The organism is Kitasatospora sp. NPDC090308 (assembly GCF_044769485.1).
In the GTDB taxonomy this organism is placed as follows: domain Bacteria; phylum Actinomycetota; class Actinomycetes; order Streptomycetales; family Streptomycetaceae; genus Kitasatospora; species Kitasatospora fiedleri.
The window spans coordinates 510951-567225 of sequence record NZ_JBIVXY010000005.1 but is presented as its reverse complement, the minus strand read 5'-3'; the positions used below and the strand labels follow the sequence as shown (position 1 = coordinate 567225).

The following is a 56275-nucleotide window of genomic DNA, read 5'->3' as shown; positions in this document are numbered from 1 at the left end:
GCTACCGGAAGTTCTCGGCGGCGGACGTGGAGCGGCTGGCGTACGTGCTGCGGATGCAGCGCGACCACTACCTGCCGCTGCGGGTGATCCGCGAGCACCTGGACGCGATCGAGCGCGGCGAGCAGCCGCCGGCGCTGCCGGGGGCGGAGTCCCGTCCGGGGCCGCTGGAGGAGGCGGACCGGGAGCTGGCGGCCGCGGCCGCCGGGCCGAGCGGGGTGCGGCTGGGCCGGGCCGAGCTGATCGCGGCGGCCGAGGCGCAGGAGCGCGAACTCGTCGAGTGGGAGTCGTACGGCCTGGTGCAGCCGGGCCCGGACGGCGGGTACGACGGGGAGGCGCTGCAGATCGCGCGGCTGGTGGCGGAGCTGGGCCGGTTCGGCCTGGAGCCGCGGCACCTGCGGGCGATGAAGGCGGCGGCGGAGCGCGAGGTGGCGCTGGTGGAGCAGGTGGTGGCGCCGCTGCGGCGGCACCGCAACCCGCAGACCCGCGCGCACGCGGAGGCGACGGCGCGGGAACTGGCCACCCTGTCGGTGCGGCTGCACGCGGCGATGGTGCAGGCGGGGCTGCGCTCCCGGGGCTGAACGGCCGGTGGCGCGGGGGCGGGCGGCGGTCCTGATCGCGGTGGCCGCTGCCTGCTGCGCTTTCCTATCGGGGGCGCGCGCCATAGGGTTGCTGGTGTGAATGAGCTCGACGTCGTGGGTGTCCGGGTGGAGATGCCCTCCAACCAGCCGATCGTGCTGCTCCGGGAGGTCGGCGGTGACCGCTACCTGCCGATCTGGATCGGGCCGGGGGAGGCCACCGCGATCGCCTTCGCCCAGCAGGGCATGACCCCGGTGCGGCCGCTGACGCACGACCTGTTCAAGGACGTGCTCGGCGCGCTGGGGCAGCAGCTGACCGAGGTGCGGATCAACGATCTGCGGGACGGGGTGTTCTACGCGGAGCTGGTGTTCGCCGGTGGTGTCGAGGTGAGCGCGCGCCCCTCGGACGCGATAGCGCTGGCGCTGCGCACCGGTACGCCGATCTACGGGAGCGAGGAGGTGCTGGCGGAGGCCGGCATTTCGATCCCGGACGAGCAGGAGGACGAGGTCGAGAAGTTCCGGGAGTTCCTGGACCAGGTCTCGCCGGAGGACTTCGGGGGCGGCCCGCAGTAGGCCCCGGGCCCCCCGTTCCGCTAGCCCGGTCGGCGGTGCGCCGCAACTCGGCTCGACCGGAAAACCATTCCGCTACCCGCGCATGGGGCACGAATAACCACTCGATGGGGTGAAGTTTCTGGAAGCCCCCGGCGTGGCGATCGTTGACGGTGCTTTGGCGACTGCCTACCGTCAGGTGATGGCCCGCCGGACGGGCCACCCGCAGCCCGGGGCCCGGCAGGGCTCCTGCGGGTCCCGTGGGGCCTTGGGCGGAATGGACGGAGGTTGGCGATGAGCGGCACCGGCGACGAGACGCGTTCCGGAGCGCTGTGCGCGGTGCACCTGCCGCGCGCCGGCCGGGCTCTGATCGGGCGGCCCTGGCGGCCCGAACCCGAGGCGGAGGAGCTGCCGCGGCTCGGCCGCTTCCCGGCCGTCCAGCCCGGGCAGCCCGCGATCGAGCGGCTCGCCCCGACCTCCGCGCTGGTCGGCTACCGCGGCCCGACGGCCTGCGCCGCGGCCGGCATCACCTACCGGCAGCTCGACTACTGGGCGCGCACCGGGCTGCTGGAGCCCTCGGTGCGCTCCGCGTACCCGGCGGGCGCGCAGCGGCTGTACAGCTTCCGGGACATTCTGCTGCTGAAAATCGTCAAGCGGCTGCTGGACGCCGGCGTGTCGCTGCAGAACATCCGGGTGGCCGTCACCCACCTGCAGTCCGCCGACCCGGCCGACCTGACCGGGCTGACCCTGATGTGCGACGGGGCGACGGTCTACGAGTGCACCTCGCCGCAGCAGGTGGTCGACCTGCTGAACGGCGGCCAGGGCGTGTTCGGCATCGCGGTCGGCGCGGTCCGGCAGGAGCTGGAGGCCACCCTGGGGCGGCTGCACGGCGAGCGCACCGACACCGGCGAGACGCTGCTCGGCGACGACCCGGGCGACGAGCTGGCGCAGCGCCGCAACCGCGCGGGCTGACGGCGCGGCGGCCGTCCGGCCGGGTCGGGGAACCGGTGGGCCGGTCCGGGCCGTCCTGGTCCGTGTGTCGACGATCTTGAGGTGTGCGGGGCGGCGGGCCCGGGCGGTGTGGCGCGCGGTGCGCCCGGTGGACCGGCGGCGGCAGCGCCGCTGGTTCCAGGCGGTGGTGCTCTGCTCCGCGCTGGGGCTGGCGCCGGACGCCTGGCTGCACCTCACCCAGTCCGGGCGGGTCGGCACGGTGGCCGACGCGCCCGAGGCGCCGGTCGCGGTGGTGTTCGGCGCGGGGCTGATGGACGGCGCGCCCTCCCCGTACCTGGCGCACCGGCTGGACGCGGCGCTGGAGCTGTACCGGGCGCACAAGGTGCGGGCGATCCTGGTGACCGGCGACAACGGCACCGTCCGGTACGACGAGACCGACGCGATGCGCGGCTACCTGATCGACCGCGGGGTGCCCGCGGTGCGGGTGGTCGGCGACTACGCGGGCTTCGACACCTGGGACTCGTGCAGCCGGGCGCACCGGATCTTCGGCGTCGACCGGGCGCTGCTGGTCAGTCAGACCTTCCACGTCCGGCGGGCGCTGGCGCTGTGCGCGGCGGCCGGGATCGACGCGTACGGGGTCGGGGTGGAGGAGTGGCACGACGTCACCTGGGAGTACGGCGAGGCGCGGGAGGTCGGCGGTGCGTTGAAGGCGGCGGTGAACGTGCTGCTGCGGCCGGACCCGACGCTGCTGGGGCCGCGCGAGGACGGGGTGGCGCGGGCGCTCGCGGACGCGGACGCGGCGGGGGCGGGCGGGACCGGCTGAGCCGGGGCCGCGCCGGGGGAGCGCCGGGGGATTGTCGGTGGGGCGCGGGATGATCGGGCGGTGCGGACCGTGCCGAGCATCATCCACCTCGACATGGACGCCTTCTTCGCCGCGGTGGAGCAGGCGTCCAAGCCGAGCCTGCGCGGCAAGCCGGTCGTCGTCGGCGGCCTCGGCGGGCGCGGCGTGGTCTCCACCGCCTCCTACGAGGCCCGGAAGTTCGGCGTGCACTCGGCGATGCCGATGGCGCAGGCCCGCCGGCTCTGCCCGAACGCGGCGTTCCTGACCGGCCGGTTCGAGGCGTACCGGGCCAACAGCGAGATCGTGATGGGCCTGCTGCGGGAGCGCTCCCCGCTGGTCGAGCCGCTCAGCCTGGACGAGGCGTTCGTCGACCTGGAGGCCGGGCCGTACGGGCCCGCGCTGGCCGCCGCGTCCACGCCCGCGGCGGGCGCCCAGCTGGTGCTGGCGCTGGCCGAGGACCTGCGGGCCGACATCCTGGAGCGCACCGGGCTGACCGCCTCGGTCGGCGCCGCGGCCTCCAAGCTGATGGCGAAGATCGCCTCCGAGCGGGCCAAGCCGGACGGGCTGGTGCTGGTCGAGCCCGGCACCGAGCGGGCGGTGCTGGCCCCGATGCCGGTGCGGGCGCTGCCCGGGATCGGCCCGGCCACCGAACAGGCGCTGCGCCGGGCCGGGTTGACCACGGTGGCGGACCTGGCGGAGGCCGGGTTCGGGGAGCTGGTCGGGCTGCTCGGCAAGGCGCACGGGGCGGGCGTGTTCCAGATGGCGATCGGCTGGGACGAGCGGCCGGTGGTGCCGGACCGGGACGCCAAGTCGGTGTCGGTGGAGGACACCTTCGAGGTCGACCTGGCCGACCGGGACCGCATCCTGCGCGAGATCGAGCAGCTCGCCGCGCGGTGCGTGCGCCGCCTGCGGGCGGCCGGGCGCTCCGGGCGGACGGTGGTGCTCAAGGTCCGCCGCTTCGACTTCTCGACGCTGACCCGCTCCGAGACGCTGCGCGGGCCGACGGACGACGAGGAGGTGATCGCGGCGACGGCGCGCCGGCTGGCCCTCCAGGTCGACGTCACCGGCGGGGTGCGGCTGCTGGGCGTGGGCGTCGCGCAGCTCGCGGACTACACCCAGGAGGACCTGTTCGCCCAACTGGAGCGGGAGGAGCGGGAGTCGGGGACGGCGGCGGTGGTCGAGGAGGCGGTGGCGGAGCCGGTGGCGGCCGATCCGGCGGCCCGGCGCTGGTGGCCCGGACAGGACGTGACGCACCGCGAGTTCGGCCCCGGCTGGGTGCAGGGCAGCGGGGTCGGCCGGGTGACGGTGCGCTTCGAGACGCCGTACTCGGGGGTGGGCCGGGTGCGGACGTTCGCGGTCGGGGACGAGGAGCTGGAGGCTTCGGGCGCGCTGCCGCTGCGGCCCCCGGCGGGGTGAAGGGCGTGCGGGGGGCGGAGGGAGCAGGAGCACCCCCCGCCGATGCCCGTGGCGGGGGGTGCTCCTGCTGCTCGCGTGTGTCCAGTACGCGAGGGGGACGCCGTCAGGCGTCGGTCTTGGTGAGGGCCGGGGCGGCCTGCTCGGCGGGGGCCGGGGCGGACTTGACGGCCCGGATGGCGAACGGGACGGCGGCGGCCACCAGGCACATCGCGCCGGCCACCCAGAAGGCGTTCCGGTAGGCGTTCTCGGTGGGGAGCTGGATCGGCACCGGGAGCTTGAGGATGTCGCCGGTGAGGATCGCGCTCATCACCGCGGTGCCGACCGCGCCGCCGACGGTGCGCAGCACGGCGTTCATGCCGTTGGCGATGCCGGACTGCTCGGCGGGGACGGCGCCGTTGATGTAGGCGGGCATCGCGGCGTAGGCGAGGCCGACGCCGAGGCCGAAGACCGCGGAGGAGAAGTAGATGTCGAACTCGGCGCCGTGGCGCAGCGCCAGGTAGGCCATCGAGACGGCGCCGAGGAAGCCGCCGAGCACCAGCGGGAGGCGGGGGCCGCGGCGGGCGATCAGCAGGGCGCCGAGCGGGGCGGCGACCATCGAGCCGATCGCGGAGGGCAGCAGCATGACGCCGGCGTGCAGGACGGTGGCGGTGAAGCCGTAGTGGGTGAGCTTCTCCGGGGTCTGCGCGAAGTTGCTGATCACCATGAACGAGCCGTACATGCCGAAGCCGATCAGCAGGCCGGAGATGTTGGTGAAGGCGACGGCGGGGCGGGCCATCATCGACAGGTCGACCAGCGGGTGGGTGACCTTTGACTCGACCAGGAGCCAGACCAGGGCGACCACGGCGGCGACGGCGAACAGGCCGAGGGTGCGGGTGGACGTCCAGCCCCAGTGGTTGCCCTGGCTGACGGCGACCAGCAGGGCGGAGAGCCAGCCGGCCAGGGTGAGCGCGCCGAGCGGGTCGGCGCCGCCCTCCTTGTCGGTGACCGGGTCGGCGGGGACCCGCAGGACCACCAGCAGGACCGCGATCAGGCCGAAGACCAGGCCCATCCAGAAGATCGACTTGTAGCTCCAGTGCTCCAGCAGCAGGCCGGTGGCGACCAGGCCGAGGCCGGAGCCGACGCCCATCGAGGCGGAGATCGCGGCGACGCCGCCGGTCACCTTGTGCCGGGGCAGCTCGTCGCGGACGATGCTGATCGCCAGCGGCAGCACGCCGCCGCCCGCGCCCTGCAGCACCCGGGCGACCACCAGCCAGGTGAAGGAGTGGGTGGCCACCGCGAGGCCGGAGCCGAGCACCAGGCCGGCCAGCGAGACCAGCAGCATGGGCTTGCGTCCGCGCAGGTCGCCGAAGCGGCCCAGCAGCGGGGTGAGCACCGCCGCGGAGAGCAGGTTGGCGGTCATCAGCCAGGTGATGTTGGAGCCCGAGACGTTCAGCTCGCGGGCCAGGCCCGGCAGGATCGGGACGACCGCGGTCTGCACCACGCTGAAGGCCAGCATGGCCAGGATCAGGGCGGGCAGGACCCGGGCGCTGGTGGGCTTGGCGGCCGTGGGGGTGGGCTGTGGTGCCTCACTCACGGGGACTCCTCCGACAGGTTGCTTCAGAAAGGCGATAGTGCAGGGACTGAAGTAACGATGTCGGGAGATGCTTCACCCTGTCAAATATCGATCGGTGAAGCTTTGGCAAAGCGCCGGCCCCGACCCGCCGGAGCGGGCCGGGGCCGGACGGCCGACGGGCCGTCAGGAGCGCAGCGGCTCCGGGCGGGCGTGCTCCGCGCTGCCGTTCGCGGCCGACTGCGGCCGGGCCGCCGGCGACTGCGGCTGCGCGTTCCACGGTTGGCGCTGCCGCGGCCCCTCGCCGTCCCCCTCGCCGGTGGTCGCGTCGTGCACCTCCACCTGCTCGCGGCGCAGCTCCTCGCGGACCACCTCCTCCTCGGTGTACCGCTCCACCACCAGCCGCACCCGCTCGATCGGCGCCAGGTACTTGTGCACCACCGGGCGCTCCTCGCGCAGCGTGACCTCCTCGACCGCCTCGGCGATCTCCTGCTCGCTCAGCGCCGCCCGCTCCGCGTCCGACACCGGGATCCGCTCCACCCGCACCCGCTCGCGCACCACCGGCACCCGGCGCTCCACCTGCTCGGTGGTCACGTACTTGCGCAGCCGGGTGGTGCCCACCTCGTGCCACTCGGTGCTGATGTCGATCCGCTCCTCGCGGCAGGTGATCTCCACCGGCGCGGTCGGCTCTGCCGCGGCCGACCGGGCGGACGGCTGCTGCTGCTGCTGCGACCGCGGTTGCGGCTGGGCCTGCTGGTGCCTGCCCGCGGCGTGGGCGGCCGGGGCCGCGGCGGCGGCGCCGGGGGCGGGCGCCGGGGTGGGGGAGGAGGCGACGGTGCCGAAGTCGCGGTCCGCGGCGGGCGCCGCGGGCTCCTCGCGCGGGTGCTCCTTCGCGGTCGCCGCCGCCCCGGCGGTCCCGGCCGCCGCTGCCGTCCCGGTCGCCGCTGCCGTGCCGTCCACCGCCGCCCGGCCCGAACCGGCGTCGCCGCCCGTGTCCAGCCCGTAGTAGCGGTACAGCTGCAGCTCCTGGGCCGGCGAGAGGTGCTGGCCCACGCCGAAGTCCGGCGACTCCTTGATCAGCGACTTGTCGTACGGGACGCGCAGCTCGTCGCCCGCGAACTCGCTGGTGGTCAGCGGGACGAAGGCGTCCCGGCCGAAGATCCCCGTGCGGACGGCCGCCCACTCCGGTTCGCCGGTGGCGTCGTCCAGGTACACCTCGTCGACCGTGCCGATCTTGTCACCGTTCCGGTCGACCGCCTTGTGTCCGATCAGGTCGCGCGGATCGATATCGGTCTGCACGCTGTCCTCCAGTCCTGCTGCTCCTGGGAAGATCCGTCCGGAGGCGGCCGGAGGAGCGTGCCGGGCCGCCACTTCACACCAAACGGCACGTCACGGACGGCGGCACCCCGGACACCGCCGTCCGGGGCAGATCACAGGGCCGCACCGGTGATACGGGAGGCCCGCGCTGGTAACCTCGGAGGCGACCGCCGAGCCCGCTCGGGAGAGTCCCGGAACCGCCCGAACGGCGGGGTGCGGGGCGCCGAAGGAGCAACCCCTCCCCGGAATCTCTCAGGCATCCGTACCGAACGGGCCAGGTCACTCTGGAAAGCAGGGCAGGACGGTCGGCACCGGAGCCGGCCGACCCGGCCCTCGCCGACGGTGCAAGCCGGGCGGGCCCGCGCGGTCCGGACGTGCGAAGCTCTCAGGTACCGATGACAGAGGGGGAGGCTGACGGGTTCGTACGCCCAGGCGCTCCCACGGCCGCCGACCGCGTGCGTACCACCGCCGGTCCGCGACCAGGAGGCCCGACCCCCATGAACGCCCAGCCGACGCTCAGCGACCTTGAGCAGGCCAGCCCCTTCGAGCACCGCCACATCGGCCCCGACAGCGACGCCCAGCAGAAGATGCTGGCCCAGGTCGGCTACGCCTCCCTGGACGAGCTGTCCGACGCCGCCGTCCCCGACGCCATCCGCAGCCTCACCGCGCTCGGCCTGCCCGCCGGCCGCAGCGAGGCCCAGGTGCTCGCCGAACTGCGCGAGCTGGCCGGCCGCAACCAGGTCCTCACCTCGATGATCGGCCTCGGCTACTACGGCACCTTCACCCCGCCGGTCATCCTGCGCAACGTGCTGGAGAACCCGGCCTGGTACACCGCCTACACCCCGTACCAGCCGGAGATCTCGCAGGGCCGCCTGGAGGCGCTGCTCAACTTCCAGACCGTGGTCGCCGACCTGACCGGCCTGGACACCTCCGGCTCCTCGCTGCTCGACGAGGGCACCGCCGCCGCCGAGGCGATGGCGCTGGCCCGGCGCGTCACCAAGAACAAGGCCGGCGTCTTCCTGGTCGACGCCGACACCCTGCCGCAGACCCTCGCCGTGATCGAGACCCGCGCCGAGCCGACCGGCGTCGAGGTCGTCACCGCGGACCTGTCCGACGGCATCCCCGCCGAGATCGCCGAGCGCGGCGTGTTCGGCGTGCTGCTCCAGTACCCCGGCGCGTCCGGCGCGGTCCGGGACCCGAAGGCCGTCATCGAGCAGGCGCACGGGCTCGGCGCGGTGGTCGCCGTCGCCGCCGACCTGCTCGCCCTCACCCTGCTGCGCTCGCCCGGCGAGCTCGGCGCCGACATCGCCTGCGGCACCTCGCAGCGCTTCGGCGTCCCGATGGGCTTCGGCGGCCCGCACGCCGGCTACCTGGCCGTGCGCGCCGAGTACGCCCGCAACCTGCCCGGCCGCCTGGTCGGCGTCTCCGTCGACGCCGACGGCAACCGCGCCTACCGGCTCGCCCTGCAGACCCGCGAGCAGCACATCCGCCGCGAGAAGGCCACCTCCAACATCTGCACCGCGCAGGTGCTGCTCGCCGTGATGGCCTCCATGTACGCCGTCTACCACGGCCCCGACGGCCTCGCCGACATCGCCCGCCGCACCCACCGCTACGCCGCCGCGCTCGCCGCCGGCCTGCGCGCGGGCGGCGTCGAGCTCGCCCACGACGCGTTCTTCGACACCGTCACCGCCGTGGTGCCCGGCCGGGCCGACCAGGTCGTCGCCGCGGCGCTGGCCGGCGGCGTCAACGTGCACCGGGTCGACGGCGACCGGGTGTCGGTGTCCTGCGACGAGACCACCACCCGCGCGCACCTGGCGGCCGTGTTCGCCGCGTTCGGGGTCGAGGGCGCCGAGATCGCCGAGGACGCCGACGCGCTGCCCGCCGGGCTGCTGCGCGAGGACGAGTACCTCACCCACCCGGTCTTCCACAGCCACCGCTCCGAGACCGCCATGCTGCGCTACCTGCGCCGGCTCTCCGACCGCGACTACGCGCTCGACCGCGGCATGATCCCGCTGGGCTCCTGCACCATGAAGCTCAACGCGACCACCGAGATGGAGCCGGTCACCTGGCCCGAGTTCGGGCAGCTGCACCCGTTCGCGCCGGTCGACCAGGCGGCCGGATACCTCACGCTGATCCGGGAGCTGGAGCAGCAGCTGGTGGAGGTGACGGGCTACGACGCCGTCTCGATCCAGCCCAACGCCGGTTCGCAGGGCGAGCTGGCCGGCCTGCTGGCCGTCCGGGCCTACCACCGGGCGAACGGCGACACCCAGCGCGACGTCTGCCTGATCCCGTCCTCCGCGCACGGCACCAACGCCGCCTCGGCGGCGATGGCCGGCATGCGGGTCGTGGTCGTCAAGACGCTGGCCGACGGCGACGTGGACGTCGAGGACCTGAAGGCGAAGATCGCCCAGCACGGCGAGCAGCTGGCCGTGCTGATGGTCACCTACCCGTCCACCCACGGCGTGTTCGAGACCGAGATCACCCGGATCTGCGAGCTCGTCCACGAGGCCGGCGGCCAGGTGTACGTCGACGGCGCCAACCTCAACGCGCTGGTCGGCCTGGCCAAGCCCGGCAAGTTCGGCGCGGACGTCTCGCACCTCAACCTGCACAAGACCTTCTGCATCCCGCACGGCGGCGGCGGCCCCGGCGTCGGCCCGGTCGCGGTGCGCGCGCACCTCGCGCCGTACCTGCCCAACCACCCGCTCCAGGCCGAGGCCGGCCCCGCGACCGGCGTCGGCCCGATCTCGGCCGCGCCCTGGGGCTCGGCGGCGATCCTGCCGATCTCCTGGTCGTACGTCCGCCTGATGGGCGGCGAGGGACTCAAGCGCGCCACCCAGGTGGCCGTGCTGAACGCCAACTACATCGCCAAGCGGCTCGCCCCGCACTACCCCGTGCTCTACACCGGCCCCGGCGGGCTGGTCGCGCACGAGTGCATCATCGACCTGCGGCCGCTCAGCAAGGAGACCGGCGTCAGCGTCGACGACATCGCCAAGCGGCTGATCGACTACGGCTTCCACGCGCCGACCATGTCGTTCCCGGTCGCCGGGACGCTGATGATCGAGCCGACCGAGTCCGAGGACCTGCACGAGATCGACCGGTTCTGCGAGGCGATGATCGCCATCCGCGGCGAGATCGAGAAGGTCGGCGCGGGCGAGTGGGCGGCGGACGACAACCCGCTGCGCAACGCCCCGCACACCGCGGCGATGCTGGCCGGCGAGTGGGCGCACCCGTACACCCGCGAGGAGGCGGTCTTCCCGGCGGGCGTCAACCCGGCGGACAAGTACTGGCCGGCGGTGCGGCGGATCGACGGCGCGTACGGCGACCGGAACCTGGTCTGCTCGTGCCCGCCGCTGGACGAGTACGACGCGTGAGCGCGGAAGCCGCCCGGCCGGGGGAGTTCCCCCGGCCGGGCGGCTTCGGCGTGGGGCCCCGGGGCCCGGGGGTGTCAGGAGTAGACGGGGCCGGTGAACTTCTCGCCGGGGCCGGTGCCGGGGGCGTCGGGGACGAGGGAGGCCTCGCGGAAGGCGAGCTGGAGGGAGCGGAGGCCGTCGCGGAGGGGGGCGGCGTGGAAGTTGGAGATCTCGGGGGCTCCGGCGGTGACCAGGCCGGCCAGGGCGGTGATCAGCTTGCGGGCCTCGTCGAGGTCCTTGTCGGCCTCGCCGCCCTCGGCGAGGCCGCACTTGACGGCGGCGGCGCTCATCAGGTGGACGGCGACGGTGGTGATCACCTCGACGGCGGGGACCTCGGCGATGTCACGGGTCAGGTCGTCGAAGCCGAGGGCCTGGTCGGACTCGGGCGCGTGGTCGGGCTGGCTGGTCAAGGCGTCACTCCGGAGTGCTGGTGCGAAAGCGGGGTACGGATGGAGCGTACAAGGCGGGTGGCGGGGGGTCGGAATACCGGTCGGCCCCGGAACGCTGGTATGATTCGAGACTGACCGGCCAGGCGAGCCTTCGGGTTGCCCGGCCAGCAAGTGGAGGCTCCACTCCAGGAGGCCCGAGAGGGCAACCGCGAAAGTCTCCCACCTGATCGGCCGAAGGGCCGGCGGGTCCGGTCCGTGGTGGGCGCCGCGAGGATTGCCCGCTGCCAGTGGTGTCCGTCAGGACATCCCGGAACGTGTGGAGCCCCGCCTGTACCGTGCGGGGCTTTTTTCGTGCGTTCGGTGCTCCTGCCAGAGGGCAGCGGCAGCGGAGCATGAATGAAGCCCCGCCCAGTGGTCGAAACCACTACGTGCGACCGCCGCCCGACGGCCGCATCGGAAAAGGTGCAACCGAGGAGGCCCCATCAGCACCGAGCCCCGCATCAACGACCGGATTCGCGTCCCCGAGGTGCGACTCGTCGGTCCCAGCGGCGAGCAGGTCGGCATCGTCCCGCTCGCGAAGGCGCTGGAGCTTGCCCAGGAGTACGACCTGGATCTGGTCGAGGTCGCCGCCACGGCGCGACCGCCGGTGTGCAAGCTCATGGACTACGGCAAGTTCAAGTACGAGTCGGCCATGAAGGCCCGTGAGGCGCGCAAGAACCAGGCGCACACGGTCATCAAGGAGATGAAGCTCCGGCCGAAGATCGACCCGCACGACTACGACACCAAGAAGGGTCACGTCGTCCGGTTCCTCAAGCAGGGTGACAAGGTCAAGATCACGATCATGTTCCGCGGTCGTGAGCAGTCCCGCCCCGAGCTGGGCTTCCGACTGCTGCAGCGGCTCGCGGACGACGTCCAGGACCTGGGCTTCGTGGAGTCCGCTCCGAAGCAGGACGGCCGAAACATGATCATGGTTCTCGGCCCGCACAAGAAGAAGACCGAGGCCATGGCCGAGGCCCGCGCCGCCGCTGACGCCCGCAAGGCGGAGCGGCAGGGTCGCGGACCGGCTGCGGACCAGGCGGACGACGTGGACGGCGAGGTGGACGAGGTCGAGGAGACCGAGGCCGCCGAGACCGCGGACGACGACGCCGAGGCCGCCGAGGTCGAGCAGCCCGCCGAGGCCGCCCAGGACGCCTGAGCCTTCGGGTTCGGGAGCCGGGAGGCCGAGGCACCCGGTTCCGGGGCGTCCCGCCCTGGAGACGAGATCCATCCAGTTCCGGCCCGCGCCGCACGGCGCGGGCCGGAACGGACCGACGAGGAGATACGGCGACATGCCGAAGCAGAAGACGCACAGCGGCGCCAGCAAGCGCTTCAAGATCACTGGCTCCGGGAAGGTGCTGCGCGAGCGTGCCGGCCGTCGCCACCTGCTCGAGCACAAGCCCTCGACGCTGACCCGCAAGCTGGCCGGCAACGCCGAGATGGCCCCGGGCGACGCGAAGAAGATCAAGAAGCTTCTCGGCAAGTGATCGCCCGCCCGCGGCGCCGCCGCGGGCACCCGCTGATCCTTACCGACCGAATCGAATAACGGACCGCCGGCACGATCCGAGGTCCGGAACCAAGGAGTAATGAAGTGGCACGCGTCAAGCGGGCAGTGAACGCCCACAAGAAGCGCCGGGTCATCCTCGAGCGGGCCTCCGGCTACCGCGGTCAGCGCTCGCGCCTGTACCGCAAGGCCAAGGAGCAGGTCACCCACTCGCTCGTCTACAACTTCAACGACCGCAAGAAGCGCAAGGGCGACTTCCGCCAGCTCTGGATCCAGCGCATCAACGCCGCTGCCCGTGCCAACGGCATCACCTACAACCGCTTCGTCCAGGGCCTCAAGGCCGCGGGCGTCGAGATCGACCGCAAGATGCTGGCCGACCTCGCGGTGAACGACTCGGTGGCGTTCCGCGCCCTGGTCGAGGTCGCCCAGAAGGCGCTGCCGGAGGACGTCAACGCCCCCAAGGTCGCCGCCTGATCCAGGCCGTCGCCCCGAAGCGTTGCCCCGGACCCGCAGGCCGCCCGGCCTGCGGGTCCGTCGCGTACCGCGCCCCCGCCCGCCCGTGACGAAGATCGTGAGCATGAGCACCGAGACCCCCCTGCTGACCTCCCTGCGCTCCCCGCGCGTCGTCGCCGCCCGCCGGCTGGCCAAGCGCAACCAGCGCGGCAAGGAGCGGCGCTTCCTGGCCGAGGGCCCGCAGGCGGTCCGGGAGGCGGTGGCGTTCGGGCGGCTGCCGGACGGCGAGCACGCCGTGGTCGAGGTGTACGTGACGGCGGAGGCGGCCGAGCGGCACCCGGAGATCGTGGCCGCCGCGCGGGACGCCGGACGGCCGGTGCTGACCGCCACCGAGGAGGTCGTCGCGGACATCTGCGACACCGTCACCCCGCAGGGCATCGTGGCGCTGTGCCGGTTCATCGACACCCCGTTCGAGCAGGTGCTGGCCGCCCGCCCGAAGCTGGTCGCGGTGCTCGCGCACGTGCGCGACCCCGGGAACGCGGGCACCGTGCTGCGCACCGCGGACGCGGCCGGGGCGGACGCGGTGGTGCTCACCGACGCCTCGGTGGACCCGTACAACCCGAAGGCGGTCCGGGCGTCCGTCGGGAGCCTGTTCCACCTGCCGGTGGCGACCGGGGTGCCGGTCGAGGAGGCGGTGGCCCGGCTGCGGGCGGCCGGGGTGCGGGTGCTGGCCGCGGACGGGGCCGGGCGGCGCGACCTCGACCAGGAGCTGGACGAGGGCACCCTGGAGGGCCCGTGCGCCTGGGTGTTCGGCAACGAGGCCTGGGGCCTGCCGGAGGAGACCCGCGCGCTGGCGGACGAGGTGGTGCGGGTGCCCATCCACGGGCACGCGGAGAGCCTGAACCTCGCCACGGCGGCCGCCGTGTGCCTGTACGCCTCCGCGCGCGCCCAGCGCTCCCACGACGGGTGTCGCGCCGAGGGCCGGGCGCGCTAGGGTCGGTCCCTGGGCCGGCGAGGGGGCGGGCGGGGGAGGACACCCATGGGCGGCGTCAACTGGGCAGCGGTCGAACCTGACGACCTGCCGGACGGACTGGTGGTCGCGGACGGGCAGGGCCGGGTGGTGGTCTTCAACCGGGCCGCGGAACGCATCACCGGCCGCTCCGCGCACCGCGCGATCGGCGTGCCGCTGGAGCGGGCGCTGCCGCTGGAGGACCTGGACGGCCGCCGCTGGTGGCCGCTCACCGACCCGTACGGCGGGCTCGCGGTGCGCACCGGGCAGCCCGAGCGGAACCTGCTGCTGGACGGGCGCGAGGTGCTGGTGTGCGCCAGGTACGTGCGCGAGCGGGCGGCCGGGCCGGTGCGGCAGGTGGTGGTGACGCTGCGCGGCACCGAGGCGCGGCGGCGCACCGAGCGCTCGCACGCCGAGCTGATCGCCACCGTCGCGCACGAGCTGCGCTCGCCGCTGACCAGCGTGAAGGGCTTCACGGCGACGCTGCTGGCCAAGTGGGAGCGCTTCAACGACGGCCAGAAGCGGGTCATGCTGGAGACCGTCGACGCGGACGCCGACCGGGTGGTGCGGCTGATCGCCGAACTGCTGGACATCTCCCGGATCGACGCCGGCCGGCTGGAGATCCGCAAGCAGCGGATCGACCTGGCGGCGGCGGTCCGCCGGCACGTGGCCGGGAAGGTCGCGGCGGGCATCCCCGCCGAGCGCTTCGACATCCGGGTGGCCGGGCCGCCGGCCGAGCAGTGGGGCGACCCGGACAAGCTCGACCAGGTGCTGGCCAACCTGCTGGAGAACGCGGTCCGGCACGGCGAGGGCACCGTGACCATCGAGGTCGGGCCGGCCAAGGAGCTGGTGGAGCGGGCCGGGACGCCGCCCCGGACGATCGAGGGCACCGCCGTCATCGTCAGCGACCAGGGCGCCGGCATCCCGGAGGAGGCGATGCCGCGGGTGTTCACCCGGTTCTGGCGGGGCTCCAGGCGGGGCGGCACCGGCCTGGGCCTGTACATCGTCAAGGGCATCGTGGAGGCGCACGGCGGGGTGATCCGGATCAGCCGGGCCGACGGCGGCGGCGCCAGGTTCCGGTTCGTGCTGCCCGCGGGCGTCCCCGACTTCATGCTCTGACCCGGACCGCGGCGCGGTCCGCCGCCGTGGGGGGTCGCGGCCTGCGACTACACTCGACCCCTGGCGTTCCTGGACGCCCGGCGACGCAGCAGACCTGATCACGAGCAGGAGCACGGGAAAGATAGAGATGTCGGCACCCAATAAGTCGTACGACCCGGTCGAGGTCGAGGCCCTCAAGCCCGAGGTGGTGGAACAGGCCCGGGACGAGGCGCTCGCCGCCTTCGCCGCCGCCGCCGACCTCGACGAGCTCAAGCAGGCGAAGGTCGCGCACACCGGCGACCGCTCCCCGCTGTCGCTCGCCAACCGCGAGATCGGCGCCCTGCCCCCGCAGGCCAAGGCCGCCGCGGGCAAGCTGATCGGCCAGGCCCGCGGCGCCGTCAACCGGGCCCTGGCCGAGCGCCAGGTCGAGCTGGAGGCGGAGCGCGACGCCCGGGTGCTGGTCGAGGAGGCGGTGGACGTCACCCTGCCGTACGGCCGGGTGCCGCGCGGTGCCAGGCACCCGCTGACCACGCTCGCCGAGCGCATCGAGGACACCTTCGTCGCGATGGGCTACCAGGTGGCGTCCGGCCCCGAGGTCGAGGCGGAGTGGCTGAACTTCGACGCCCTGAACCTGCACGCCGACCACCCGGCCCGCTCGATGCAGGACACCTTCTTCGTCGAGGCCCCCGACGGCACCGCCGACTCCGGCATGGTGCTGCGCACCCAGACCTCGCCGGTGCAGATCCGGGCGATGCTGGCCGGCGAGCCGCCGCTGTACGCGGTCAGCCCCGGCCGGGTCTACCGCACCGACGAACTGGACGCCACCCACACCCCGGTGTTCCGCCAGGTCGAGGCGATCGCGGTGGACGAGGGCCTCACCTTCGGCCACCTCAAGGGCACCATCGAGGTGCTGGTGGAGAAGCTGATCGGCGGCGGCCTGGAGCTGCGCTGGCGGCCCTCGTACTTCCCGTTCACCGAGCCCAGCGCCGAGATCGACCTCCAGTGCTTCGTCTGCCGCGGCGCCTCGGTGGGCAACCCCGACCGTCCGTGCCGGACCTGCTCCTCGGAGGGCTGGATCGAGCTGGGCGGCTGCGGCGTGGTCAACCCGCGGGTGCTGGTCGCCGCGGGCATCGACCCGAACCGCTACAGCGGGTTCGCGTTCGGCCTGGGCCTGGAGCGGATCCTGATGAACCGTCACAACGTCGCCGACATGCGCGACATGGTCGAGGGTGACGTCCGCTTCACCCTCCCGTTCGGGATGGAGATCTGATGCGCGTCCCGCTTTCCTGGCTGCGCGAGTACGTCGACCTGCCGGCGGGCGAGACCGGCCGCGACGTCGCGGCCCGGCTGGTCCGCGCGGGTCTCGAGGTGGAGACCGTCGAGCAGCTCGGCACCGACGTCAAGGGCCCGCTGGTGGTCGGCGAGGTGCTCTCGATCGAGGAGCTGAGCGGCTTCAAGAAGCCGATCCGGCACTGCTTCGTCAACGTCGGCGGCGCCAACGGCACCGGCGAGCCGCAGGAGATCGTCTGCGGCGCCACCAACTTCCAGGTCGGCGACAAGGTCGTGGTGATCCTGCCCGGCGGCGTGCTGCCCGGCCCGTTCCCGATCTCCGCCCGGCAGACCTACGGCCACACCTCGGCCGGCATGATCTGCTCCGCCCGCGAGCTGGGCATGGGCGACGACCACCACGGCATCATCGTGCTGCCGCCCGAGTACGAGCCCGGCACCGACGCGATCGAGCTGCTCCAGCTGGTCGACGAGGTGCTCGACATCGCGGTCACCCCCGACCGCGGCTACTGCCTGTCGATGCGCGGCGTGGCCCGCGAGGCCGCCGCCGCGTACGGCCTGCCGCTGGCCGACCCGGCGCTGCTGGACGTGCCGCCGGCCAACGCGTACGGCTACCTGGTGAAGGTCGCCGACCCGGTGGGCTGCGACCGCTTCGTGGCGCGCACCGTGACCGGCGTCGACCCGGGCGCGAAGTCGCCGATCTGGCTGCAGCGCCGCCTGCAGAAGTCCGGCATCCGCCCGGTCTCGCTGGCCGTCGACATCACCAACTACGTGATGCTGGAGGTCGGCCAGCCGCTGCACGCCTACGACCGCAACCGCGTCGACGGGCCGATCCAGGTCCGCCGGGCGGTGGCGGGCGAGCAGCTCACCACGCTGGACGGCGTCAAGCGCGAGCTGTCCGCCGAGGACCTGCTGATCTGCGACAACTCCGGCCCGATCGGCCTGGCCGGCGTGATGGGCGGCGCCAGCACCGAGATCCTCGACCCGGTCGTCGACCCGGAGACCGGGCTGGCCAGCGGCACCACCGAGATCATCATCGAGGCCGCGCACTTCGAGCCGGTCGCCATCGCCCGCACCGCCAAGCGCCACAAGCTGCCCTCCGAGGCGTCCAGGCGCTTCGAGCGCGGCGTCGACCCGGAGGCCGCCCGGGCCGCCGCGCAGCGCGCCGTCGACCTGCTGGTGCTGATCGCCGGCGGCACCGCCGAGGCCGGGGTCACCGACATCGCCGCCCCGCACCCGGTGCGCACCATCCCGATCGACGCCGACCTGCCCGACCGCGTCGCCGGCGCCGAGTACGGCCGCGAGACGGTCACCCGCCGCCTGCAGGAGGTCGGCTGCACCGTCGTCGGGGCGGACGTCCTGGAGGTCACCCCGCCGTCCTGGCGGCCCGACCTGACCGACCCGTACGACCTCGCCGAGGAGGTCATCCGGCTGGAGGGCTACGACAACGTCCCGGCCCGGATGCCGGTCACCCCGCCCGGGCGCGGCCTGTCCGAGGCGCAGCGCTTCCACCGCCGGGTCGGCGTGGCGCTGGCCGGCGCGGGCTACGTGGAGATCAACGCGTACCCGTTCGTCGGCGACGCCTCCTTCGACGGCCTCGGGCTGGACGCGGACGACGCGCGCCGCCGCACCGTCAAGCTGGTCAACCCGCTGAACGACGCCGAGCCGGCGCTGCGCACCACCCTGCTGCCGGGCCTGCTGGGCGCGCTGCGGCGCAACGTCGGGCGCGGCAACACCGACCTGGCGATCTTCGAGACCGGCACGGTGTTCCTGCCCAAGGCCGAGCCGAAGGTCGCGCCGCGGCTGCCGGTGGACCGCCGCCCGACCGAGGAGCAGCTCGCCGAGCTGGACGCCGCCCTCCCGGACCAGCCGCGCCGGGTCGCCGTCGCGCTGACCGGCGAGCGGCTGCCGTCCGGCTGGTGGGGCAAGGGCGCGCCGTCCGGCTGGGCGGACGCGGTCGAGGCGGCCCGGGTGGTCGCCGCCGCCGCGGGCGTGGAGCTGACGGTCCGCCAGGCGCAGTACGCGCCGTGGCACCCGGGGCGCTGCGCCGAGCTGCTGGTCGGCGAGGAGGTCGTCGGCCACGCCGGCGAGCTGCACCCGCGCGTCGTCAAGGCGCTGCACCTGCCGGAGCGCACCAGCGCGATGGAGCTCGACCTGGACCTGCTGTTCGAGGACGGCCGCCGGGTCTCCGGCCCGCCGGTCTCCGCCTACCCGGTGGCGACCCAGGACGTGGCGCTGATCGTGGACGCGGGCGTGCACGCCGCGGACGTGGAGGCGGCGCTGCGCGAGGGCGCGGGCGAACTGCTGGAGTCGCTGCGGCTGTTCGACGTGTTCACCGGCGAGCAGGCGGGCGCGGGCAAGAAGTCGCTGGCGTACACGCTGCGCTTCCGGGCCGCCGACCGGACGCTGACGGCCGACGAGGCGTCGGCGGCCCGCGCGTCGGCGGTCGCGGTGGCCGCCGAGCGCACCGGCGCGGTGCTGCGCGGGGCCTGACGGCCCGTCGGAGCCCCGTCGCGTCCCCCGGGTGGGGGAGCGGCGGGGCTCCGGCGCGTCCGGGGTCAGACGCAGGTGGTGTCCCGCAGCGCGGACAGGAGCCGGCCGACATCGGCCTGGTCCGGGTGGCCGGTGCCGAGGGCGGTGTGGTCCGCCGTGCTGCGGGCGCGCCCGTCGGGGTCCTTGGCCGAGGGCGGGGTGGGCGGGCGCAGGACGGCGCGGGTGGCGAGCACCCGTGCGGGTTCCGGGTTTTGCGCGGTTCGGGACGGGGCTGCTAGGTTCTCGTGGTCGGCCTTCGAACGCGCCCCCGCGGCAGCGTCGGAGGCTTTTTTCATGACTGATCACGGGTATCTGGCGCTGCTGCGGCAGCGGGAGTTCGCGGGGCTGTACGCAGGTTTCACGCTGTTGGCGGGGGCCGGGACGCTGTCGGGGTTCGCGCTGGGCACGCTGGTGCAGGCGCGCACGGGGTCGCCGTTCCTGACGGCGGTGAGCATGTACGGGTCGTCGTTCGCGGCGGTGCTGGGCGCGTTGACGCTGATGTCGGTCGCGGACGGGGCGCGGCCGCGCCGGACGCTGGTGGCGCTGCACCTGCTGGCGCTGGCCGCGACGTTGGGGCAGGCGGTGCCGGGGCTGCCGCTGGCGGCGCGGTTCGGGCTGCTGCTGCTGGTCGGGTTCTTCCAGTCGCTGGGGACGGGAACGCGGATGGGCCTGCTGGCGGAGATCGTGCCGCCGGGCGGGTACGCGCGGGCCCGGTCGCTGATGAACGTCACGGCGGGCGGGGCGGCGGTGCTGGGGTTCGCGCTGGGCGGGGCGCTGCTGGCGGTGCTGACGCCGTACCAGGTGCTGGGCGCGGCGGGCGGTCTGACGGCGCTGGCCGCGGCGGTGGTGGCGGTGACGGTGCGGGAGCGGTCGGTGCGGCCGCCGCGCCGGCCGGGCCTGCGGGAGACCTGGCGGGGCAACGCCGAGCTGCTGGGGCGGCCCGGGCGGCGGGCGCTGCTGCTGAACCTGTGGGTGCCCAACGGGCTGGTGGTGGGCTGCGAGGCGCTGCTGCTGCCGTACGCGCCGTCGGCGGCCGGGACGCTGCTGGCGGCGGGCGCGGCCGGGATGCTGGCGGGTGACCTGCTGGCGGGTGACCTGCTGGTGGGGCGGCTGCTGGACGCGGCGCGGCGGGCCCGGCTGGCGTACGGGCTGCGGCTGCTGCTGGCGGGGCCGTTCCTGCTGCTGGCGGCCGGGCCGCCGGTGTGGGCGGCGGCAGCGGCGGTGGGCGCGGCGGGGGTCGGGTTCGCGGCGACGCTGCCGCTCCAGGAGCGGCTGCTGGCGCTGACGCCGACCGCCGCGCAGGGGCAGGTGCAGGGTGTGGAGTCGGCGGGCCGGATCGCCTGGCAGGGGGTCGGTGCGGCGCTGGCGGGCGGGTTGGCGCAGTTGGTGGAGGTGCGCTGGGCGATCGGCGCGCTGGCCGGGGTGTCGCTGCTGGTGACGGTGCTCTCGCGCCCGGCGGTGCGGCGCGAGGGGGCGGCGGGGCGGCCGGGGGCAGGGGCAGGGGCCGGGGTGGGCGCGGAGGCGGCTACAGCGGGCGGTGCATGACGTGCAGTCCGACGTAGCCGAGGCGGGGGTGGTGGAAGCCCTCGGGGACGGTGCCGACGATCTCGAAGCCCAGCGAGCGGTAGAGGCCGACGGCCGGGGCGTTGGTGGCGACGACGGCGTTGAACTGCATGGCGCGGAAGCCCCGGGTGCGGGCCCAGCGCAGGGCCTCTTCGCCCAGGGCGCGGCCGGTGCCGCGCCCGGCGTGGTCCGGGTCGACCAGGAAGCTGGCACTGGCGACGTGCGCGCCGTTGCCCGCCTGGTTGTTGTTCATCTTGGCGGTGCCCAGGACGGCGCCGGTGGTCTCGTCGACGGCGACCACGGTGCGGTTCGGGGCGGGCAGCATCCACCAGCCGCGGGCGGTGTCGGACGTCAGGTCGGTGGGGTAGGTGAACGTCTCGCCGGCGGCAACGACGCGGTGGAAGAACGGCCAGACGGCGTCCCAGTCCCCGGCGGTGGCTTCGCGGATCTCCATCCGGCCCAGCATGGCCGCCGGCGCCCCGTCCGGCCAGCGGTTTTCCGGCGGTGTCCGGGTGGCGGCGGCCGGGGCGGGCGGGGCGCGGGGCGACGGCCCGTCGGGCGGTCCGGGCGGACGAGTTGAACCGGATGCGGCCGGACGTCTTGCGGGAGCGTGAGGCGGACGCTTCAATCTTCGTTAGGAAAGTTTCCTAACCCTCTGCTGCGGGCACCCCCATGCCCGCAGCCGGCAGACGGAGCGTCAGAATGCACCCCAGCAAGCACCGCACCGCCCGCACCACCCGGGCCGCCCTCGCGATCCTGGTCGGCGCCCTCCCGCTGACCCTGGCCGCGGCCGGCACCGGCCACGCCGCCACCCCCGCGGCGAGCCCCGCGAGCGCCGTGGCGGTGGCCGCCGTCGGACTGGACGACCCGGCGAAGAAGGAGATCGCCATGGAGCTGGTCTCCTCGGCGGAGAACTCCTCGCTCGACTGGAAGGCCCAGTACAAGTACATCGAGGACATCGGCGACGGCCGCGGCTACACCGCGGGCATCATCGGCTTCTGTTCCGGCACCGGCGACATGCTCGAACTGGTGCAGCACTACACCGACCTCAAGTCCGGCAACGTGCTGGCCAAGTACCTGCCCGCGCTGAAGAAGGTCAACGGCAGCGACTCGCACTCCGGCCTCGGCACCGCCTTCGTCAACGACTGGAAGACCGCCGCCAAGGACACCGTCTTCCAGCAGGCCCAGAACGACGAGCGCGACCGGGTCTACTTCAACCCCTCGGTCCAGCAGGCCAAGGCGGACGGGCTGCGCGCGCTCGGCCAGTTCATCTACTACGACGCCATCGTGATGCACGGCCCCGGCAACAGCTCCGACAGCTTCGGCGGCATCCGCGCCGCCGCCATGAAGAAGGCCAAGACCCCGGCCCAGGGCGGCGACGAGACCACCTACCTGAAGGCCTTCCTGGACGCCCGGAAGGTGATCATGAAGCAGGAGGAGGCGCACGCCGACACCAGCCGGGTCGACACCGAGCAGCTGGTGTTCCTGAACGCCAAGAACTTCGACCTCAACCCGCCGCTCAAGTGGAAGGTCTACGGCGACCCGTACCAGATCAACTCCTGACCCCCCGGGTCGGAGACGGCCCGAAACGGCCGGAAGTAGCCCGAGCGGCCCGAACGGCCCGGCGCCCGTGCGCGCCGGGCCGTTCGCCGTGCACCGGACGATTCGCTGACGTACCGTCAACACACTTGCTGCGCACGGTTATTACGGATCGGACACATCCCGGACGGGTGGCCCCGGCGGCTCGTAGCGTCGGCCCTGACCCGTGTCCGTCCCGAGGGGAGACCATGCGCATCCGAGCGATCGCCGCCACCGCCTGCCTGGCCGCCGCGGCGGCCCTGGCCGTGGCGGGCTGCGGGCGGACCGGCGGCACCGGGGCGCAGCTCGCGCAGGACGCCGGACGGGCCGCGTTCGGCGACGTCGAGGTCACCGCCTGCGGGGTGGACGACGCGCTGCAGTGGCCCGCCGCCACCGTCCGGATCACCAACCACACCGCGACCACCAGCAACTACGTGGTGCAGATCGCCTTCGAGGACGGCAGCGGCCGGCAGGTCACCGAGGGCGTCGCCGCCGCCGGCTCGCTCCCGCCCGGCCAGGACGCGGTCGAACAGGCCCAGGGCACCGCCGACCCGCACGGCCCGGTCAGCTGCCGGGTCGCCGACATCGTCCGCTACGCCACCCCCTGACGGCCCCCGCCGCCGGGCCGCGTCCCCCACGAAGTCGGAGCGGCCCGGCGGCGTGGCGCCGGGTGTCGGCGCGTCAGGACGCGGTCCGTCAGGCGGCGGTGTAGTCGTAGAAGCCGCGGCCGGACTTGCGGCCCAGCAGGCCCGCGTCGACCATCCGGGACAGCAGCGGCGGGGCCGCGTACAGCGGCTCCTTGTACTCGTCGTACATCGACTCGGCGATCGAGACGATGGTGTCCAGGCCGATCAGGTCGCACAGCCGCAGCGGGCCCATCGGGTGGGCGCAGCCGGCCTCCATGCCCTTGTCGATGTCGGCGGCGGTGGCCACGCCCGACTCGAACATCCGGACCGCGGAGAGCAGGTACGGCACCAGCAGGGCGTTGACCACGAAACCGGCCCGGTCGCGGGCCCGGATCGGCTCCTTGCCCAGGGCCTCGACGGCGAACTGCTCGGCGCGGGTGGTGGTCTCGGCGGAGGTGGTCAGGGTCGGGATGACCTCGACCAGCTTCTGCACCGGCGCCGGGTTGAAGAAGTGCAGGCCGATCACCTGCTCGGCCCGGGTGGTCGCGGCGGCGAGCTTCACGATCGGGATGGAGGAGGTGTTGGAGGCCAGGATTGCGTCCCGGCGGGTCACCACCTGGTCCAGGGTGCGGAAGATCGCGACCTTGACGTCCTCGCGCTCGGCGACCGCCTCGACCACCAGGTCCCGGTCGTGGAAGTCGGCCAGCTCGGTGGTGAACGACAGCCGGGCCAGCGCCGCGTCCCGGTCCTCCTCCGACAGCTTGCCGCGCCGCACTGCGGTCTCCAGCGAGTTGGTCAGCCGGGTCCGGCCCAGTTCCAGGGCCTCGCCACCGGCTTCCGAGACCAGCACGTCCAGACCGGAACGGGCGAACACCTCGGCGATGCCCGACCCCATGAGGCCGCAGCCGACTACTCCGACGCGTGCGATGTCACTCAACTCAGATGCCCTTCGGAAGGAGCCGGGGATCACCCGGCGGTGGTGTCGCGGACGCCGCGGCCCGGTGGGGGCCGGGCGGTCCGCCCGGACGACGGTACTACCTGCCTTAACGCCCGTTCACATCGGTGCGTGCCGACGGCCCCCGCGCCGGGCCCTGGGCCGAACGGGTGGGCGTCGGCAGTGCGCCGCGCGCGCTCCCCGTGCGCCCCCTCGGGCGGGACCACAATGCGGAGGTCCAGCCGGAGGAGGGAGCAGGCGGATGGGGACGGGATCACTCACCGGGCAGGTCGGAATGGTCACCGGGGCCGGCCGCGGCATCGGCCGCGAGATCGCCATCGGGCTCGCCGCCGAGGGCATGGCCGTCGGACTGCTCGGCCGCACCCAGGAGACGCTGATCGCCACCCTCAAGGAGTGCGTCCGGCACGGCGCCCGCGGCGTCGCCGTCACCGCCGACGTCACCCGGCCGGGCGCCGTCCGGGAGGCCGTCCGCTCGATCGAGCGCGACCTCGGCCCCCTCGACCTGCTGGTCAACAACGCCGGACAGGTCGACCGCGCCGAGGTGCCGCTCTGGGAGACCGACCCCGCCCAGTGGTGGCAGGTCGTCGAGACCAACCTGCGCGGCCCCTACCACCTGCTGCGCCACGTCCTGCCCGGCATGGTGCAGCGCCGCCGCGGCCGGGTCGTCAACCTCAACAGCGACTTCGCGCTGCGCCCCGACGGCCACTACACCGCGTACGCCACCTCCAAGGGCGCGCTGCTCCGGCTCTCCGACAACATCGCCGACTCGGTCGGCCGGCACGGCGTCGTCGTGCTCGACATCAGCCCCGGCACGGTCGCCACCGAGATGACCGCCGGCATGCCGGTGTTCCGGGACACCAGGGCCTGGGGCTCCCTCCCGTACATGGTCGCCGTCACCGTGGACGCCGCCCGCGGCCGCTTCGACGGACTGCACGGACGCTTCCTGCACGCCGGGCGCGACAACCTGGAGACCCTGGTCGCCGCCGCACCCGCGATCCGCTCCACCGACGCCCGCACCCTGCGACTGCGCCCGTACGGACCGGACGACCCGCTGGCCTGAGCCCCCCCTCGCCGGCCGGCGCTCCCCCCGCCGGGTCAGAGCTCCAGCAGGGCGGCCAGCTCGGCCTCCGGCAGCGAGCCCGCCGGGCGGCCCTCGCGGGCGAACGCGGCAGCCAGCCGCTGCAGGGCCGCGTTGAGCGGCACCGGCACCCCGTGCAGCCGGCCCAGCAGCACCACCTCGCCGTTCAGCCAGTCCGCCTCGATGTCACCGGTGCCGCGCGCCAGCGACTGCCAGGACGAACCCCCGGCCCGCGGCCCGCCCGCCAGCGGCACCTGCGCCACCCGGTCGCCGCGCCGGGCCCGCTGCTCCTCCTCGGACGGGTGCGCGATCCCGGCGGCCGCCAGCACCGCCTCCCCCTCCGCCCGCAGCCGCCGCCACACCCGCAGCCGAAGCTCGCCGTCGATCGGACCGGCCACCGCCTCCAGCGCGTTGCCCAGGTTGCTCAGCAGCTTGGCGTACTTCCAGGCCATCACGTCCGCGGCGAGGGGCGCGTCGAAGTGCGAGTCGGCCAGGTCGGCGGCGATCCGCCCGGCCAGCTCGTCCGTGCCGTGCGGGTAGCGGCCCAGGTGCAGCACGCCCGAGCGCGGCGAGCCCGCCGCCGCGACCCGGCCCGGCTCCAGGTGCGAGGACGGCAGCCACACGCACATCCCGTACACCCGGGCGAAGCGGCGCAGCGCCAGCCGCTCGTTCTCCACGCCGTTCTGCGCGCACACCAGCGGCAGCCGCTCGCCCGCCGTCCCGCCGCCCGCGACCGGGCGCGGCGCCCACCGGTCGAGCAGGGCCGCCGAGTGCTGGGTCTTCACCGCCAGCACCAGCACGTCGTCCGGGGTCAGCCCGACCTCCTCGGGGCCGCCGACCGCCGGGACCGCCAGCCGGTGGGTGCCGTCCGGGACGGTCAGGCGCAGGCCGTCGGCGCGCAGCGCCGCCAGGTGGGGGCCGCGGGCGACCAGCAGCACCTCGCGCCCGCTCTGGTGGAGACGTCCGCCGATGGTGCCGCCGACCGCGCCGGCGCCCAGGATGAGGTAGCGCATGGGTCGAGCATCGCACGGCCGGGGCCGGGGGTGACGCCGGGTCAGGCGCAGAGCTCGGAGGCCGTCACCGCGTGCAGGCCCTGCCCGGCGAGGCCGTCCAGGATGGCCGGCAGCGCCGTCACCGTGCCCGGGTGGTCCATGTGCAGGGCGACCACCGAGCCGGCCGCCGCCGCCCGCAGCACCCGGCGGGTCACGGTCTCCGCGCCCGGGTCCGCGTAGTCGCGCGGGTCGACGTCGAAGGACAGCACGTGCGGGTAGCCGACCCGCTGGGCCTGCTCCTTCACCATCGCGTTCGCGTACTGCGCCGCGGACGGCCGGAACCAGCGGCCGATCGACCCGGTCAGCCGCTCCAGCCGCTGCGCGCACTGGGCTATCTCCTCGTGCGCCTGCTCGGCGCTCAGCGCGCAGATGTCCAGGTGGTTCTGGGTGTGGTTGCCCAGCTCGTGCCCGCCGGACAGGATGCGCTCGGCGATCCGCGGCTGCTCGTCCAGCCAGCTGCCCACCGCCAGCACGGTCAGCCGGGCGCCGCGCTGCTCGGCGGTGGTCAGCAGCGCGGTGGCGATCGCCGGGTCGCCCTGCCCGTGGAAGGTCAGCGCCAGCTGCGGCCTGGTGCGCGGGCCGGTCACCACCTCCTGCGGGGTGTCCGCGGCCAGCGGGGGCAGCGCGAACGGGGTGGCGCTCGGGGACGGCGAGGGCGACGGCGACGGGGACCCGCTCGGGCCCGCGGCCGGCGACTCGGTCAGGTGCGCGGGCTGCGGACGGGCCGCCACCGAGGGGCCGTCCGGGCCGTGCACGTCGGAGGGGCCGCCGCACGCGGCGACCAGGCCGCCGGCGGCGCTCAGCGCGGCCAGGCGGGAAGCGGAACGCAGAACACTGCGGCGGTCGACTGTCATCGCGGCCCAGCTAAGCCGAGGTTCCGCGGGGGCGGCAAACGGCAGCCGCCCGGACGAGTGGCCGCCCGGCCGGAAGGTGACGGGGCGTGAGCGGCCCGGCCCGGGCACCGGGCTGCGGCGGGATCGGCCGGGCGGGGCGGGGTGGGTCAGGTCGCCGCGCCGAACAGCAGGGCGCCGGTCACCAGGGCGGCGCCCAGCAGCTGGAGCGGGGCCGGGACGGTGGCGGTGAGGACCGCGCCGGAGAGGGTCGCCGTGAGCGGGATCAGCCCGCCGAACAGGCCCGCCCGGTCGGCCGGCAGCACCGTCAGCGCCGAGTACCAGAGCAGGAACGCCCCGCAGGTCAGCACCGGGCCCAGGTAGAGCAGCGCGAGCAGCTCGCCGCCGGTGGGCACCCGCAGCGCGGACGGCGAGAGCGCCGCCGCCGCGGCGAACAGCGGCACCGCGAGCAGGGTGGTGTACGCGGAGACCCGGACCGGGCCGAGCCGCGGCAGCAGCGGGACGGCCAGCAGCGAGAACGACGCCTCGCACAGCAGCGTCCCGGCCGCGTACAGCAGGCCGAGCGCGTCGCCGTGGCCGAAGCCCTGGGTGAGCGCCGCGCCGCACACCACCAGGGCCGCCGCCGCGAGCAGCCGGACGGCCGGGCGGCGCCGGGACAGCAGCGGGCCGGCCACGCCGAGCAGCAGCGGGGTGCAGCCGACCACGCTGCCGACCACCGCCGGGTCGGTGTGCCGCAGGGCGGCGACCAGCAGCAGGTTGAACCCGAACAGGCCGGTGCCGGACAGGGCCAGCAGCAGGGCGAGTTCACGGAGCGTCAGCCGGTGGGCGAGCCGCGGCCGGCGGCGGGCCAGCGGCAGCAGGATCGCGGCCGCCAGGGTGTAGCGCAGGGCCTGGCCGCCGGCCAGCGGGTAGGCGGAGAACGCGGCGCTCACCCCGGTGGAGGCGCCCAGCAGGGTCATCGCGCCGGCCGCGCGCAGCGAGCCGGGCGGCCGGGCGGGAGCGGTGACGGCGGTGGTGGTGGTGCCGGCGGTGGTGGTGTCGGGCATGGCTGCCACGCTAGGAGTGCGGTGGTCCGGTTCCCAGGGCCACTCGGGGGGCCCGATGGAGGACCAATCCGGAGTGCGGGCCGCCAGGCCCGGTCCGGCCGGTCTTGCCGGGCGCGCGACGCCGGATCATCCCGGCTGGAAGCACCGGCGAAACACCCGAGTACACCCAGTACGAGGGCGTTGCGCCGGCACTCCCAGCCGGGCGCCCGACGCCGCGCGCTGATCCGACAAGACCGGCCGGACAGGGCCTAGCCTGGGGGCTCGTCCGGGCCCGGGGCGGGCCTCGGCCGGTCCGCCGGTCGGCCGACCGGCCGGTCTGGTGCGGCGGAGGGGCGGTCGGGGTGCGGGAGTTGCTGATCAGCTGGGAGCCGGGCGGCGGGGACCTGACCGGGCGGCTGACCCGGGCGCTGCGGGCGGCGGTGCGGGAGGGGCGGCTGGCGGGCGGGGCGCGGCTGCCGGCCAGCCGGGCGCTGGCGGCGGAGCTGGGCGTCTCGCGCGGGGTGGTGGTCGAGGCGTACGAGCGGCTCGCCGCCGAGGGCTACCTGGTGGGGCGGCGGGGATCGGGCACCCGGGTCGCGCCGGGGGTGGCGGTGGAGCGGGCCGGGGCGGCGGTGCGGGCGCCGGCGGCCGAGCCGCGCTACGACCTGAAGCCGGGCTCGCCCGACCTCGGGGCGTTCCCCCGGACGGCCTGGGCGGGGGCGGTGCGGCGGGCCCTCCAGGGGGCGGCCAACCGGGACCTCGGGTACGGGGACCCGGCCGGACTGCCTGGGCTGCGGCGGGAGTTGGCCGCGTACCTGGGCCGGGTGCGGGCGGTGGCGGCGGGGCCGGAGCAGGTCGCGGTGGTCAGCGGGGTCGGGCAGGGGCTGGCGCTGCTGGTGCCGGTGCTGGCCGGGCACGGGCTGCGGCGGATCGCGGTGGAGGACCCCGGCTCGCCCGGCACGCTGGCCCTGCTGCGCGCCCACGGGGTCGAGCCGGTCGGCGTCCCCGTCGACCAGGAGGGCCTGGTGGTAAGGGAGTTGGCGGCCGGCGGGGCGGACGCGGTGCTGGTCACCCCGGCCCACCAGTACCCGACCGGGGTCGCGCTGTCGGCCCGGCGCCGGACCGAACTCGCCCGCTGGGCCCGGGCGGGCGGGCTGGTGCTGGAGGACGACTACGACGCCGAGTTCCGCTACGACCGCGAACCGCTGGGCGCCGTCCAGGGGTTGGCGCCGGAGCGGACGGTCTACCTGGGCTCGCTCAGCAAGACCCTGGCGCCCGGCCTGCGGCTGGGCTGGGCGGTGCTGCCCGGCTGGCTGGCCGAGGACTTCCGGCAGGCCAAGCGGTACGCCGACCTCGGCACCGGGGCGATCGACCAACTCGCCTTCGCCGCGCTGCTGGAGAGCGGCGGCTACGACCGCCACCTGCGCACCGTCCGCCCCCGCTACCGGGCCCGGCGCGACGCCCTGGTGGACGCGCTGCGCGCGCACCTGCCGCGGGCCGGACTGCGCGGCGTCGCCGCCGGGCTGCACCTGTACGCCGACCTGCCGCCGGGTGCGGACGAGGCGGCGCTGGCCGCGGCGGCGCTGCGCCGCGGGGTGCGGGTCGCGGCCGTCGGGCCCGGGCGGCTCGCCCCCGGCGGGCCGGCCCTCGCGCTCGGCTACGCGGTCCTGCCCGAGCAGCGGCTGCGCGAGGCGGCGGAGCTGCTCGGACAGGCCCATCGGGAGGTGAGCTGACGGATCGTCAGATCAAGCGGGGAGAGAAGCCGGTGACGGGCCGTCAGAAAATGTGGACCAGTCGGTCGGTGGCGATCACCGTCACGACCACCACCAGGGAGAGCACCGCGCTCAGGTTGATCGTCTGGACCAGCCCGCGCTGCTCCCGCGGCGCGTAGCCGAGGCCGGCCCCGGCGGCCAGGCCGGTGAGCAGGCCGCCCAGGTGGCCCTGCCAGGACGAGAAGCCCGCCGACAGCACCATCCACACCACGAAGGTCACCAGCAACTGGCTGCCGCCGAGCGGGTCGTAGCCCTGGCGGCGGCTGAGCACCCAGTAGCCGCCGGCCAGGCCGAAGACCGCGCCGGACGCGCCCAGGGTCAGGGTGTGCGGCGCGAACAGGTACTCCAGCGCGGCGCTGCCCAGCGCGGACAGCAAGTAGAGCGCGAGGAAGCGCAGCACGCCGAGGCGCTCCTCGACCACCCGGCCCAGCGTCCACAGCCAGTACATGTTGAACACGATGTGCAGCACGCCCATCGGCCACGCGGTCGGCTCCAGGTGCAGGAACGCGTGGGTGATCAGCCGGTACCACTCGCCGTGCGCCACGCCCGACAGGTGCGGCACGTACGTGGCCGGGTCGGTGCCCGCGGGCGGCGCCAGCACGCCGGAGCCGAGCATCGCGAACCGGTCGACCGTCTCCGGCCGGACCAGCTCCACCAGGTACGCGGCCACGTTCAGCGCGATCAGCACGAGCGTCGCGTACGGGCGGGTGGTGATCCGCCCGCCGAACGCCGTCCGGGCCCGGCGGACGCCCTGGTGGCCGGACTTGACGCACTCCACGCACTGGTAGCCGACCGCGGCCTCGCGCCGGCAGTCCGGGCAGACGTGCCGGTCGCAGCGGGTGCAGCGGACGTACGACTCCCGTCCGGCGTGCCGGAAGCAGGTCGGTGACGCCGCCTCGGGAGCGTCGGCTCCCGGGGCGGGGTGTGCGGTGTCCATGGCGTGGCCTCCCCTGGCCGGTGGTGCTCGGCCGCGGGGCGTCCACGGCGATGTCCCACGGCGAAACGGCGCTCACCCTAGAGCACGGCGCGGACGGCGCGTCCGGCAGGGGAGGGCCGGGGCGGCGGGGGCCGGGCTCAGCGGCGGACGGTGCTCAGCACGACGAACTTCGGACTGCCCGCCACGGTGCGGCAGTTGCCGAACAGGCGGCGCAGCGTGACGTGGTAGCCCAGGTGGCGGTTGCCGACCACGCGCAGTTCGCCGCCCGGGCGCAGGACGCGGCGGGCGCCGGTGAACATCCGGCGGGCGACGGCGTCGGTGGTGGCCTGGTGGGAGTGGAACGGCGGGTTCAGCAGGACCAGGTCGGCGGAGGCGTCCGGGAGGTCGGCGAGGGCGTCGGCGACCAGGAAGTCGGCGCGGCGCTCCGGGCCGAGGTTGGTGCGGAAGGTCTCCTCGGCGGAGGCCACGGCCTGGAACGACTCGTCGACGAAGAGGAGTTCGGCGTCCGGGTCGGCGAGGGCGGCGGCGGTGCCCAGGACGCCGTTGCCGCAGCCCAGGTCGACGACCCGGCGCGGGGCGCCGGCCGGGGCGGGCAGGTGCTGGAGGAGGAACCGGGTGCCGATGTCGAGGCGGTCGGCGCAGAACACGCCCGACTGGTTGGCGACCTGGCGCCCCGAGAGCACGCCGATGCCGCCCGGCAGCCGGTAGCGCAGCGGCCACGGGTTGGCGGGGCGGGCGAGGGCGGGGTCCGGGGTGGTGCGGATCAGACGGGCCTTGCGGACGGCGAGCGAGGTGCGGGTCGGGCCGAGGATCCGCTCGAACAGGGTCAGGGTGGAGGTGTGGATCTCAGTGACCATGCCGGTGCCCAGCACCGGGGTGTCCGGGTGCACGGCCGGGGCGAGGCGGTGCAGCTGGTCCTCCAGCAGCGCGAGGCTCTTCGGGACGCGCACCAGCAGCAGGTCGATCCGCTCCGGCGGGGCGTCCTGGGTGCTGCGGACCTCGACGGCGGCCGGGTCGAGGCCGTTGCGGGCCAGGTTCGCGGCGACCGCCCGGGAGGCGAGGTGGGAGTCCGTGACGGCGGTGACGGCGGCACCCTTCGCGGCCAGCGCGGTGCAGAGCGCGCCCCAGCGGTCGCCGAGCACGGTGACGGCCCCGTCCAGCGGCACCGCCCGCTCGTCCAGGTCGCGCAGCAGGTACTCGTCGGCGGCGTCCCAGGCGCGCAGCTGCTCGCGCGGGTCCTCGGGGAAGCGGGCCAGCTCGAACTCGCCCCAGGCGGTGGTGAAACAGTTCATCGTGCCCCCAGGCTAGCGGAGGGCGAGCAGGTCACCGGCCGGTGACGGAGAGTGGGGCGGACGTGCGGCAGCGGCGGGAACGGGTGGTCGGGGCGGTCCTCGGCTCGGCGGTCGGGGACGCGCTCGGCGCGCCCTTCGAGTTCGGGCCGGCCGGGATGTTCGGGGCGCGCTTCCCCGGCGCGGCCACCATGTGCGGCGGCGGCGGGTGGGACGCGGGCGAGGCCACCGACGACACCCAGCTGGCCGTCCACCTGGGCGAGTCGCTGCTGGCGGCCGGGGGACTCGACCTGCCCGACATGTTCGAACGGTTCCGGGGGTGGGCGGCGGGCGGCCCCAAGGACATCGGCATCCAGACCGAGATCGTGCTCGGCGGCGGCCTGCCCTGGGACCTCGCCGCCGCCGTCCACTTCCAGACCGAGGGGCGGGCCGCCGGGAACGGCGCGCTGATGCGGGCCGTCACCGGGGCGGTGTGGTTCGCCCCGCAGGGGCGGGCGGCGACGATGGCCGCGGCCCGCCGGATCACCGCCCTCACCCACGGGGACGGCGCGGCCTGGGAGGGCACCGCGATCCTGCACGAACTGCTGCGGGTCGCCCTGGACGGCGGCGATCCGCTGGCGGCCGTGCCGCGGACGCTCGCGGCGGTGCGGGCCGAGCACCGGGAGCGCTGGGCGCGGGTCCTCGCGCCGGACTGGCGGCCGGAGCTGGCCACCGAGAGCAACGGGGCGGTGTGGGCCTGCCTGGGTTCGGCGCTCTGGGCGCTGCGGGTGACCGGCGGCTTCCCGGACGCGCTGCGGGCGGTGATCGACCTCGGCGGCGACACCGACACCACGGCGGCCGTCACCGGCGGGCTGGCGGGGGCGGTGTACGGGGCGGACGCGATCCCGGACGCCTGGCTGGGGCCGCTGCACGTGCCGCTGCCCCCGACCGGGCGGGTGCTGCGGGCGGGGGAGCTGGCGGCGCTGGCGGTGGCCCTGGACGCGGGCGGCCGGGGGGAGGTCGCGGGCGGGCGGGTCAGGGGGTGGTGAGGACCAGGCTCGCGTTGTGGCCGCCGAAGCCGAAGGCGTTGGTGAGGGCGGCGGTGTGCGGGAGCGGGCCGGGGGTGGTGAGCAGCCGCAGGGGCAGGCCCGGGTCGGGGGTGGTGAGGTTGCGGACGGCGGGGGCGTACTGGTGGTGCAGGGCGTAGGCGGTGGCGAGGGCGGCGAGGGCCCCGGCGGCGCCGAACAGGTGGCCGGTCATGGACTTGGTGGCGGTGACGGCGGGGCGGTGCGGGCCGAAGACCCGGCCGAGCGTCTCGGCCTCGGTGAGGTCGCCCTTGGGGGTGGAGGTGGCGTGGGCGTGCACCAGGCCGACGGCCTCGGGCGGCAGGCCGGCGTCGGCGAGGGCGCGGCGGACGGCGCGGGTCTGGCCGTCGGGGTGGCCGGCGGTGATGTGGTGGGCGTCGGAGGTGACGGCGGCCCCGGCGAGGACGGCGTAGCGGCGGGCGTCCGGGCGCAGGGTGGCGCGTTCGAGGACGAGCACCGCGGCGCCCTCGGCGATGACGAAGCCGTCGCGGCCGGTGTCGAAGGGGCGGGAGGCGCGTTCGGGGTCGTCGTTGCGCAGGGAGTGGGCGCGGGCCTGGGCGAAGCCGGCCAGCGGGAGGGGGTGCAGGCAGGCTTCGGTGCCGCCGGCGACGACGACGTCGGCGCGGCCGAGGCGGATCAGGTCGAGCCCGAGGGCGACGGCCTCCGCGCCGGAGGCGCACGCGCTGACGGGGGTGTGGGCGCCGGCCCGGGCGCCCAGGTCGATGGAGACCCAGGCGGCGGGGCCGTTGGCCATCAGCATGGGGACGGTGTGCGGGGAGACCTTGCGGACGCCTGAGCGTTCGAGGACGTCGTCCTGGTCGAGCATGGTGACCGCGCCGCCGGTGCCGGTGCCGATGACCACGGCGAGCCGCTCGCCGTCGACGGCGGGGCGTCCGGCGTCGGCCCACGCCTCGCGGGCGGCGATCAGGGCGAGCTGCTCGCTGCGGTCCAGGCGGCGGGCCTCGATCCGGTCGAGGACCGCGGCGGGCTCGACGGCCAGTTGCCCGGCGATCCGGATCGGCAGGTCGGCGGCCCAGGGGCGGTCGAGGGCGCGGATGCCGTTGCGCCCCTCGCACATGGCCTGCCAGGTGGCCGGGGCGGTTCCGCCGAGCGGGGTGGTGGCCCCGAGGCCGGAGACCACGACGGTGTCGTGTGCGGTGCGCATGGCGATACTCCCGTTGTGATGGCAGCACAATGATCGGGTTCTCCGGCGGTCGGCCGGGTGATCCGATGCCGCCTACTCTGCCAAGGGAGATGCGGAAGTTCGGCTGCCGGGCGCGACCGAGTCGCATGCGGTGAGTTTGTAGGGTCGTGACAAGCGGTGCTGACGGAATGTCACGGCAGCAGGGTGCGGGCCCGGGTCAGCAGGGCGGTGAGGGCCAGGTCGAAGGCGGCGTCGGTGCGCCCCGGGCCGGCGGCCCGCAGGGCCTCGGCGAGGCGGGGGGTGTCGGCGTTCGGGTCCCAGACCGTCTCGGGGGCGGCCAGGTCGAGCACGGAGCCGAGCACCACGTTCTCCACGGCGGTCAGCAGCGGCATCACGACGGGCGGCGGGAAGCCGCTGTCGACCAGCAGGACGACGGCGCGCTCGTACTGGTCGAGCACCTCGGGGGCGGCCACCTGGCTGGTGGTCAGCAGCAGGACGGTGCGCGGGTGGGCGGCGAACGCGGCGCGGTAGGAGCGGGCCCACGCCTCCAGCGCGGCGTCCCACGGCCGCAGGTCGAGGGTGGAGAGGTCGATCGCGGCGGAGACCTGCACGCGCAGCAGTTCGACGATCCCGGCCCGGCCGTCCACGTGGTGGTAGACGGAGGCGGTCTGCACGCCGAGCCGGCGGGCGATCTGCGGGACGCTGAAATCGCCGCTCTCGTCGACCAGGGCGAGGGCCGTCGCGCCGATCCGCTCGCGGTCGAGCAGGGCCTTGCTGGGCCGTCCCACCGGTGCCGCCCCTCCGTCGCCTGGTCCTCGCGCACTGCCGTGACCTCGGATTCCGGGTCTTCCCAGAGGGTAGTGCGCGGGGCTAGGGTGCGTAAACCATCAACCTTTAGGTTTATGGTCGTCCGCAGTCGGGACCACCAGCCGGACTCCCCACCCGGCCGCCAGAAGGGCTCCCCATGACCGAAACCCCCCACGCCGTTCCGGGCGCCGCCACCGCCCCGGGCACCGCCACCACCCCCGGTGACGCGCCCACGCTGCGCCGCGGCAGCCTCGGCACCGCCGACATCGCCTTCTTCGTGGTCTCCGCCGCCGCCCCGCTCACCGTGATGGCCGGCGTCGCCCCGCTCGCCCTGCTGATCGGCGGCACCGGCGCCCCGACCGGCTACCTCGCCGCGGGCGTCACGCTGGCCGTCTTCGCGGTCGGCTTCACCACCATGAGCCGGCACGTCCGCAACGCCGGCGGCTTCTACGCGTACATCACCCGGGGCCTCGGCCGCCCCGCCGGCTTCGGCGCCGCGCTGCTCGCCCTGCTCGGCTACCTCGGCATGAACATCGGCGTGTTCGGCCTGCTCGGCTCCGCCACCCGGGACACCGTCCAGGCGCTCACCGGGCACCGCGTCCCCTGGCTGCTGCCCGCCCTGATCGGCCTGGCCGTGATCTGGTACGGCGGTTTCCGCTCCATCGACTTCGGCGCCCGGCTGCTCGGCGTCCTGCTGCTCGCCGAGACCGGCATCCTGGTGCTGCTCGCCGCCGCCGTGCTGCTCAAGGGCGGCGCGCACGGGCTGAGCCTGCACTCCTTCGCGCCCGGCCACGTGCTCACCGGCGGCATGCCCGGCGTCCTGGCGATGGCCTTCGCCGCGTTCACCGGCTTCGAGTCCACCGTCATCTACCGCCGCGAGGCCCGCGACCCCGACCGCACCGTCCCGCGCGCCACCTACCTGGCCGTCGCCTTCCTCGGCCTGTTCTACGCCTTCGTGGTGTGGACCGTCATCCAGGCGTACGGCGACACCGAGGTGGTCGCCGCCGCCGCCCAGGACCCGGGCGGCCTGTTCTTCACCGCCATCGACCGGTACGTCGGGGCCTGGGCCGCCGACCTGATGCACGTGCTGATCGTCACCAGCATCCTGGCCTCGCTGCTGGCCTTCCACAACGCCACCAGCCGCTACGGCCTCGCCCTCGCCGAGGAGGGCCTGCTGCCCCGCGCGCTCGGCCGGATCCACCCCCGGCACCGCTCCCCGTACGTCTCCGGGCTCGCCCAGAGCCTGCTCGGCCTGGTCGTGGTGGCGGTGTTCGCCGCCGCCGGGGCCGACCCGTACACCCAGCTGCTGCTGTGGGTGAACACCCCCGGCATGCTCGCCCTGGTCGCGCTGCAACTGCTCGCCGCCGTCGCCGTGCCCTGCTGGTTCCGCCGCCGCCCCGGCCACGGCGAGGGCGCGCTGCGCACCGTCGTCGCGCCCGCCGTCGCCGCCGTGCTGCTGACCGGCGCGCTCTGGCTGGTGGTCGACCACATCGGGCTGCTGACCGGCGCGTCCGACACCGTCAACCGCGTCCTGATCCTGATCGTCCCCGCCGTCTTCGCCGCGGGCGTCCTGTACGCGCTGCGCACCCGGGCCCGCCGGCCCGGGGTGTACGCCGCGTTCGCCGCCGAACCGGCCGGGGACGCGCCGTCGCCCGCCGACTCCCCGGCGCGCGGCGCGGCCTGACCCACACTCGGCTGTCGAGACCCCCTCACCGGTTCTCGCCGACCTCTCGCCGCCCCCTCGCCGACCCCTCGTTCCAGGAGCTCACCGTGTCGCCCGACACCATCGTCCTCGCCCGCACCGTCCACACCCTCGACGACGGCCACCGCGCCGCCGACCCCGCCGCCCCGGTGGGCGCCGTCGCCGTCCGGGACGGTCTGATCGCCGCCGTCGGCACCGCCGCCGACGCCCGCGACTGGCGCGGCCCCGGCACCGAGGTCATCGACCTCGGCGACGCCGTCCTCGTCCCCGGGCTGGTCGACGGCCACAGCCACCCCGCGTTCGGGCTCGAACTCGCCACCGGCGCCGACCTGTCCGCCGTCCGCGACCTGGACGGCCTGCGCGCCGCACTGGCCCGGGCCGAACGCCTGGACGGCTGGGTGCTGGCCTGGAACCTCGACCACAACGCCTTCGGCGGCCACCCCGTCCACCGCTCCGTGATCGAGGACGTGCTCGGCCCCGACACCCCCGCCTTCGTCCGGCTCTACGACGGCCACTCCGCCCTCGCCACCGGCGCCGCCCTGCGCGCCGCCGGCATCACCGGAGCGCGCGCCTTCGCCCAGCGCGCCACCGTGGTCTGCGACCCCGACGGCACCCCCACCGGCCACCTGATCGAGCACGCCGCGATGGACCTGGTCACCGCCGTCCTGCCCCGCCTCCCGCTGGACCGGCGGCGCGACGCCCTCCACGACCTGCTGCTGACGATGGCCGCCGGCGGCCTCGCCGGGGCGCACGTGATGGACGCCGGCGGCGACATCCTGGAACTCGTCCGCGCCATCGAGGACACCCGCCACCTGCCGCTGCGGCTGCGCATCGCCCCCTGGTGCATGCCCGGCACCGGCGCCGAGGGACTGCGCGAACTCGCCTCCCTCCAGGGCGAGTCCGGACGCAACTGGCTGGTCGGCGGCGTCAAACTCTTCGTGGACGGCACGGTGGAGGGCGGCTCGGCCTGGCTGGAGCGCCCCGACTGCCACGGCGAGGGCACCGCCGGGCTGTGGCTCGACCCCGCCGAATACACCGACGTGGTGCGGCAGTTGGACGCGTACGGGGTGCGCACCGCGACGCACGCGATCGGCGACGCGGGCGTGCGGCACGTCCTGGACACCGTCGCCGCGCTGCCCGGGCACGGCCGCGGCCGGCACCGGATCGAGCACATCGAGACACTCGGCGACGAACAGGCCCGCCGCTTCGCCCGGTTGGGCGTCCCCGCCTCCATGCAGCCCACCCACTCCGCGTACACCCGGGCCGACCACACCGACGCCTGGTCCACCCGCCTCGGCCCCGAACGCGCCGACCGCGCCTGGATCTGCCGCACCTTGCGCGACACCGGCGCCACCCTCGCCCTCGGCTCCGACTGGCCGATCGCCCACCACGACCCGCGCGGCGTCCTCGCCTACGCCAGGCTGCGCCGCCACGCCGGCACCGACACCGCGCCCGTCAACCCCGGCCAGGCCCTCACCCCGCTGATGGCCCTGGAGGGCTACACCACCCACGCGGCCCGCGCCGCCGGCGAACCCGACCACACCGGCCGCATCGCCCCCGGCCTGCGCGCCGACCTCACCGCCTTCGCCCTCGACCCGCTCACCGCCGACCCGGACGCCTTCGCCCGCTCGGCGGTACCGCTCACCATGTCGAACGGCGTGGTGACCAACCGGGGCGGGGCGTAGCCGAGTTCGAGCGATCTGCGGTCCGGCGGTGCGCTGGTCCGGTGGCGCCCCGGCCCGGGTCAGGGCGGGGACCCGAGGTAGGCGTGCAGGGCGGCCGCGCCGGTGAGGAGGGCGCGGCCGCGGGTGGTGAGGCGGTCCTGCCAGGCGGTCAGGGTGGGGCGGACGGCTTCCGGGGAGCCCGCCGTGCGCAGGCGGTGCAGGAGGTCGGCGGTGCGGGCCAGGCTGTGGCCGCCGCGGCGGAGTTGTTCGGCGAGGAGCAGTTCGCGGACCTGCGCGGGCGGGTAGACGCGGTAGCCGGTGCGGGCGTCCCGGGACGGGGTGACCAGGCCCGCGCGCTCCCAGGCGCGGAGGGTGGCCGGGCGCAGGCCGAGGCGGTGGGCGAGCGGTCCGATGCGGGTCGCGGCGGCGGGCGGCTGGCCGGGAGCGTCGGGTTCGGGCGGCAGGTGGTCGAGGGCGGTGCGGACGGCGTCCAGGGTGCGGCGGTCCTCGGCGAGCAGGGCGTGGCTGCCGTCGATCAGGCGCAGCGCCTCGGGCAGGTCGCCCGCGTTGGCGGCGCGCATGATCGCGGTGGCGGTCGGGTGGCCGTGCCCCGGGAGCAGGGCGAGGAAGGCGCGCAGCGCCGCCGCGTGGCGTTCGCCGTAGCGCCGGTACCCGTGCGCGGAGCGGTCGGCGGGCGGCAGGACGCCCGCCTCCTCGTAGTTGCGCACCGCCTGGGTGGACAGGCCGTGCTCGCGGGCGAGATCGATCGGGCGCAGCGGCATGGTGGTTGAGGGTTTTCTGCTCGATTCCCGGGCTGAGAGCGGAAAAGTCTACACCGTGGCTTCAACGATACGGTGGAAGTCATGACTGTCTCGCTCGGGGACGCCGCCCGCCCCTTCTCCGCCGCTTCCCTCGCCGCCCTCGTCCCCGCCGGCACCCGGCTGCTCGCCCTCGGCGAACCCACCCACGGCGCCGAGGAGTTCCTCGACCTGCGCAACGAACTCTTCCGCCACCTGGCCACCGACCACGGCTACCGCTCGATCGCGGTCGAGAGCGACTGCCTGGCCGCCCGCGCCGTCGACGCGTACGTCGGCGGCGCGGCGGGCGAGTGGGACACCGTGGTGCGGGAGGGGTTCGGCCACGGGTTCGGGGAGTTCGCCGGGAACCGCGAACTCGTGCGCTGGATGCGGGAGTTCAACGAAGGGGCGGAGGAGGGTGAACGGCTGAGGTTCTACGGGGCGGACGGCCCGCTGGAGATCACCGGGGCCGCCGCGCCCGGCCCTTCGCTCCTCCGGCTGCACGACTTCCTGGCCGCGCGACTGCCCGGCGAACTCCTGTCCGACCGCGCGGAGTTGCAGCGCCGCTGCGGGCCGGACGACCGCTGGACCGAACCCGCCGCCGCGCTCGACCCGACCCGCTCGGTGGGCCGCACCGAGGACGCCGTCCGACTGCGCCTGCTCGCCGACGAGTTGAACGTCCTGCTGGCCGCGCACCGCCCGCAGTTCGACGATGACGAGGACGCGCGCTGGCAGGCCGAACTCGACGCCCGCACCGCGACCGGCCTGCTCCGCTACCACGCCGCGACCGCCGGGGGCGGGCCCGACCGGCTCAACTCCCTGATGCGGCAACGCGGCCTGATGATCGCCGACAACCTCGAGGCGATCCTCCGCCGCGAGGCCCGCCGCGGACCGACCCTCGCCTTCGCCCACAACCGGCACCTCCAGCGCGAGGCCGCCCGCATCCCGCTCGGCGACCACCCACTCCGCTGGTGGAGCGCCGGATCACTCCTCGAATCCCGCCTCGGCGACGGCTACGCCTTCCTCGCCACCACCTTCGGCCACCGCGCCCCCGACGACCACCCCGCCCCCGACACCCTCGAAGGCCGCCTCGCCACCCTCCCGGCCCCGCGCACCGTCCTCGACCCGACCCTCCTCACGGCGGCCCTGCGCGAGTCGGGACCGGTGAAGGCCCGAGTCCCGGCCGACCACACCTACTTCGGGCTGGACCCGGAGACGCTGGGCCTGGTCGACGGAGTGGTCTTCGTCCGGGCCATCGCACGCCAGCAGGGGCCGTTCGGCGGCGGCTGAGGAAGGGCGGGCGGCGCGTCCCGGGGCGGCCCGGAAACCCGTGGCGAGTGCGGGACGGCCGGGAGAGGATGCCGGGATGCGTCATGTGTGGAGTGGGCTGGCCGGGAATCCCTCGCTGCCGGCGGGGGCGGTGGACCGGCTGGTGGAGCTGGCGGAGCCGGATCTCTCGCTGGACCTGGCCGAGCGGGCGGACCTGACCGAACGGCAGGTCGAGGTGCTGGCGGAGCGCGGCGCGGCGGTGGCCGGGCACCTGGTGGAGACCGGGTACCTGGTGGCGGAGCGAGTCGACCCGGAGCGGCGGCCGTTCGCCGCGCTGGCGTTGCTGCGGGCCGGGAAGGGCCTGGGCGGGTGGGCGGTGCTGCTGGCCGAACGGCGGGAACTGTGGCCCGAGTTGGCGTCCTGCCCCGGACTGCCGGCCGAGGTGGGAAGCCGACTGCTCGCCGAGGGGGACCGGGACGTCCTGGTCGAACTCGCCGAGGCGCACCCCGACCCCGGCGTCCTCGCCGCGCTCGCCGCGCACCCCGCGCCGTACGTCCGGCAGGCCGTCGGGTGGAACGCGTCCACACCGCCCGCCGTCCTCGCCGATCTGCTGAACGATCGTCCACCGCTGGAGAGTTGTGAGGTCTGCACCCGCCACCCCGCGCCGTGGACGCACCCGCGCGACTGCCCCGACCCGGACTACCGACTGCCCGGCGGGGCCGCCTGCGACGGCAGCCACCAGTACGCCCGGCACGCGATCGCGCAGGCCGCGCTCGCCCACCCGGCCGCGCCCGTCGCCGACGCCCTCCGCCACCTGCGCGACCCGTCCCCGTTGCTGCGCGCCCGGCTCGCCGCCCGCACCGACCTCGGCCCCGCCGCGTACGAGCTGCTCGCCGCCGACCTCGTGCCGCAGGTGCTCGAACCGCTCGCCGAGAACCCGGCGATCGGCGAGTGGTTGATCCGCCGACTGGCCGACCACCCGCACGAGTCGGTGCGCCGGGCCGTCGTCGCCAACCCCGCCGTACCGCTGGACCTCCTCGACCGGCCCCGCTCCGATGCCGCTCTCAAGTCCTGGACGGTGCCGCCGCCCCGGATCGCCGCCGCCGACCACACCGAGACCGAACGGCTCGCCGCCGCCACCGACCCCGAACCGCGCCGCCTGCTCGCGCTGCGCCGCGACCTGCCCCCGCACGTCCGCGACCGCCTCGCCGACGACCCGGTGGCGAAGGTCGCCAACGCCGTCGCCCCCCACCCCGGCCTGAGCGCACGGCAGTTGACCGCCATGCACCGCCGCCACGGCCGCGCCGTCGGCCCCGGCATCGCCGCCAACCCGGACACCCCGACCGCCCTGCTGCGCACCCTCGTCACCGGCGACCACAACGCGGCCACCCTGCGCGCCATCGCCCGCCACCCCGCCGCCGACGGCCCGACCCTCACCGCGTGCCTGCGCGACCGGCGGGCCCGCGACCGGGCCGCCACCCACCCCGCCCTCCCGCTCGACCGCGTCCGCGCCCTGCTCACCGACCCCGCAACCGCCCACCACGCCGCCGCCAACCCGGCTCTCCCGGTCACGGACCTGCTGCGCCTGATGCCCCCGGAGTAACGGACCGGCCGCAGCCGCGCGGGCACCCGGACGCGGGTGGGCGGATCACCCGGTCACCGCCGTGCGGAGACCAGGTGGAGCGGGGCGCCGGTCTCGGCGGCGCGCACCCCCCGGCGGCCGGGCGGGGGGACGACGGGGGCCTGGTCCGGGAGTCCGCCGCCGACCGGGTGGGGGACGCCCAGGTCGGTGCCCGCTGTGGCGGAGTCCATCAGGACGGCCGGGCCGTCGGTCTCCCAGGTGCCGCAGTCCTCCGTGCCGTCGAGGAGCAGCGCGACCGGGGTGCAGCCGCCCCAGGCTGCCAGGGCGGAGCGTGGGACGACGATCAGCGGGCCGCCCGTCGACGGCACCCAGGTGGGTTCCAAGGCGGCCGTCCTGCCCGTACGCGCCGACCCGGGCCGGCCCTCGAGGGGGAGGGGCGGCCCGGGTGGGGGTGGGGGCGGGGTCAGCGGGGGGTGTCCTCGCGGCTTTCGATCAGGACGGCGGGCTCCAGCGGGGAGGCGATCTCCTGCGGGCGGCTGCGGGAGGCCCAGTCGCGGATGCCGAGCACCACCATGACGAAGAAGATCGCGTAGACGATACCGGAGAAGTACAGCTCCGAGTGGACCGCCAGCGGCACGCCGACCAGGTCGACCGCCAGCCAGACGAACCAGAACTCCACGTAGCGGCGGGCCTGGCTGTACATCGCGATGATCGAGCCGACGAAGATCCACGCGTCCGCCATCACCATCCACAGCGGCGCGCCCGGGTAGAACGAGGCGTCCTGCCAGTTGAGCACCGCGCCGAACGCGAGCGTGCCGAGCACCATCGCGGCGGCCAGCACCGCGCGCTCGGTCCAGTTCGCCCAGCGGACGTTGATGGTGCCCTCCTGCGCGCGGCTGCGCTTCCAGGTCGCCCAGCCCCAGGACGCCGAGACGATGATCACGACCTGCCGGGCGGCGTTGCCGCCGAGGTGCACGTTCAGGCTGGCGATCAGCAGGAACACCGAGCCGAGGATCTGCACCGGCCAGGCCACCAGCGACCGGCGCAGGGCCAGCCAGACGGTGGCGAGCGCCAGGATGTTGCCCAGGAAGTCGGACCAGTAGACGGGGAGGCCGAAGAAGCCGAACTGCTCGTTCAGCCAGTGGAACGCGCTCATGACTCACACCTTTGTTCGTTCGGAGCGAGGTGGTGGGGGGGAGGGGGTGCGTGCCGGAAGGGGGTGGGGACGGTCGGCCCCGCCGGGAAGCGGGGGAGCGGCGGGGCCGACCGGGTTCAGGGGGTGGCGGTGCGGGGACCCGCGGTGGGGGCGGGTGCGGTGGCGAGCAGGGCCGCCGAGCGGCGGACGTCCTCGTGGGCGGCGCGCAGCAGGTCCTCGACGGTGGCGAACCTCTCGGTGTCGCGCAGCCGGGCGACGAACCACAGCTCGACCCGTTCGCCGTACAGGTCGAGGCCGTCCGGGGCGTCGTGGCAGTGCACCTCGACGTGGACCTCGGACGAGTCGCCGAAGGTCGGGTTGGTGCCGATGCTGATCGTCGCCCGGTGCACGTCCCCGGTCGACGGGCGGGTCAGCCAGCCGCTGTAGATCGCGGGCGGCGGGACGACCGCGCCGGGCGCGGGGGAGAGGTTCGCGGTGGGGAGGCCCAGGCCCCGCCCCCGGCCGGCGCCGTGGACGACGGTGCCGGACAGGGGTGCCGGCCGCCGCTCAGGCATGCGGGGTGAGCTCGCGGAACTGGCTGGTGTGGAAGACCAACGGCTCCACGCCCGGGAACAGTTCGGCGCTCAGCAGTTCCAGCAGGACGATCTCGTGGTCCCCGCCGTCGTACGCCGGGCCGACCCGGGCGGTCAGCCACAGCGCGGCGTCGTGGATCAGCACCGCGCCGTCGGCCGTCGCCTGCCAGGGCGTGCCGTCGAACCGGTCGCCCGCCCGGGAGGCGAGCCTGCGGCACAGCGCGCCCTGGCCGCGGCTGAGCACGCTCAGGCCGAGCACCGGGGCCCCGGCCAGCCGGGGCCAGGTGGTGGAGGTGCGGGCCACGCTGATCGCCACCATCGGCGGCTCCAGCGAGATCGACACGAAGGAGCTGGCCGCGAACCCGACCGGCCCGCCGCCGCGCAGCGCACCGACCGCGACCACGCCGGTCGGGTACGCCCCGAACGCCCGCCGCAGCGCGCCCGCGTCCAACTCGGAAGAAATGCTGGGGTTTCGGTCGGTGGTGGCCATGACCGTCGCCGTCCTCTCGTCATGCCTGGTGCGTCGTGCCCGTGCGGCCTGAAGCGGTGCGGGGGAGGGGAAAGGAGGAGGGGGAGGAGGGGGAGGAGGGGAAGCGGGTCAGTGGCGGTGCCGCGCGGCCGGGTGACTGGCGGGCAGCGCCCGGTCGCCGGAGCCGGTCAGGCGCTCGCGCAGCGACTCGCCGTCCGCGTACTCGCCGCGGAACGCGCCGCGCTCGCGCAGGATCGGCAGCACCGACTCGACGAACTCGACCGTGGAGGCCGGCTGGACGGTCGGCGAGAGCAGGAAGCCGTCCAGGTCGGCGCCCTCCGCCAGGGCGCAGAGCTCGTCGGCGATCTCCTCGGCGGTGCCGACCACCGGGCGGGCGCCCACGCCGTGGGTGTGCCAGTCGGCGAGCACGTCGCCGACCGTCTTCCCCGCGAACCGGGCGACCTGGGTCTGCGACATCTCGGTGGACAGCTCGGTCATCGGGGTGTCCGGCGCGTACGAGGACAGGTCCAGGCCGGTGAACATCGCGTACGAGGCGACGGTGACCTCCGGGCGCTGGGCGTCCAGCACGCGCTGCCAGCGGCGCTCGGCGTCCGAGGTGGTCGCGCCGACCACGCAGGAGAACGCCGACATCACCTTGACCCCGTCGGCCCCGCGCCCGGCCCGCACGGCCTCCGCGCGGATCGCCTCGGTGTGGTCGGCCAACTGCTCGACGCTGCCGCTGCCGACGAACATGCACTCGCCGTGCCGCCCGCCGACCCGGCGGCCCGCCGGGGACGCGCCGGCCTGGAACAGCACCGGGGTGCCCTGCGGGGAGCGGGCGGTGTTGCCGTAGCCGTGCGAGCGGAAGTACGGGCCCTCGTGCGCGACCTGGTGCACCTTCGCCGGGTCGGCGAACCGGCCGGCCTTGTCCTTCTCCAGGGCGTCCGGCTCCCAGGCGCCCTCCCAGTACTTGTAGACCAGGTCGAGGAAGTCCTCGGCCATCGCGTACCGGTCGTCGTGCGCGACCATGTCCATCCCGAACGCCTTCACGGCGGTGTCGGCGGTGCCGGTGGTCACCACGTTCCAGCCCAGTCGGCCGCCGGAGAGCTGGTCCAGGGTGGCCAGCCGGCGGGCGAACGCGTACGGCGGCTCGACCAGCACCGAGCCGGTCACCACCAGGCCCAGGTCGGTGGTGGAGGCCAGCAGCGCCGAGGCGATCACGAACGGGTCCAGCCGCGGCAGGTCGAGCGTCTCCTCGGTGGCGATCGGCGGGCGCACCCCGCCGATCTCCGACCAGCCCCAGGCGTCGGCCAGGAACAGGAAGTCCAGCTTGGCGTCCTCGCACAGCCGCGCGACCTCGCGCCAGTAGCCGAGGGTGTCGAACAGGTGGCGGCGGCTGTCGGGGTGCCGCCAGGTGGCGGTGCCGCTGGCGTTGGTCTGGGCGTTCTCGAACAGGCCGAGCTTGAGGCTGCGCATGGGTGTTCTCCGTTGAACAGGCGGTGCGGGGGAAGCGGTACGGCGGGGTGGTCGGGACGCCTGGACGTCGGGACGTCGCGGGCGGTTCGGGACGCGGGGACGTCACGGGCGGTTCAGGACGCGGCGGGCCCGGGGGAGTCGAGCTGCGCCGCGCGGGGCATCGAGGACTGGGCGCCGAGCCCGGTGACGGCCAGCGAGGCCGCCCGGACGGCGCGGGCCGCGGCGGTGGGCAGGTCGGCGCCGCGGGCGAGCGCGTCGGCGAGGGCGCCGCAGAAGGTGTCGCCGGCGCCGACGGTGTCGACGGCGTCCACCACCGGGGCGGGCAGGTGGACGCTGCCGGGGTGGCCCGGCCGCTTGATCAGCGCCCCGTCCGCGCCGAGCGTGACCACCACCGCCCCGCAGGGCAGCACGGCGCGCTCCAGCAGCTCGCGCGCGGCGGGCAGTCCGGAGACGGGCTCGGCGCCGAGCAGGGCGGCCAGCTCGCCCAGGTTGGGGACCAGGACGTCGACGGCGGCCAGCACCTCGGGGGCGACCGGACGGGCCGGGGCCGGGTTGAGCACGACCGTGCCGCCCTGCTCGCGGGCCCGCAGCACGGCGGCGGCCACCACCTCGGCGGCCACCTCGTGCTGGACCAGGAGCACCTCGCCGGGCGTGCGGGCCAGCCACTGCGGCAGGTCCTCGACCGAGAGCACGGCGTTCGCGCCCGGGTTGACCACGATGGTGTTCTCGCCCGCGCGGTCGACCACCACCGAGGCGATCCCGGTGCCGGCGTCCGGCGCGGTGAGCACCGCGTCGAGGTCCACGCCCTCGGCGGCCAGCACCCGCCGGATCGGCGCCGCGTCCGCCCCGACCCGGGCCACCAGGCGCACCTGCGAGCCGAGCCGGGCCGCTGCGACGGCCTGGTTGGCGCCCTTGCCGCCGACGCCCTCGACGAAGCCCCGCGCGAGCACGGTCTCGCCGGGCCGCGGCAGGTCCTCGACGGTCAGGACGAGGTCGCGGTTGACCGAACCGACGACGGTGATGGACGGCATCTGGACTCCTCGGGAGATCGATCTCCCACACTCTGGACCAGCGCTCACGGGCCGTCAAGTACCCTCGTGCTGCGCATTGCGCCGACTCGGGTCCACCGGGGCGCCACCCGCCGTTCCGAGGTCCGGCGGGCACCGTTCCGGGACCGGCGCCGCCGCCGAAGACCGCTCCGACAGCTCAGCCGCTCCGACAGCTCCGACCGTTCAGCCGTTCAACCGCTCCGACCGCTCCGACCGCTCCGACCGCTCCGACCGGGGAGGACCCCCACGTGACAGCGCCCCGACTCCTCGACGTGGCCGCCGCCGCCGGCGTCTCCCGCGCCACCGCCTCGCGCGTCCTGGCCGGCACCCCGCGCAACGTCGACCCCGACCTCGCCCGCCGCGTCGAGGAGGCCGCCCGGCGGCTCGGCTACCGCACCAACCACTCCGCGCGGGCGCTGCGCACCGGCACCACCGGCACCGTCGGCGTGGTCGTCCCCTCGCTCGCCAACCCGTACTTCGTCCAGCTCGCCGACGCCATCGCCCAGCAGGTCCGGGCGGCCGGCGGGCAGCTGGTGGTCTCCGACGCGGCGAACTCGCCGGCCATCGAGGCCGAGCAGATCGAGACCCTGCTGAGCGGACGGGTGGACGGACTGCTGGTCGTCCCGGTCTCCGCCGCCGCCTCCGGGGCCGCCGTCCGGGCCGCCGCCGGGCGCGCTCCGGTGGTCCTGTTCGACCGCTGGGCGCACGACTCCGGCACCGTCGCCGTCACGCTCGACAACGCCGCCGCGATGCGCCTGCTCCTCGACCACCTCGACGCCCTCGGACGCCGCCGGATCGCCCTGGTCGCCGCCGACCAGGCGTCCTCCTCCGGCGCGGAACGGCTCGCCGCCTTCACCGCCGCCCGCGGCGCCGACGCCACCACCGTCCTGCTGCCCAGCTTCACCACCGACGCCGGCCGCACCGCCGGGCGCCGCGTCGCCGAACGCCGCGCCGAGATCGACGCCGTCGTCTGCGGCGCGGACGTCCTCGCCGTCGGCCTGGTCAGCACCCTCCAGCGCTCGGCGGTCTCCGTCCCCGGCGAGATCGCCGTCACCGGCTTCGACGACACCGAACTGCTCGAACTCCTCGACCCCCCGATCACCTCCATCCGTCACCCGCTCGCCGACATGGCCGAACGCGCCCTCACCCTCCTCCAGGGGCCGGCGGCCGACCGTGCCGAGAACGTCGAGCGCTTCCCCCCGCAACTCGTCGTCCGCGCCTCCACCGACGCGGACACGCACGGCTGACCGATCGTCAAATCACTTACTGCGGAGGGAAGTTCGCTCCTCCTCCCGCCCCGCCCGCACGCGACCGACCGGGCCGGGTGTCAGCTCTCCCGGGCCTTCGCCCGGTTGACGTGGGCCTGGATCCGGAGCCAGCCGGGGTCGGCGGGGGAGGCGTCGGTGACCGTCTCCAGGCTGTCGGCGTCCCAGGTGCCGCGGCCGTCGGTGAGGACGAGGTGGGGCTCCGGCGCGCCGTCCGCCGGGATCTCCTCGGTGCCCGCGAGGAAGGCCGCGAGGCTTCCGTCCGGGGCGGCGCCGGTCGGCGCGGGGCCCGCCGAGAGGAGGGCGAGTCCGCCGTCGGCCCGGGCGGCCAGCAGTTCGCCGGCCGCGGTGGCGGCCGGCGCGGTGACGGCCGCACCGCCCGGGCCGGGGTGCTCGACGGCCGTCCGGGCCTCCGCGTCCAGCTCGATCAGGGTGCCGCCGGGGGTGCCGATCCACAGCGCGCCGGGGCGGGGGCCGAAGGCGAGGGCGTGGCGGTGCCACTGCTCGTCCGTGCCGAGCACCGCGTGCAGGGCCCTGCGCAGCGAGGGGAAGGCGAAGACGTCCAGCGAGTCGACGTAGGCGTTGCCCCGGAGGGCGACGTGCCGTCCGTCGGCGCTGAACAGCGGGGCGCCGTAGCCGTCGGCGTCGAGGACCAGGGCGCGCCGCACCGGTCGCATCGCGGCGGGCCCGCCGCCGGGGCCGTCGCCGGAGCGGGCGAACAGGCAGAGGGTGCCGCCCTGCTCGCTGACCAGGGTGGCGACGAGCCCGCCGGAGGGGTGGACGCCGACACCGGTGTCCCACCAGTGGGCGGAGCGGGTGGCGGGGGCGCCGGTGGAGGGGTCGAGGACGTCCGAGGTCTCCGCGCCGCCGCCGGAGGGTGCGGCCCACAGGCTGCGGCCGTCGGGGCTGAACGCCAGGTGCCGGTAGCCGGTGCGGGCGGGCAGCGGGGCGGCCGGGCCGTCGGGCGTCCAGCGCCGCAGCGCGCCGCCGTCGCCGACCACCAGCAGCGGCTCGTGCGGGTGCCAGGCGACCGGGGGCGGGACGGGGCCGCCCCGGGGGGTGGTGACGGCCGCGACCTGGAACGACGCGAGGGTGCGCAGCCGCCCGCCCGAGCAGTCCCATACCCGGATCGACCGGCCGTCGGCGCCGGTCCCGGCGGCCGGCGGGAGGCGGGGGTGGCAGGTCAGCCGCTGCACCGGGAGGTCGTCTTCGTCCAACAGGCGTGCCACGACGGCGAGATCGGTCATGGGCGCACCCCAGGGGGCGGGTGCGACAGGGTTCGGGCCCGCCGCATCCTTGCATGATTTTGCTGGGTTGCGTATATTCATGCCGGGCTTCAGGAGGGAATGCCATGGTATTGCGAGTAGCCGTAGCCGGAGCGAGCGGGTACGCGGGCGGTGAGGTGCTGCGACTGCTGCAGGCGCACCCGGAGGTGGAGATCGGGGCGCTGACCGGCGGTTCCAATGCGGGCCGGCGGCTCGGCGCGCTGCAGCCGCACCTGATCGGCCTGGCCGACCGGGTGCTGGAGCCGACCGACGTCCAGACGCTGGGCGGGCACGACATCGTGTTCCTCGGCCTGCCGCACGGGCAGTCCGCGGAGATCGCCGCCCAGCTCGGCGAGGACGTCCTGGTGGTCGACCTGGGCGCCGACCACCGGTTGAAGTCGGCGGCCGACTGGGAGCAGTTCTACGGCTCCCCGCACGCCGGGACGTGGCCGTACGGCCTGCCCGAGCTGCCCGGCCACCGCGAGGCGCTGCGCGGCAGCCGGCGGATCGCCGTGCCGGGCTGCTACCCGACCGCCGTCACGCTGGCGATGTACCCGATGTTCGCCGCGGGCCTGGCCGAGCCGGAGGCGGTGATCACCGCCGCGTCCGGCACCTCCGGCGCGGGCAAGGCCGCCAAGACGCACCTGCTGGGCAGTGAGGTGATGGGCTCGATGAGCCCGTACGGCGTCGGCGGCGGCCACCGGCACACCCCGGAGATGGCGCAGAACCTGGCCCCGCTCGCGGGCGAGCCGGTCACCGTCTCCTTCACGCCCACCCTGGCGCCGATGCCGCGCGGCATCCTCGCCACCTGCTCGGCCAAGGCCAGGCCCGGCACCACCGGCGCCGAGCTGCGCGCCGCGTACGAGAAGGCGTACGGCGACGAGCCGTTCGTCCACCTGCTGCCCGAGGGCCAGTGGCCGCACACCTCGTCCGTGTACGGGTCGAACGCGGCGGTGCTGCAGGTGGTGCTGGACGAGCACGCCGGGCGGATCATCGCGATCAGCGCGATCGACAACCTGGTGAAGGGCACCGCGGGCGGCGCGGTGCAGAGCATGAACATCGCCCTCGGCCTCCCCGAGGAGCTCGGCCTCCCGCTGAACGGAGTCGCACCGTGACCACCCAGAGCCAGCCCGGCGGCAACACCGGCGTCACCGCGGCCAAGGGCTTCCGCGCGGCGGGCGTCACCGCGGGCATCAAGGCGTCCGGCACCCCGGACCTCGCGCTGGTCGTCAACGACGGCCCGCGGCACACCGCCGCCGGCGTGTTCACCTCCAACCGGGTGCACGCCGCCCCGGTCAAGTGGTCGCGCCAGGTGCTGAACGACGGCGAGCTGGCGGCCGTGGTCCTCAACTCCGGCGGCGCCAACGCCTGCACCGGCCCCGAGGGCTTCCAGGACACCCACGCCACCGCCGAGAAGGTCGCCGCCGAACTCGGGATCGGCGCGATCGAGGTCGCGGTCTGCTCGACCGGCCTGATCGGCGTCCGGCTGCCGATGGACAAGCTGCTGCCCGGCGTCGAACTCGCCGTCGCCGCCCTGTCGGAGACCGGCGGCGAGAGCGCCGCGATCGCCATCAAGACCACCGACACCGTGCACAAGACCGCCCAGGTCACCGCCCCGGCCGGCTGGACGGTCGGCGGCATGGCCAAGGGCGCGGGCATGCTCGCCCCCGGCCTGGCCACCATGCTGGTCGTGCTCACCACCGACGCCGAGGTCGACTCCGCCGCACTGGACGCCGCGCTGCGCGACGCCACCCGCACCACCTTCGACCGGGTCGACTCCGACGGCTGCATGTCCACCAACGACACCGTGCTGCTGCTCGCCTCCGGCGCCTGCGCGGTCGCCCCCGAGCAGGCCGAGTTCGCCGAGGCCGTGCGCACCGTCTGCGCCGACCTGGCCCGCCAGCTGATCGGCGACGCCGAGGGCGCCTCCAAGGACATCCGGATCGACGTGGTCAACGCCGCCACCGAGGAGGAGGCCGTCGACGTCGCCCGCACCGTCTCCCGCAGCAACCTGCTCAAGTGCGCCATCCACGGCGAGGACCCCAACTGGGGCCGGGTGCTGTCCGCGATCGGCACCACCTCCGCCGCCTTCGACCCCGACCGGCTGGACGTCGCCATCAACGGCGTCTGGGTCTGCCGGGACGGCGGCGTCGGCGAGGACCGCGACCTGGTCTCGATGAAGGACCGCGAGGTCGTCATCACCGCCGACCTCAAGGCCGGTCGGGCCTCGGCCAGCATCTGGACCAACGACCTGACCGCCGAGTACGTGCACGAGAACAGCGCCTACTCCAGCTGACCCACGGGGGCCGACAACCGCCATGCAGATCGCACCCAAGGGCGAACAGGCCCGCAGCAACGCCGCCCTGCCCAAGGCCCGCACCCTGATCGAGGCGCTGCCCTGGCTGGAGCGCTTCCACGGCAAGACCGTGGTCATCAAGTTCGGCGGCAACGCCATGGTCGACGAGGACCTCAAGGCCGCGTTCGCCCAGGACGTCGTCTTCCTCCGGTTCGCCGGACTGCACCCCGTCGTCGTGCACGGCGGCGGCCCGCAGATCAGCGCCCAGCTGGAGAAGCTCGGCCTGGAGTCCTCCTTCACCGCCGGCCTGCGCGTCACCACCCCCGAGACCATGGACGTGGTCCGGATGGTGCTCGCCGGGCAGGTCCAGCGCGAACTGGTCGGCCTGCTCAACACGCACGGCCCGTTCGCCGTCGGCATGACCGGCGAGGACGCCCACACCATGACCGCCGCCAAGCGCTACGCCGTGGTCGACGGCGAGCAGGTCGACATCGGCCTGGTCGGCGACATCGTCAACATCGAGGCCGGCGCGGTGAAGGCGCTGATCGCCGACGGCCGCATCCCGGTGATCTCCTCGATCGCCCGCGGCGCCGACGGCCACGTCTACAACATCAACGCCGACACCGCCGCCGCCGCCATGGCGGTCGCGCTCGGCGCCGAGATGCTGGTCGTGCTCACCGACGTCGAGGGCCTGTACAAGGACTGGCCCGACTCCGACGACGTGATCAGCCAGCTGACCGCCAGCGAGCTGGAGGAGATGCTCCCCACCCTGGCCACCGGCATGCTCCCCAAGATGGAGGGCTGCCTGCGCGCCGTCCGCTCCGGCGTGGGCACCGCCCGCGTCCTGGACGGCCGCGTCCAGCACAGCCTGCTGCTGGAGATCTTCACCGACGAGGGCATCGGCACCATGGTCGTGCCGGACGACGAGAGCACCGTACTGGGGGGACTGGCATGAGCAGCAACGACGCCATCATCGAGCGCTACCGGCACGCGCTGATGAACAACTACGGCACCCCGCGCATCCCGCTGGTGCGCGGCGAGGGCCCGCTGCTGTGGGACGCCGACGGCAAGCGCTACCTCGACCTGGTCGGCGGCATCGCCGTCAACGCGCTGGGCACCGCCCACCCGGCGGTCGTCGAGGCGGTGACCGGGCAGATCACCACCCTGGGCCACGTCTCCAACCTGTTCACGGCCGAGCCGACCATCCGGCTGGCCGAGAAGCTGATCGAGCTGGACGGCCGCCCGGGCCGGGTGTTCTTCTGCAACTCCGGCACCGAGGCCAACGAGGCCGCCTTCAAGATCTCGCGGCTGACCGGCCGCACCCACCTGGTCTCGCTCCGGGGCGCCTTCCACGGCCGCACCATGGGCGCCCTCGCGCTCACCGCCCAGCCCGGCAAGCAGGACCCGTTCCGGCCGCTGCCCGGCGACGTCACCCACGTCCCGCTCGGCGACGTCGAGGCCCTGCGCGCGGCCGTCACCACCGACACCGCCGCGGTCTTCCTGGAGCCGATCCAGGGCGAGAACGGCGCGATCCCGCTCCCCGAGGGCTACCTGAAGGCGGCCCGCGAGATCACCCGCGCCACCGGCACCCTGCTGGTCCTGGACGAGATCCAGACCGGCATCGGCCGCACCGGCCACTGGTACGCCCACCAGGCGACCGAGGGCGTCGACCCCGACCTCGTCACCCTCGCCAAGGGCCTCGGCGGCGGCCTGCCGATCGGCGCCGTGCTCGCCTTCGGCCCGGCCGCCGACCTGCTCGGTCCCGGCCACCACGGCACCACCTTCGGCGGCAACCCGGTGGTCGCCGCGGCCGGCCTCGCCGTGCTGGACACCATCGAGCGGCAGGGCCTGCTGGAGCACGCCGCCAAGCTCGGCGAGCGGCTGCGCACCGGGATCGAGGCGATCGGCGACCCGCTGGTCGACCACGTCCGGGGCAAGGGCCTGCTGCTGGGCATCGTGCTGACCGCGCCGGTGGCCGGGAAGGTCCAGGCCGCCGCCCAGGAGGCGGGCTTCCTGGTCAACGCCGCCACCGCGGACGCCGTCCGGCTGGTCCCGCCGCTGGTGCTCACCGAGGAGCAGGCCGACACCTTCCTCGCCGCGCTGCCCGAGATCCTCCGGACGGTCCGCGAAGCCGCCCCCGACGCGAACAGCTGAGCGTCTTTCAGGAGAATCATCAGTTATGACCGAACCCCGCTCCGAGCACACGACCCCCGCCACCGGCCCCACGCCGCAGGTCCCGCAGACCCGCACGGCGCGCCACCGGCGGATCGTGGACCTGCTGACCCGTCAGCCCGTCCGCTCGCAGAGCCAGCTCGCCAAGCTGCTCGCCGACGACGGACTCGTGGTCACCCAGGCCACCCTCTCCCGGGACCTGGACGAGCTCGGCGCGGTGAAGATCCGCAACCGGGACGGCGCGCTCATCTACGCCGTCCCGGCCGAGGGCGGGGACCGCACCCCGCGCGCCCCGATGGGCGAGTCCGCCAGCGAGGCCCGGATGGCCCGGCTGGCGGGCGAGCTGATGGTCTCCGCCACCGCCTCCGGCAACCTGGTGGTGCTGCGCACCCCGCCGGGCGCGGCCCAGTTCCTGGCCTCCGCGATCGACACCGCGGAGGTGTTCGAGATCCTCGGCACCATCGCCGGGGACGACACCGTGCTGCTGATCAGCCGCGACGCGGCCGGCGGGCAGGCGCTCGCCGACCACCTGATGCAACTCGCCCAGGCCAAGTCGCAGTAGCTCCGAGGCGTTTCAAACACGCTGTGCGGTACTGGTTTGTGAACTCATACGCGGTGGTGCATACTTATGCCTAACGCCGCATGGAACCTGTGTTGTGAATGGAGATAGCCGTGACCGATCGCGTCGTACTCGCCTACTCGGGCGGTCTGGACACGTCCGTCTGCATCGGCTGGATCGCCGAGGAGACCGGCGCCGAGGTCATCGCCGTCGCCGTCGACGTCGGCCAGGGCGGCGAGGACCTGGAGGTCATCCGCCAGCGCGCGCTCGACTGCGGCGCCGTCGAGGCCGAGGTCGCCGACGCCCGCGACGAGTTCGCCGACGAGTACTGCCTGCCGGCCCTCAAGGCCAACGCCCTGTACCAGGGCCAGTACCCGCTGGTCTCCGCGCTCTCCCGCCCGGTGATCGTCAAGCACCTGGTCGCCGCCGCGCAGAAGCACGGCGCCACCACCGTCGCCCACGGCTGCACCGGCAAGGGCAACGACCAGGTCCGCTTCGAGGTCGGCATCCAGTCGCTGGCCCCGAGCCTGAAGTGCATCGCCCCGGTCCGCGACTACGCGATGACCCGCGACAAGGCGATCGCCTTCGCCGAGGCCAAGAACCTCCCGATCGTCACCACCAAGAAGAACCCGTACTCGATCGACCAGAACGTCTTCGGCCGCGCCGTCGAGACCGGCTTCCTGGAAGACATCTGGAACGCCCCGATCGAGGACGTCTACGAGTACACCCAGGACCCGGCCGCCCCGCGCGAGGCCGACGAGGTCGTCATCACCTTCGAGGCCGGCGTGCCGGTCGCGGTCGACGGCCGCAAGGTCACCGTGCTCCAGGCCATCGAGGAGCTCAACAAGCGGGCCGGCGCCCAGGGCATCGGCCGCCTCGACATGGTCGAGGACCGTCTGGTCGGCATCAAGTCCCGCGAGATCTACGAGGCCCCCGGCGCGATCGCCCTGATCACCGCCCACCAGGCCCTGGAGAACGTCACCGTCGAGCGCGAACTGGCCCGCTACAAGCGGCAGGTCGAGCAGCGCTGGGCCGAGCTGGTCTACGACGGCCTCTGGTTCTCCCCGCTCAAGCGCGCCCTGGACGGCTTCGTCAACGAGGCCAACCAGCACGTCTCCGGCGAGATCCGGATGGTCCTGCACGGCGGCCGCGCCGTGGTCAACGGCCGCAAGTCGGACCGGTCGCTGTACGACTTCAACCTCGCCACCTACGACACCGGCGACACCTTCGACCAGTCCATGTCCAAGGGCTTCATCGAGATCTTCGGCATGTCCTCGAAGATCGCCGCCCGCCGCGACCTGGCCTGATCCACCACCGGTACCCGCCCCGACCGCCCGTGGCGGCCGGGGCGGTGCCACACCCAGACCTGCTGTGCCACACCCGAAGGAGCCCACGCGATGACCGCCGACCAGCCCGCAGACGTCCGCCTCTGGGGCGCGCGCTTCGCCGACGGCCCCTCCGAGGCCCTGGCCAAGCTCTCCGCCTCCGTCCACTTCGACTGGCGGCTCGCCCCCTACGACATCGCCGGCTCCAAGGCGCACGCCCGGGTCCTGCACGGGGCCGGGCTGCTCAGCGCGGCCGAACTCGACGCCATGCTGGCCGGGTTGGACCAGCTGCTGGCCGACGTCGAGTCCGGCGCGTTCGTGGGCACCGTCGCCGACGAGGACGTCCACACCGCCCTGGAGCGCGGCCTGCTGGAGCGCCTCGGCCCCGACCTCGGCGGCAAGCTGCGCGCCGGGCGCTCGCGCAACGACCAGATCGCCACCCTGTTCCGGATGTACCTGCGCGACCACGGCAAGGTCATCGGCGCGCTGGTCCTCGACCTCCAGCACGCCCTGGTCGGCCTCGCCGAGGCCCACCCCACCACCGCGATGCCCGGCCGCACCCACCTCCAGCACGCCCAGCCGGTGCTGTTCGCCCACCACGTCCTCGCCCACGTCCAGGCCCTCGGCCGGGACGCCGAGCGGCTGCGCCAGTGGGACGCCCGCACCGCCGTCTCGCCGTACGGCTCCGGCGCGCTGGCCGGCTCCTCGCTCGGCCTCGACCCGGAGGCCGTCGCCGCCGAACTCGGCTTCGAGCGCGGCTCGGTGGGCAACTCGATCGACGGCACCGCCTCGCGCGACTTCGTCGCCGAGTTCGCCTTCGTCACCGCGATGATCGGCATCAACCTCTCGCGGATCGCGGAGGAGATCATCATCTGGAACACCAAGGAGTTCGGCTTCATCACGCTGCACGACGCCTTCTCCACCGGGTCGTCGATCATGCCGCAGAAGAAGAACCCCGACATCGCCGAGCTCGCCCGCGGCAAGTCCGGCCGCCTGATCG

The 56275-nt window shown here is 75.0% G+C and carries 52 protein-coding genes and 1 riboswitch (2 of these 53 only partly in view); of the genes, 31 read left to right on the top strand and 21 right to left on the bottom strand.

Features of this window, described 5'->3' with window-relative positions:
- The 5 genes from ACIQVD_RS15800 to ACIQVD_RS15780 form a co-directional block, all read left to right on the top strand.
- Window positions 1–578, top strand: partial view of a MerR family transcriptional regulator gene (locus ACIQVD_RS15800; protein ID WP_400689794.1) — the 3' portion only. It extends 166 nt beyond the left edge of the window; only the last 578 of its 744 coding nucleotides appear in the window; its start codon lies off the left edge, out of view; the stop codon is at window positions 576–578.
- 96 nt (window positions 579–674) lie between these two features.
- On the top strand, window positions 675–1148 hold the full coding sequence (locus ACIQVD_RS15795; protein ID WP_030463664.1) for a bifunctional nuclease family protein: 474 nt from the start codon (window positions 675–677) through the stop codon (window positions 1146–1148).
- A gap of 270 nt (window positions 1149–1418) precedes the next feature.
- Window positions 1419–2096 (top strand): MerR family transcriptional regulator, encoded by a 678-nt coding sequence (locus ACIQVD_RS15790; protein ID WP_402289487.1) that lies wholly within the window; start codon window positions 1419–1421, stop codon window positions 2094–2096.
- A 64-nt stretch (window positions 2097–2160) separates the two neighbouring features.
- Window positions 2161–2898 carry a vancomycin high temperature exclusion protein gene (locus ACIQVD_RS15785; RefSeq protein ID WP_402289485.1) on the top strand — a complete coding sequence of 246 codons (738 nt, stop codon included), beginning with the start codon at window positions 2161–2163 and terminating at the stop codon, window positions 2896–2898.
- A 60-nt stretch (window positions 2899–2958) separates the two neighbouring features.
- Complete coding sequence (locus ACIQVD_RS15780; RefSeq protein ID WP_400689764.1) at window positions 2959–4332, top strand: DNA polymerase IV; 1374 nt, start codon at window positions 2959–2961, stop codon at window positions 4330–4332.
- Window positions 4333–4435: 103 nt separating this feature from the next.
- On the opposite strand, the gene ACIQVD_RS15775 is transcribed toward ACIQVD_RS15780, so the two are convergent.
- Window positions 4436–5905, bottom strand: a complete 1470-nt coding sequence (locus tag ACIQVD_RS15775; protein ID WP_402289481.1) for an MFS transporter — start codon at window positions 5903–5905, stop codon at window positions 4436–4438.
- Window positions 5906–6067: 162 nt separating this feature from the next.
- Entirely contained in the window at window positions 6068–7180 is a 1113-nt protein-coding gene (locus ACIQVD_RS15770) for a PRC and DUF2382 domain-containing protein (protein WP_402289478.1), read from the bottom strand.
- Between the two features lie 189 nt (window positions 7181–7369).
- Window positions 7370–7476, top strand: a riboswitch (glycine riboswitch).
- Window positions 7477–7695: 219 nt separating this feature from the next.
- On the opposite strand from ACIQVD_RS15770, the gene gcvP reads away from it, so the two are divergent.
- Window positions 7696–10569, top strand: coding sequence for an aminomethyl-transferring glycine dehydrogenase (gcvP, locus tag ACIQVD_RS15765; protein WP_400689755.1), 2874 nt, complete (start codon window positions 7696–7698; stop codon window positions 10567–10569).
- A 74-nt stretch (window positions 10570–10643) separates the two neighbouring features.
- On the opposite strand, the gene ACIQVD_RS15760 is transcribed toward gcvP, so the two are convergent.
- Entirely contained in the window at window positions 10644–11018 is a 375-nt protein-coding gene (locus ACIQVD_RS15760) for a DUF1844 domain-containing protein (RefSeq protein ID WP_400689752.1), read from the bottom strand.
- Window positions 11019–11478: 460 nt separating this feature from the next.
- Here ACIQVD_RS15760 and infC point away from each other — a divergent pair, with 460 nt between their 5' ends.
- The 7 genes from infC (at window position 11479) to pheT (ending at window position 18877) form a co-directional block, all read left to right on the top strand.
- Complete coding sequence (gene infC / locus ACIQVD_RS15755; RefSeq protein WP_100835356.1) at window positions 11479–12192, top strand: translation initiation factor IF-3; 714 nt, start codon at window positions 11479–11481, stop codon at window positions 12190–12192.
- A 133-nt stretch (window positions 12193–12325) separates the two neighbouring features.
- Entirely contained in the window at window positions 12326–12520 is a 195-nt protein-coding gene (gene rpmI, locus ACIQVD_RS15750) for a 50S ribosomal protein L35 (protein WP_030268653.1), read from the top strand.
- Between the two features lie 104 nt (window positions 12521–12624).
- A complete protein-coding gene (gene rplT / locus ACIQVD_RS15745; RefSeq protein ID WP_100835355.1) occupies window positions 12625–13011 on the top strand; it encodes a 50S ribosomal protein L20 in 387 nt (128 codons plus the stop codon).
- Between the two features lie 103 nt (window positions 13012–13114).
- On the top strand, window positions 13115–13984 hold the full coding sequence (locus tag ACIQVD_RS15740) for a TrmH family RNA methyltransferase (RefSeq protein ID WP_400689748.1): 870 nt from the start codon (window positions 13115–13117) through the stop codon (window positions 13982–13984).
- Window positions 13985–14029: 45 nt separating this feature from the next.
- Window positions 14030–15118, top strand: coding sequence for an ATP-binding protein (locus ACIQVD_RS15735; protein ID WP_400689745.1), 1089 nt, complete (start codon window positions 14030–14032; stop codon window positions 15116–15118).
- A gap of 127 nt (window positions 15119–15245) precedes the next feature.
- A complete protein-coding gene (pheS, locus tag ACIQVD_RS15730; protein ID WP_400689742.1) occupies window positions 15246–16367 on the top strand; it encodes a phenylalanine--tRNA ligase subunit alpha in 1122 nt (373 codons plus the stop codon).
- The gene (gene pheT / locus ACIQVD_RS15725) at window positions 16367–18877 is read left to right on the top strand and encodes a phenylalanine--tRNA ligase subunit beta (RefSeq protein WP_402289470.1); all 2511 of its coding nucleotides are present in this window, start codon (window positions 16367–16369) and stop codon (window positions 18875–18877) included. The genes pheS and pheT overlap by 1 nt, the downstream gene beginning before the upstream one ends.
- Window positions 18878–18942: 65 nt before the next feature.
- Here the strand turns inward: pheT and ACIQVD_RS15720 are convergent, their stop codons facing one another.
- Window positions 18943–19110, bottom strand: a complete 168-nt coding sequence (locus tag ACIQVD_RS15720; RefSeq protein WP_402289467.1) for a hypothetical protein — start codon at window positions 19108–19110, stop codon at window positions 18943–18945.
- Window positions 19111–19210: 100 nt separating this feature from the next.
- Here ACIQVD_RS15720 and ACIQVD_RS15715 point away from each other — a divergent pair, with 100 nt between their 5' ends.
- Window positions 19211–20461 (top strand): MFS transporter, encoded by a 1251-nt coding sequence (locus tag ACIQVD_RS15715; protein WP_402289464.1) that lies wholly within the window; start codon window positions 19211–19213, stop codon window positions 20459–20461.
- Here ACIQVD_RS15715 and ACIQVD_RS15710 read toward each other — a convergent pair.
- A complete protein-coding gene (locus tag ACIQVD_RS15710; RefSeq protein WP_402289461.1) occupies window positions 20442–20933 on the bottom strand; it encodes a GNAT family N-acetyltransferase in 492 nt (163 codons plus the stop codon). The genes ACIQVD_RS15715 and ACIQVD_RS15710 overlap by 20 nt on opposite strands.
- Window positions 20934–21181: 248 nt before the next feature.
- Here ACIQVD_RS15710 and ACIQVD_RS15705 point away from each other — a divergent pair, with 248 nt between their 5' ends.
- Together ACIQVD_RS15705 and ACIQVD_RS15700 are read left to right on the top strand one after the other, a co-directional pair.
- The gene (locus tag ACIQVD_RS15705; RefSeq protein ID WP_400689728.1) at window positions 21182–22042 is read left to right on the top strand and encodes a chitosanase; all 861 of its coding nucleotides are present in this window, start codon (window positions 21182–21184) and stop codon (window positions 22040–22042) included.
- 224 nt (window positions 22043–22266) lie between these two features.
- Window positions 22267–22665, top strand: a complete 399-nt coding sequence (locus ACIQVD_RS15700; RefSeq protein ID WP_100835348.1) for a hypothetical protein — start codon at window positions 22267–22269, stop codon at window positions 22663–22665.
- Window positions 22666–22753: 88 nt separating this feature from the next.
- Here the strand turns inward: ACIQVD_RS15700 and ACIQVD_RS15695 are convergent, their stop codons facing one another.
- A complete protein-coding gene (locus tag ACIQVD_RS15695; RefSeq protein ID WP_400689724.1) occupies window positions 22754–23620 on the bottom strand; it encodes a 3-hydroxybutyryl-CoA dehydrogenase in 867 nt (288 codons plus the stop codon).
- A gap of 259 nt (window positions 23621–23879) precedes the next feature.
- Here ACIQVD_RS15695 and ACIQVD_RS15690 point away from each other — a divergent pair, with 259 nt between their 5' ends.
- Window positions 23880–24698: an SDR family NAD(P)-dependent oxidoreductase gene (locus ACIQVD_RS15690; protein WP_402289456.1), complete on the top strand. Its 819-nt coding sequence runs from the start codon at window positions 23880–23882 to the stop codon at window positions 24696–24698.
- A 35-nt stretch (window positions 24699–24733) separates the two neighbouring features.
- On the opposite strand, the gene ACIQVD_RS15685 is transcribed toward ACIQVD_RS15690, so the two are convergent.
- From ACIQVD_RS15685 to ACIQVD_RS15675, 3 genes are all read right to left on the bottom strand, one after another.
- Window positions 24734–25729, bottom strand: coding sequence for a ketopantoate reductase family protein (locus tag ACIQVD_RS15685; RefSeq protein WP_402289453.1), 996 nt, complete (start codon window positions 25727–25729; stop codon window positions 24734–24736).
- A 41-nt stretch (window positions 25730–25770) separates the two neighbouring features.
- Window positions 25771–26622 carry a polysaccharide deacetylase family protein gene (locus tag ACIQVD_RS15680; protein ID WP_111556468.1) on the bottom strand — a complete coding sequence of 284 codons (852 nt, stop codon included), beginning with the start codon at window positions 26620–26622 and terminating at the stop codon, window positions 25771–25773.
- Window positions 26623–26768: 146 nt separating this feature from the next.
- A complete protein-coding gene (locus ACIQVD_RS15675) occupies window positions 26769–27665 on the bottom strand; it encodes a DMT family transporter (protein ID WP_402289450.1) in 897 nt (298 codons plus the stop codon).
- 341 nt (window positions 27666–28006) lie between these two features.
- Between ACIQVD_RS15675 and ACIQVD_RS15670 the strand changes: the two genes are divergently transcribed.
- A complete protein-coding gene (locus ACIQVD_RS15670) occupies window positions 28007–29377 on the top strand; it encodes a PLP-dependent aminotransferase family protein (RefSeq protein WP_402289447.1) in 1371 nt (456 codons plus the stop codon).
- Window positions 29378–29420: 43 nt separating this feature from the next.
- Here ACIQVD_RS15670 and ACIQVD_RS15665 read toward each other — a convergent pair whose 3' ends face one another.
- Together ACIQVD_RS15665 and ACIQVD_RS15660 are read right to left on the bottom strand one after the other, a co-directional pair.
- Window positions 29421–30353, bottom strand: coding sequence for a rhomboid family intramembrane serine protease (locus ACIQVD_RS15665; RefSeq protein WP_402289444.1), 933 nt, complete (start codon window positions 30351–30353; stop codon window positions 29421–29423).
- A 137-nt stretch (window positions 30354–30490) separates the two neighbouring features.
- The gene (locus ACIQVD_RS15660; protein ID WP_402289441.1) at window positions 30491–31645 is read right to left on the bottom strand and encodes a methyltransferase; all 1155 of its coding nucleotides are present in this window, start codon (window positions 31643–31645) and stop codon (window positions 30491–30493) included.
- Window positions 31646–31686: 41 nt separating this feature from the next.
- On the opposite strand from ACIQVD_RS15660, the gene ACIQVD_RS15655 reads away from it, so the two are divergent.
- A complete protein-coding gene (locus ACIQVD_RS15655) occupies window positions 31687–32670 on the top strand; it encodes an ADP-ribosylglycohydrolase family protein (protein WP_400689702.1) in 984 nt (327 codons plus the stop codon).
- Here the strand turns inward: ACIQVD_RS15655 and ACIQVD_RS15650 are convergent.
- Together ACIQVD_RS15650 and ACIQVD_RS15645 are read right to left on the bottom strand one after the other, a co-directional pair.
- Window positions 32657–33871, bottom strand: coding sequence for a beta-ketoacyl-[acyl-carrier-protein] synthase family protein (locus ACIQVD_RS15650; protein ID WP_402289438.1), 1215 nt, complete (start codon window positions 33869–33871; stop codon window positions 32657–32659). The genes ACIQVD_RS15655 and ACIQVD_RS15650 overlap by 14 nt on opposite strands.
- A gap of 170 nt (window positions 33872–34041) precedes the next feature.
- Complete coding sequence (locus ACIQVD_RS15645) at window positions 34042–34638, bottom strand: TetR/AcrR family transcriptional regulator (RefSeq protein ID WP_402289435.1); 597 nt, start codon at window positions 34636–34638, stop codon at window positions 34042–34044.
- Between the two features lie 176 nt (window positions 34639–34814).
- Between ACIQVD_RS15645 and ACIQVD_RS15640 the strand changes: the two genes are divergently transcribed.
- Window positions 34815–36341, top strand: coding sequence for an APC family permease (locus tag ACIQVD_RS15640; RefSeq protein ID WP_402289432.1), 1527 nt, complete (start codon window positions 34815–34817; stop codon window positions 36339–36341).
- Between the two features lie 86 nt (window positions 36342–36427).
- A complete protein-coding gene (locus tag ACIQVD_RS15635; RefSeq protein WP_402289429.1) occupies window positions 36428–38044 on the top strand; it encodes an amidohydrolase in 1617 nt (538 codons plus the stop codon).
- 59 nt (window positions 38045–38103) lie between these two features.
- Here the strand turns inward: ACIQVD_RS15635 and ACIQVD_RS15630 are convergent, their stop codons facing one another.
- Window positions 38104–38805, bottom strand: coding sequence for a MerR family transcriptional regulator (locus ACIQVD_RS15630; RefSeq protein WP_402289426.1), 702 nt, complete (start codon window positions 38803–38805; stop codon window positions 38104–38106).
- 81 nt (window positions 38806–38886) lie between these two features.
- Between ACIQVD_RS15630 and ACIQVD_RS15625 the strand changes: the two genes are divergently transcribed.
- Window positions 38887–40110: an erythromycin esterase family protein gene (locus ACIQVD_RS15625; protein WP_402289423.1), complete on the top strand. Its 1224-nt coding sequence runs from the start codon at window positions 38887–38889 to the stop codon at window positions 40108–40110.
- A 76-nt stretch (window positions 40111–40186) separates the two neighbouring features.
- Complete coding sequence (locus tag ACIQVD_RS15620) at window positions 40187–41692, top strand: hypothetical protein (protein ID WP_402289420.1); 1506 nt, start codon at window positions 40187–40189, stop codon at window positions 41690–41692.
- A 53-nt stretch (window positions 41693–41745) separates the two neighbouring features.
- On the opposite strand, the gene ACIQVD_RS15615 is transcribed toward ACIQVD_RS15620, so the two are convergent.
- The 6 genes from ACIQVD_RS15615 to ACIQVD_RS15590 all read right to left on the bottom strand — a co-directional run bounded on the left by ACIQVD_RS15615 (window position 41746) and on the right by ACIQVD_RS15590 (window position 46375).
- Window positions 41746–42054 carry an Imm21 family immunity protein gene (locus ACIQVD_RS15615; RefSeq protein WP_402289417.1) on the bottom strand — a complete coding sequence of 103 codons (309 nt, stop codon included), beginning with the start codon at window positions 42052–42054 and terminating at the stop codon, window positions 41746–41748.
- Window positions 42055–42134: 80 nt separating this feature from the next.
- A complete protein-coding gene (locus tag ACIQVD_RS15610; protein WP_400689683.1) occupies window positions 42135–42827 on the bottom strand; it encodes a nicotinamide riboside transporter PnuC in 693 nt (230 codons plus the stop codon).
- A 116-nt stretch (window positions 42828–42943) separates the two neighbouring features.
- The gene (locus ACIQVD_RS15605; RefSeq protein ID WP_402289414.1) at window positions 42944–43381 is read right to left on the bottom strand and encodes a riboflavin kinase; all 438 of its coding nucleotides are present in this window, start codon (window positions 43379–43381) and stop codon (window positions 42944–42946) included.
- On the bottom strand, window positions 43374–43889 hold the full coding sequence (locus ACIQVD_RS15600) for a flavin reductase family protein (protein WP_400689677.1): 516 nt from the start codon (window positions 43887–43889) through the stop codon (window positions 43374–43376). The genes ACIQVD_RS15605 and ACIQVD_RS15600 overlap by 8 nt, the downstream gene beginning before the upstream one ends.
- Before the next feature lie 108 nt (window positions 43890–43997).
- Window positions 43998–45344 (bottom strand): NtaA/DmoA family FMN-dependent monooxygenase, encoded by a 1347-nt coding sequence (locus ACIQVD_RS15595; RefSeq protein WP_402289411.1) that lies wholly within the window; start codon window positions 45342–45344, stop codon window positions 43998–44000.
- Window positions 45345–45457: 113 nt separating this feature from the next.
- Window positions 45458–46375, bottom strand: coding sequence for a ribokinase (locus ACIQVD_RS15590; RefSeq protein WP_402289408.1), 918 nt, complete (start codon window positions 46373–46375; stop codon window positions 45458–45460).
- 266 nt (window positions 46376–46641) lie between these two features.
- Between ACIQVD_RS15590 and ACIQVD_RS15585 the strand changes: the two genes are divergently transcribed.
- Window positions 46642–47640 carry a LacI family DNA-binding transcriptional regulator gene (locus tag ACIQVD_RS15585; RefSeq protein ID WP_402289405.1) on the top strand — a complete coding sequence of 333 codons (999 nt, stop codon included), beginning with the start codon at window positions 46642–46644 and terminating at the stop codon, window positions 47638–47640.
- An 80-nt stretch (window positions 47641–47720) separates the two neighbouring features.
- Here ACIQVD_RS15585 and ACIQVD_RS15580 read toward each other — a convergent pair whose 3' ends face one another.
- Window positions 47721–48905 (bottom strand): hypothetical protein, encoded by a 1185-nt coding sequence (locus ACIQVD_RS15580; RefSeq protein WP_402289402.1) that lies wholly within the window; start codon window positions 48903–48905, stop codon window positions 47721–47723.
- A gap of 104 nt (window positions 48906–49009) precedes the next feature.
- Here ACIQVD_RS15580 and argC point away from each other — a divergent pair, with 104 nt between their 5' ends.
- From argC to argH, 7 genes are all read left to right on the top strand, one after another.
- A complete protein-coding gene (argC, locus tag ACIQVD_RS15575; protein ID WP_400689662.1) occupies window positions 49010–50038 on the top strand; it encodes an N-acetyl-gamma-glutamyl-phosphate reductase in 1029 nt (342 codons plus the stop codon).
- The gene (argJ, locus tag ACIQVD_RS15570) at window positions 50035–51219 is read left to right on the top strand and encodes a bifunctional glutamate N-acetyltransferase/amino-acid acetyltransferase ArgJ (protein ID WP_400689659.1); all 1185 of its coding nucleotides are present in this window, start codon (window positions 50035–50037) and stop codon (window positions 51217–51219) included. The genes argC and argJ overlap by 4 nt, the downstream gene beginning before the upstream one ends.
- Window positions 51220–51241: 22 nt before the next feature.
- Window positions 51242–52174: an acetylglutamate kinase gene (gene argB / locus ACIQVD_RS15565; RefSeq protein WP_402289397.1), complete on the top strand. Its 933-nt coding sequence runs from the start codon at window positions 51242–51244 to the stop codon at window positions 52172–52174.
- The gene (locus ACIQVD_RS15560) at window positions 52171–53373 is read left to right on the top strand and encodes an acetylornithine transaminase (protein ID WP_400689653.1); all 1203 of its coding nucleotides are present in this window, start codon (window positions 52171–52173) and stop codon (window positions 53371–53373) included. Before argB ends, ACIQVD_RS15560 begins: the two co-directional genes overlap by 4 nt.
- A 25-nt stretch (window positions 53374–53398) precedes the next feature.
- Complete coding sequence (locus ACIQVD_RS15555; protein WP_400689650.1) at window positions 53399–53953, top strand: arginine repressor; 555 nt, start codon at window positions 53399–53401, stop codon at window positions 53951–53953.
- Window positions 53954–54063: 110 nt separating this feature from the next.
- Window positions 54064–55257, top strand: coding sequence for an argininosuccinate synthase (locus ACIQVD_RS15550; protein WP_033253685.1), 1194 nt, complete (start codon window positions 54064–54066; stop codon window positions 55255–55257).
- Window positions 55258–55347: 90 nt separating this feature from the next.
- Window positions 55348–56275, top strand: the 5' portion of a protein-coding gene (argH, locus tag ACIQVD_RS15545) for an argininosuccinate lyase (protein ID WP_402289392.1). It continues 494 nt past the right edge of the window; the window shows 928 of its 1422 coding nt (coding positions 1–928); it begins with the start codon at window positions 55348–55350; its stop codon lies off the right edge, out of view.

What these genes read in the sequence shown, in the direction of transcription:
- gcvP (WP_400689755.1), top strand. Translation starts at nt 7,696, where the DNA reads ATGAACGCCCAGCCGACGCTCAGCGACCTTGAGCAGGCCAGCCCCTTC.
- ACIQVD_RS15675 (WP_402289450.1), bottom strand. Translation starts at nt 27,665, where the DNA reads ATGCCCGACACCACCACCGCCGGCACCACCACCACCGCCGTCACCGCT.
- ACIQVD_RS15660 (WP_402289441.1), bottom strand. Translation starts at nt 31,645, where the DNA reads ATGAACTGTTTCACCACCGCCTGGGGCGAGTTCGAGCTGGCCCGCTTC.
- ACIQVD_RS15620 (WP_402289420.1), top strand. Translation starts at nt 40,187, where the DNA reads ATGCGTCATGTGTGGAGTGGGCTGGCCGGGAATCCCTCGCTGCCGGCG.
- argC (WP_400689662.1), top strand. Translation starts at nt 49,010, where the DNA reads ATGGTATTGCGAGTAGCCGTAGCCGGAGCGAGCGGGTACGCGGGCGGT.
- ACIQVD_RS15705 (WP_400689728.1), top strand. Translation starts at nt 21,182, where the DNA reads ATGCACCCCAGCAAGCACCGCACCGCCCGCACCACCCGGGCCGCCCTC.
- argB (WP_402289397.1), top strand. Translation starts at nt 51,242, where the DNA reads ATGCAGATCGCACCCAAGGGCGAACAGGCCCGCAGCAACGCCGCCCTG.
- ACIQVD_RS15740 (WP_400689748.1), top strand. Translation starts at nt 13,115, where the DNA reads ATGAGCACCGAGACCCCCCTGCTGACCTCCCTGCGCTCCCCGCGCGTC.
- pheT (WP_402289470.1), top strand. Translation starts at nt 16,367, where the DNA reads ATGCGCGTCCCGCTTTCCTGGCTGCGCGAGTACGTCGACCTGCCGGCG.
- ACIQVD_RS15560 (WP_400689653.1), top strand. Translation starts at nt 52,171, where the DNA reads ATGAGCAGCAACGACGCCATCATCGAGCGCTACCGGCACGCGCTGATG.
- ACIQVD_RS15710 (WP_402289461.1), bottom strand. Translation starts at nt 20,933, where the DNA reads ATGGAGATCCGCGAAGCCACCGCCGGGGACTGGGACGCCGTCTGGCCG.
- ACIQVD_RS15630 (WP_402289426.1), bottom strand. Translation starts at nt 38,805, where the DNA reads ATGCCGCTGCGCCCGATCGATCTCGCCCGCGAGCACGGCCTGTCCACC.
- ACIQVD_RS15625 (WP_402289423.1), top strand. Translation starts at nt 38,887, where the DNA reads ATGACTGTCTCGCTCGGGGACGCCGCCCGCCCCTTCTCCGCCGCTTCC.
- ACIQVD_RS15605 (WP_402289414.1), bottom strand. Translation starts at nt 43,381, where the DNA reads ATGCCTGAGCGGCGGCCGGCACCCCTGTCCGGCACCGTCGTCCACGGC.
- ACIQVD_RS15595 (WP_402289411.1), bottom strand. Translation starts at nt 45,344, where the DNA reads ATGCGCAGCCTCAAGCTCGGCCTGTTCGAGAACGCCCAGACCAACGCC.
- ACIQVD_RS15555 (WP_400689650.1), top strand. Translation starts at nt 53,399, where the DNA reads ATGACCGAACCCCGCTCCGAGCACACGACCCCCGCCACCGGCCCCACG.
- pheS (WP_400689742.1), top strand. Translation starts at nt 15,246, where the DNA reads ATGTCGGCACCCAATAAGTCGTACGACCCGGTCGAGGTCGAGGCCCTC.
- rpmI (WP_030268653.1), top strand. Translation starts at nt 12,326, where the DNA reads ATGCCGAAGCAGAAGACGCACAGCGGCGCCAGCAAGCGCTTCAAGATC.
- ACIQVD_RS15685 (WP_402289453.1), bottom strand. Translation starts at nt 25,729, where the DNA reads ATGCGCTACCTCATCCTGGGCGCCGGCGCGGTCGGCGGCACCATCGGC.
- ACIQVD_RS15700 (WP_100835348.1), top strand. Translation starts at nt 22,267, where the DNA reads ATGCGCATCCGAGCGATCGCCGCCACCGCCTGCCTGGCCGCCGCGGCG.
- ACIQVD_RS15590 (WP_402289408.1), bottom strand. Translation starts at nt 46,375, where the DNA reads ATGCCGTCCATCACCGTCGTCGGTTCGGTCAACCGCGACCTCGTCCTG.
- ACIQVD_RS15640 (WP_402289432.1), top strand. Translation starts at nt 34,815, where the DNA reads ATGACCGAAACCCCCCACGCCGTTCCGGGCGCCGCCACCGCCCCGGGC.
- ACIQVD_RS15735 (WP_400689745.1), top strand. Translation starts at nt 14,030, where the DNA reads ATGGGCGGCGTCAACTGGGCAGCGGTCGAACCTGACGACCTGCCGGAC.
- ACIQVD_RS15650 (WP_402289438.1), bottom strand. Translation starts at nt 33,871, where the DNA reads ATGCGCACCGCACACGACACCGTCGTGGTCTCCGGCCTCGGGGCCACC.
- ACIQVD_RS15715 (WP_402289464.1), top strand. Translation starts at nt 19,211, where the DNA reads ATGACTGATCACGGGTATCTGGCGCTGCTGCGGCAGCGGGAGTTCGCG.
- ACIQVD_RS15665 (WP_402289444.1), bottom strand. Translation starts at nt 30,353, where the DNA reads ATGGACACCGCACACCCCGCCCCGGGAGCCGACGCTCCCGAGGCGGCG.
- ACIQVD_RS15610 (WP_400689683.1), bottom strand. Translation starts at nt 42,827, where the DNA reads ATGAGCGCGTTCCACTGGCTGAACGAGCAGTTCGGCTTCTTCGGCCTC.
- ACIQVD_RS15690 (WP_402289456.1), top strand. Translation starts at nt 23,880, where the DNA reads ATGGGGACGGGATCACTCACCGGGCAGGTCGGAATGGTCACCGGGGCC.
- ACIQVD_RS15580 (WP_402289402.1), bottom strand. Translation starts at nt 48,905, where the DNA reads ATGACCGATCTCGCCGTCGTGGCACGCCTGTTGGACGAAGACGACCTC.
- ACIQVD_RS15790 (WP_402289487.1), top strand. Translation starts at nt 1,419, where the DNA reads ATGAGCGGCACCGGCGACGAGACGCGTTCCGGAGCGCTGTGCGCGGTG.
- ACIQVD_RS15680 (WP_111556468.1), bottom strand. Translation starts at nt 26,622, where the DNA reads ATGACAGTCGACCGCCGCAGTGTTCTGCGTTCCGCTTCCCGCCTGGCC.
- ACIQVD_RS15600 (WP_400689677.1), bottom strand. Translation starts at nt 43,889, where the DNA reads ATGGCCACCACCGACCGAAACCCCAGCATTTCTTCCGAGTTGGACGCG.